General features: G+C 67.1%; 53 protein-coding genes (2 of these 53 only partly in view). 36 read left to right on the plus strand and 17 right to left on the minus strand.

Annotation, left to right across the window (positions count from 1 at the left end; translation table 11 throughout):
* Positions 1-2 carry a 2-nt sliver of a lipase family protein gene (locus OG326_RS08745; protein WP_327144096.1) on the plus strand. The gene continues 1,165 nt to the left of window position 1, outside the view, so just 2 of its 1,167 coding nucleotides fall inside the window; the start codon falls outside the window, past its left edge; the stop codon is cut by the window's left edge — 2 of its three bases fall inside, at positions 1-2.
* Here OG326_RS08745 and OG326_RS08750 read toward each other — a convergent pair whose 3' ends face one another.
* The 3 genes from OG326_RS08750 to OG326_RS08760 form a co-directional block, all read right to left on the minus strand.
* Entirely contained in the window at positions 3-1,139 is a 1,137-nt protein-coding gene (locus OG326_RS08750) for a YeiH family protein (protein WP_442790930.1), read from the minus strand.
* 4 nt (positions 1,140-1,143) lie between these two features.
* A complete protein-coding gene (locus OG326_RS08755; protein ID WP_327144097.1) occupies positions 1,144-1,269 on the minus strand; it encodes a hypothetical protein in 126 nt (41 codons plus the stop codon).
* A gap of 146 nt (positions 1,270-1,415) precedes the next feature.
* Entirely contained in the window at positions 1,416-2,474 is a 1,059-nt protein-coding gene (locus tag OG326_RS08760; RefSeq protein WP_327144098.1) for an AraC family transcriptional regulator, read from the minus strand.
* Between the two features lie 82 nt (positions 2,475-2,556).
* Between OG326_RS08760 and OG326_RS08765 the strand changes: the two genes are divergently transcribed.
* Both OG326_RS08765 and OG326_RS08770 read left to right on the plus strand, forming a co-directional pair.
* Positions 2,557-4,269: a GMC family oxidoreductase gene (locus OG326_RS08765; RefSeq protein WP_327144099.1), complete on the plus strand. Its 1,713-nt coding sequence runs from the start codon at positions 2,557-2,559 to the stop codon at positions 4,267-4,269.
* A gap of 180 nt (positions 4,270-4,449) precedes the next feature.
* On the plus strand, positions 4,450-5,211 hold the full coding sequence (locus OG326_RS08770; protein WP_327146422.1) for a dienelactone hydrolase family protein: 762 nt from the start codon (positions 4,450-4,452) through the stop codon (positions 5,209-5,211).
* A 78-nt stretch (positions 5,212-5,289) separates the two neighbouring features.
* Here OG326_RS08770 and OG326_RS08775 read toward each other — a convergent pair whose 3' ends face one another.
* Together OG326_RS08775 and OG326_RS08780 are read right to left on the minus strand one after the other, a co-directional pair.
* The gene (locus OG326_RS08775) at positions 5,290-6,261 is read right to left on the minus strand and encodes an NAD(P)H-dependent flavin oxidoreductase (protein WP_327144100.1); all 972 of its coding nucleotides are present in this window, start codon (positions 6,259-6,261) and stop codon (positions 5,290-5,292) included.
* A gap of 65 nt (positions 6,262-6,326) precedes the next feature.
* On the minus strand, positions 6,327-7,475 hold the full coding sequence (locus tag OG326_RS08780; protein ID WP_327144101.1) for an oxygenase MpaB family protein: 1,149 nt from the start codon (positions 7,473-7,475) through the stop codon (positions 6,327-6,329).
* Between the two features lie 315 nt (positions 7,476-7,790).
* Between OG326_RS08780 and OG326_RS08785 the strand changes: the two genes are divergently transcribed.
* Both OG326_RS08785 and OG326_RS08790 read left to right on the plus strand, forming a co-directional pair.
* A complete protein-coding gene (locus OG326_RS08785) occupies positions 7,791-8,456 on the plus strand; it encodes a TetR/AcrR family transcriptional regulator (protein ID WP_327144102.1) in 666 nt (221 codons plus the stop codon).
* Positions 8,457-8,522: 66 nt separating this feature from the next.
* A complete protein-coding gene (locus OG326_RS08790) occupies positions 8,523-9,059 on the plus strand; it encodes a TetR/AcrR family transcriptional regulator (protein ID WP_327144103.1) in 537 nt (178 codons plus the stop codon).
* Here OG326_RS08790 and OG326_RS08795 read toward each other — a convergent pair.
* Complete coding sequence (locus OG326_RS08795; RefSeq protein ID WP_327144104.1) at positions 8,991-9,734, minus strand: TetR/AcrR family transcriptional regulator; 744 nt, start codon at positions 9,732-9,734, stop codon at positions 8,991-8,993. The two genes, OG326_RS08790 and OG326_RS08795, sit on opposite strands and share 69 nt — an antisense overlap.
* 125 nt (positions 9,735-9,859) lie before the next feature.
* On the opposite strand from OG326_RS08795, the gene OG326_RS08800 reads away from it, so the two are divergent.
* From OG326_RS08800 to OG326_RS08825, 6 genes are read left to right on the plus strand one after another with little or no spacing between them, the layout of a single operon-like run.
* Positions 9,860-10,720: a metal-dependent hydrolase gene (locus OG326_RS08800; RefSeq protein WP_327144105.1), complete on the plus strand. Its 861-nt coding sequence runs from the start codon at positions 9,860-9,862 to the stop codon at positions 10,718-10,720.
* A 29-nt stretch (positions 10,721-10,749) separates the two neighbouring features.
* A complete protein-coding gene (locus tag OG326_RS08805; RefSeq protein WP_327144106.1) occupies positions 10,750-11,628 on the plus strand; it encodes a metal-dependent hydrolase in 879 nt (292 codons plus the stop codon).
* 28 nt (positions 11,629-11,656) lie between these two features.
* Positions 11,657-13,228 (plus strand): flavin-containing monooxygenase, encoded by a 1,572-nt coding sequence (locus OG326_RS08810; protein ID WP_327144107.1) that lies wholly within the window; start codon positions 11,657-11,659, stop codon positions 13,226-13,228.
* The gene (locus tag OG326_RS08815) at positions 13,225-14,163 is read left to right on the plus strand and encodes an SDR family NAD(P)-dependent oxidoreductase (RefSeq protein WP_327144108.1); all 939 of its coding nucleotides are present in this window, start codon (positions 13,225-13,227) and stop codon (positions 14,161-14,163) included. The genes OG326_RS08810 and OG326_RS08815 overlap by 4 nt, the downstream gene beginning before the upstream one ends.
* On the plus strand, positions 14,160-15,224 hold the full coding sequence (locus tag OG326_RS08820) for a ferredoxin--NADP reductase (RefSeq protein WP_327144109.1): 1,065 nt from the start codon (positions 14,160-14,162) through the stop codon (positions 15,222-15,224). Before OG326_RS08815 ends, OG326_RS08820 begins: the two co-directional genes overlap by 4 nt.
* 33 nt (positions 15,225-15,257) lie before the next feature.
* A complete protein-coding gene (locus OG326_RS08825; RefSeq protein WP_327144110.1) occupies positions 15,258-16,460 on the plus strand; it encodes a serine hydrolase domain-containing protein in 1,203 nt (400 codons plus the stop codon).
* Between the two features lie 149 nt (positions 16,461-16,609).
* Here OG326_RS08825 and OG326_RS08830 read toward each other — a convergent pair whose 3' ends face one another.
* A complete protein-coding gene (locus OG326_RS08830; RefSeq protein ID WP_327144111.1) occupies positions 16,610-17,851 on the minus strand; it encodes an amidohydrolase in 1,242 nt (413 codons plus the stop codon).
* Positions 17,848-19,086 carry an MFS transporter gene (locus OG326_RS08835; protein ID WP_327144112.1) on the minus strand — a complete coding sequence of 413 codons (1,239 nt, stop codon included), beginning with the start codon at positions 19,084-19,086 and terminating at the stop codon, positions 17,848-17,850. The genes OG326_RS08830 and OG326_RS08835 overlap by 4 nt, the downstream gene beginning before the upstream one ends.
* Before the next feature lie 64 nt (positions 19,087-19,150).
* Between OG326_RS08835 and OG326_RS08840 the strand changes: the two genes are divergently transcribed.
* From OG326_RS08840 to OG326_RS08870, 7 genes are all read left to right on the plus strand, one after another.
* Positions 19,151-20,245 (plus strand): Lrp/AsnC family transcriptional regulator, encoded by a 1,095-nt coding sequence (locus OG326_RS08840; protein WP_327144113.1) that lies wholly within the window; start codon positions 19,151-19,153, stop codon positions 20,243-20,245.
* Positions 20,246-20,537: 292 nt separating this feature from the next.
* A complete protein-coding gene (locus OG326_RS08845; protein ID WP_327144114.1) occupies positions 20,538-22,199 on the plus strand; it encodes a thiamine pyrophosphate-binding protein in 1,662 nt (553 codons plus the stop codon).
* Entirely contained in the window at positions 22,196-22,855 is a 660-nt protein-coding gene (locus OG326_RS08850) for an SRPBCC family protein (protein ID WP_327144115.1), read from the plus strand. Before OG326_RS08845 ends, OG326_RS08850 begins: the two co-directional genes overlap by 4 nt.
* Before the next feature lie 2 nt (positions 22,856-22,857).
* Positions 22,858-23,874, plus strand: a complete 1,017-nt coding sequence (locus OG326_RS08855; protein WP_327144116.1) for a 3-oxoacyl-ACP synthase III family protein — start codon at positions 22,858-22,860, stop codon at positions 23,872-23,874.
* Positions 23,875-23,884: 10 nt separating this feature from the next.
* On the plus strand, positions 23,885-24,889 hold the full coding sequence (locus tag OG326_RS08860) for a pyridoxal phosphate-dependent aminotransferase (RefSeq protein ID WP_327144117.1): 1,005 nt from the start codon (positions 23,885-23,887) through the stop codon (positions 24,887-24,889).
* Positions 24,889-25,401 (plus strand): MarR family winged helix-turn-helix transcriptional regulator, encoded by a 513-nt coding sequence (locus tag OG326_RS08865; protein ID WP_327144118.1) that lies wholly within the window; start codon positions 24,889-24,891, stop codon positions 25,399-25,401. The genes OG326_RS08860 and OG326_RS08865 overlap by 1 nt, the downstream gene beginning before the upstream one ends.
* Positions 25,402-25,590: 189 nt before the next feature.
* Complete coding sequence (locus tag OG326_RS08870) at positions 25,591-27,393, plus strand: AMP-dependent synthetase/ligase (RefSeq protein ID WP_327146423.1); 1,803 nt, start codon at positions 25,591-25,593, stop codon at positions 27,391-27,393.
* 144 nt (positions 27,394-27,537) lie between these two features.
* Here OG326_RS08870 and OG326_RS08875 read toward each other — a convergent pair whose 3' ends face one another.
* From OG326_RS08875 to OG326_RS08885, 3 genes are all read right to left on the minus strand, one after another.
* A complete protein-coding gene (locus OG326_RS08875) occupies positions 27,538-28,935 on the minus strand; it encodes a serine hydrolase domain-containing protein (protein WP_327144119.1) in 1,398 nt (465 codons plus the stop codon).
* A gap of 38 nt (positions 28,936-28,973) precedes the next feature.
* Positions 28,974-29,984, minus strand: coding sequence for a poly(ethylene terephthalate) hydrolase family protein (locus OG326_RS08880; RefSeq protein ID WP_327144120.1), 1,011 nt, complete (start codon positions 29,982-29,984; stop codon positions 28,974-28,976).
* 164 nt (positions 29,985-30,148) lie between these two features.
* The gene (locus OG326_RS08885) at positions 30,149-30,430 is read right to left on the minus strand and encodes a hypothetical protein (RefSeq protein WP_327144121.1); all 282 of its coding nucleotides are present in this window, start codon (positions 30,428-30,430) and stop codon (positions 30,149-30,151) included.
* A gap of 426 nt (positions 30,431-30,856) precedes the next feature.
* Here OG326_RS08885 and OG326_RS08890 point away from each other — a divergent pair, with 426 nt between their 5' ends.
* From OG326_RS08890 to OG326_RS08925, 8 genes are all read left to right on the plus strand, one after another.
* On the plus strand, positions 30,857-31,261 hold the full coding sequence (locus OG326_RS08890; protein WP_297620653.1) for a hypothetical protein: 405 nt from the start codon (positions 30,857-30,859) through the stop codon (positions 31,259-31,261).
* Between the two features lie 97 nt (positions 31,262-31,358).
* A complete protein-coding gene (locus OG326_RS08895) occupies positions 31,359-32,843 on the plus strand; it encodes a condensation domain-containing protein (protein WP_327144122.1) in 1,485 nt (494 codons plus the stop codon).
* 3 nt (positions 32,844-32,846) lie between these two features.
* Entirely contained in the window at positions 32,847-34,121 is a 1,275-nt protein-coding gene (locus OG326_RS08900; protein WP_327144123.1) for a glycosyltransferase, read from the plus strand.
* Positions 34,118-35,077: an ATP-binding cassette domain-containing protein gene (locus tag OG326_RS08905; RefSeq protein WP_327144124.1), complete on the plus strand. Its 960-nt coding sequence runs from the start codon at positions 34,118-34,120 to the stop codon at positions 35,075-35,077. The genes OG326_RS08900 and OG326_RS08905 overlap by 4 nt, the downstream gene beginning before the upstream one ends.
* Positions 35,074-35,907, plus strand: a complete 834-nt coding sequence (locus OG326_RS08910; RefSeq protein ID WP_327144125.1) for an ABC transporter permease — start codon at positions 35,074-35,076, stop codon at positions 35,905-35,907. Before OG326_RS08905 ends, OG326_RS08910 begins: the two co-directional genes overlap by 4 nt.
* Positions 35,908-35,922: 15 nt before the next feature.
* On the plus strand, positions 35,923-37,326 hold the full coding sequence (locus tag OG326_RS08915) for a hypothetical protein (RefSeq protein ID WP_327144126.1): 1,404 nt from the start codon (positions 35,923-35,925) through the stop codon (positions 37,324-37,326).
* 121 nt (positions 37,327-37,447) lie between these two features.
* Complete coding sequence (locus OG326_RS08920; protein ID WP_327144127.1) at positions 37,448-38,263, plus strand: alpha/beta fold hydrolase; 816 nt, start codon at positions 37,448-37,450, stop codon at positions 38,261-38,263.
* A 3-nt stretch (positions 38,264-38,266) separates the two neighbouring features.
* Positions 38,267-39,778, plus strand: coding sequence for a hypothetical protein (locus OG326_RS08925; RefSeq protein ID WP_327144128.1), 1,512 nt, complete (start codon positions 38,267-38,269; stop codon positions 39,776-39,778).
* 19 nt (positions 39,779-39,797) lie between these two features.
* Here OG326_RS08925 and OG326_RS08930 read toward each other — a convergent pair whose 3' ends face one another.
* Positions 39,798-40,361: a PadR family transcriptional regulator gene (locus OG326_RS08930; protein WP_327144129.1), complete on the minus strand. Its 564-nt coding sequence runs from the start codon at positions 40,359-40,361 to the stop codon at positions 39,798-39,800.
* A 149-nt stretch (positions 40,362-40,510) separates the two neighbouring features.
* On the opposite strand from OG326_RS08930, the gene OG326_RS08935 reads away from it, so the two are divergent.
* Together OG326_RS08935 and OG326_RS08940 are read left to right on the plus strand one after the other, a co-directional pair.
* Entirely contained in the window at positions 40,511-41,509 is a 999-nt protein-coding gene (locus tag OG326_RS08935) for an AurF N-oxygenase family protein (protein WP_327144130.1), read from the plus strand.
* Between the two features lie 80 nt (positions 41,510-41,589).
* Positions 41,590-43,092 (plus strand): flavin-containing monooxygenase, encoded by a 1,503-nt coding sequence (locus tag OG326_RS08940; protein ID WP_327144132.1) that lies wholly within the window; start codon positions 41,590-41,592, stop codon positions 43,090-43,092.
* A gap of 39 nt (positions 43,093-43,131) precedes the next feature.
* On the opposite strand, the gene OG326_RS08945 is transcribed toward OG326_RS08940, so the two are convergent.
* Positions 43,132-43,554, minus strand: a complete 423-nt coding sequence (locus tag OG326_RS08945) for a hypothetical protein (RefSeq protein ID WP_327144133.1) — start codon at positions 43,552-43,554, stop codon at positions 43,132-43,134.
* A gap of 439 nt (positions 43,555-43,993) precedes the next feature.
* Here OG326_RS08945 and OG326_RS08950 point away from each other — a divergent pair, with 439 nt between their 5' ends.
* From OG326_RS08950 to OG326_RS08965, 4 genes are all read left to right on the plus strand, one after another.
* Entirely contained in the window at positions 43,994-45,016 is a 1,023-nt protein-coding gene (locus OG326_RS08950) for a helix-turn-helix transcriptional regulator (RefSeq protein WP_327144134.1), read from the plus strand.
* Positions 45,013-46,440, plus strand: a complete 1,428-nt coding sequence (locus OG326_RS08955) for a pyridoxal phosphate-dependent aminotransferase (RefSeq protein WP_327144135.1) — start codon at positions 45,013-45,015, stop codon at positions 46,438-46,440. The genes OG326_RS08950 and OG326_RS08955 overlap by 4 nt, the downstream gene beginning before the upstream one ends.
* A gap of 8 nt (positions 46,441-46,448) precedes the next feature.
* A complete protein-coding gene (locus tag OG326_RS08960; protein ID WP_327144136.1) occupies positions 46,449-47,396 on the plus strand; it encodes a hypothetical protein in 948 nt (315 codons plus the stop codon).
* Between the two features lie 69 nt (positions 47,397-47,465).
* Entirely contained in the window at positions 47,466-48,524 is a 1,059-nt protein-coding gene (locus OG326_RS08965; protein ID WP_327144137.1) for an aminotransferase class V-fold PLP-dependent enzyme, read from the plus strand.
* Between the two features lie 22 nt (positions 48,525-48,546).
* Here the strand turns inward: OG326_RS08965 and OG326_RS08970 are convergent, their stop codons facing one another.
* On the minus strand, positions 48,547-49,254 hold the full coding sequence (locus OG326_RS08970) for a hypothetical protein (RefSeq protein ID WP_327144138.1): 708 nt from the start codon (positions 49,252-49,254) through the stop codon (positions 48,547-48,549).
* A gap of 102 nt (positions 49,255-49,356) precedes the next feature.
* Positions 49,357-50,901 carry a carboxylesterase/lipase family protein gene (locus OG326_RS08975; protein ID WP_327144139.1) on the minus strand — a complete coding sequence of 515 codons (1,545 nt, stop codon included), beginning with the start codon at positions 50,899-50,901 and terminating at the stop codon, positions 49,357-49,359.
* Between the two features lie 67 nt (positions 50,902-50,968).
* Between OG326_RS08975 and OG326_RS08980 the strand changes: the two genes are divergently transcribed.
* The 3 genes from OG326_RS08980 to OG326_RS08990 all read left to right on the plus strand — a co-directional run bounded on the left by OG326_RS08980 (position 50,969) and on the right by OG326_RS08990 (position 55,329).
* Positions 50,969-52,363 carry an ROK family transcriptional regulator gene (locus OG326_RS08980; protein WP_327144140.1) on the plus strand — a complete coding sequence of 465 codons (1,395 nt, stop codon included), beginning with the start codon at positions 50,969-50,971 and terminating at the stop codon, positions 52,361-52,363.
* 87 nt (positions 52,364-52,450) lie between these two features.
* Positions 52,451-53,800, plus strand: a complete 1,350-nt coding sequence (locus OG326_RS08985) for a M20/M25/M40 family metallo-hydrolase (protein WP_327144141.1) — start codon at positions 52,451-52,453, stop codon at positions 53,798-53,800.
* Positions 53,797-55,329, plus strand: coding sequence for a YfcC family protein (locus OG326_RS08990; RefSeq protein ID WP_327144142.1), 1,533 nt, complete (start codon positions 53,797-53,799; stop codon positions 55,327-55,329). Before OG326_RS08985 ends, OG326_RS08990 begins: the two co-directional genes overlap by 4 nt.
* Before the next feature lie 15 nt (positions 55,330-55,344).
* Here OG326_RS08990 and OG326_RS08995 read toward each other — a convergent pair whose 3' ends face one another.
* Positions 55,345-55,911 (minus strand): TetR/AcrR family transcriptional regulator, encoded by a 567-nt coding sequence (locus OG326_RS08995; RefSeq protein ID WP_327144143.1) that lies wholly within the window; start codon positions 55,909-55,911, stop codon positions 55,345-55,347.
* Positions 55,912-56,018: 107 nt separating this feature from the next.
* Here OG326_RS08995 and OG326_RS09000 point away from each other — a divergent pair, with 107 nt between their 5' ends.
* Positions 56,019-57,338, plus strand: a complete 1,320-nt coding sequence (locus tag OG326_RS09000; RefSeq protein WP_327144144.1) for a family 1 glycosylhydrolase — start codon at positions 56,019-56,021, stop codon at positions 57,336-57,338.
* A 10-nt stretch (positions 57,339-57,348) separates the two neighbouring features.
* Here OG326_RS09000 and OG326_RS09005 read toward each other — a convergent pair whose 3' ends face one another.
* A protein-coding gene (locus tag OG326_RS09005; RefSeq protein ID WP_327144145.1) for an LLM class F420-dependent oxidoreductase crosses the window boundary here: on the minus strand, positions 57,349-57,671 show its 3' end. Its footprint extends 670 nt past the window's final position; 323 of the gene's 993 nt are visible here — the last part of the coding sequence; its start codon lies beyond the right edge, outside the window — the gene reads right to left on this strand; the stop codon is at positions 57,349-57,351.

A 57,671-nucleotide genomic window follows, 5' to 3' on the forward strand; every position in this document is an offset into this window, starting at 1 on the left:
GATCAGACGCCGACGTTCCAATGCAGGACACGCGAGGTGAACAGCACCAAACCCAGTGAGACCACCGCGACCGTCACCAGCCCGATCACGGCGACCACCAGCGGCCGCCAGCCCGTGCGGGCCAGCTCGCGGATATTGGTGTTCAGACCCACGCCCGCGAAGGTGAGCAGGAACGCCCAGCGCGACAGATTGCCCAGATTGGTGATCTGCGCCTTGTTCAGCCAGTGCGCGGTCGCCAGCGCCGAGACCGCCAGGAAGCCGAGCACGAACTTCGGGAACTTGGCCCAGACGAAGGCGGCCTTGGCGCGCAGCCCCGGAGCGATGGCATCGGCCTCGCCGCGCGCCGCCCAGTAGGCCGCGAAGCCCAGCACCACGAATCCGATGAGCGCGTTGCGGGTCGACTTGACCAGCACCGCGGTCTTACCGGCCGTATCGGAGAACAGGTAGCCGGTGGCGGTGGTCTCCGCGGTGTTATCGACCGCCAGACCCGCCCACAGCCCGAACTCGTGATCGGTCAGGCCGATGGCATGCCCGAGCGGCGGCAGTGCGAACAGCGCCACCGCGCCGAGCGCCAGAATCGCGGCAATGGCATAGCCGACATCCGAATTGCGCGCCCGGATGGCGCCCTTGGCCGCGATGATCGCCGAGACGCCACAGATCGCGGTGCCGATCGCCAGCAGCGATCCGAGCTTGCCCGACAGTCCGAGCAGCCGCGCCACGGTCAGAATGATGGCCCCGGACACCGTCATATCCACCAGGATCTGAATGATGCTGGTACCGCCCAGCTTTGCCACATCACCGAGCACGAAGCGGGAGCCGAGCGCGATGATGCCGACCTTCAGCCAGAACTCGTAGGTGCCCACGCCGGGGCGGAAAATGCGGTGCAGGCCAACGGTATTGGTAATGAGCAGGCCGATCAGAATGGCCCACAGCACGTACTCGATATCGGGTACGGTCCAGTGCTCGTGCTTGGCGATCTTCAGCCACCAGATCTCGGTGTACTTGCCGAGCACGCCGACGGCCACCAGCAGTGCGATGCCGGGCAGATAGGCGAGCAGGCTCTTGACGGTGAGCGGCTCGCTCGGGGTCTCGTCGAATTCGTCGTCGGTCTTGTTCGGGTCGATCGCGGTATCACTCACGGTGTCACCACGGAATCTTGGGCAGGGCGTCGAATACGGCGAGCACTGTCGCCGTACCCGCCACGATTACGGACCACCAGTCGGCGCCGAGCCGGCCGAGCGCATCGGGCCACGATTTGGTATTTGTCACCACTGCCTCCAAACAGAAAAACACCGCGACACCGCCTCATCAGTGCCGCAGACCTGCACTATGAGGGTGGCCATTGCTGTGAGCCAGGTTTGAAATCGCTGTGATTCCGGAGGCGAAGGTTGCTGCGCTGACCAGGTATTCGCGCGTCAGTCCCGGCGGTGCGCGCGGCGGTACGCGGCGGGCGTGGTGGCCGTCCAGCGTTTGAACGCGTGGATGAACGGGGTGGCTTCGGCGTAGCCGAGCCGAATGGCTATGTCGTCCACCGAGAGTGGGGTGGCGGTGAGCATCTCCTCGGCCAGCGCCTGGCGCACTTCATCCAGGAGTGCGCGGTAGCTGGTACCCGCGGCAACCAGATGGCGGCGCAGCGTGCGGGGGCTGAGATTGAGGTCGCGGCACACCGCGTCGAGGGTCGGGGGTGTACTGAATCCTGTTGCGCCGGTACCGGGTAGCAGTCGATCGCGGACCTCCGCCGCAATGCCGGTGCGCGCGCTGCGGCGGTGCAGCAGCTCGCGGCACTGCGCCACGCACAGGGCCCAGGTGGGTTGATTGGCCTGGGGGAGCGCCTGGGTGAGCAGATCCGGATCGATGCCGAAGGTGGTGTGCGCATGGCCGAAATGCGGGCGCACCCCGAACAGCCGCGTCAGGATCTCCGCCTGATCCGTTGCCGGATAGGAGAATTCGGCGCTGCTGAAATCGACCCGCGCGCCGAGCAGATCGCTCATCACCCGGTGCATGGCGACAATATCCCGCTCGACCAGGAACCGCTGTACGTCGGCGGGGATGGTGTCGTGATGAATCCAGGTGATCACCTCACGCGGCCGGGATTCCACGATCGGTGTGCAGAAGGCGAAGCCGAGGCGGTAGTAGCGCAGTGCGAGGGAGATGGCCTCGCGCAGGGTCGGACTGGTGACACAGGCGTAGCCGAAGATGCCGAAGGTGCTGATGCGATAGCGGCGGCCCACCTCCACGCCGAGCGCCGGCACGTCCGCGAGTTCCCGGACCAGATTGCGCACCACCGCCAGTTCGGTGTCGGCGGAGATCTGCGCATCCGCATCGGTGAGCGCTCGCTCGTGCAGTCCGGTGCCCGCGAGTATGCGATCGGCCGTCACCCCGTGCTCGGCCGCGAACCCGGCCATGACCGCGACACTGGCGGTGCCGCGCGGGAAGTTCCAGGTCCGGACCTCCGGCTCCTCGACGGTGCTCATCCTCCGAGTATGGCCGAAACTATTGATTTATTGGCCGTAGTGCATTGTGGGAGGTATTCGCGCAGGTCGTAGCGTTTGACGCATGGGTTTCGACTACGACGTCATTGTCATCGGCTCGGGCTTCGGCGGGAGCGTGAGCGCCCTGCGGCTGACCGAAAAGGGATACCGGGTCGGTGTTCTGGAGGCGGGCCGCCGCTTCGCCGATGACGAATTCGCCAAGACTTCCTGGCGGGCCCGGCAGTTCCTGTGGGCTCCGGCCCTGGGCTGCTTCGGAATTCAGCGCCTGACGCTGTTGAAGGACACCTTCGTCATGAGCGGCGCCGGGGTGGGCGGCGGGTCGCTGGTGTACGCCAACACGCTGTACGAACCGCCGGAGAAGTTCTACGGCGACCGCCAGTGGGGTCATATCACCGACTGGAAGACCGAACTCGCCCCGCACTACGACCAGGCCAAACGCATGCTGGGCGTAACGGTCAACCCGGCCACCACGCCCACCGACCGCGTCCTGCTCGAGGTCGCCGAGGAGATGGGCATTGCCGGCACCTATCAGCGCACACCCGTCGGCGTTTTCTTCGGCGGACCCGGCCGCCGGCCCGGTGAGGACGTCCCCGATCCCTTCTTCGGTGGCGTCGGGCCCGCGCGTCGCACCTGCACCCACTGCGGTGAATGCATGACCGGCTGCCGCCACAATGCCAAGAACACCCTGGTCAAGAACTATCTGTATCTCGCCGAAAAGGCCGGCGCCGCAGTGCATCCGCTGACCACCGTCACCGATGTGCGCCCGCTGTCCGGTGGCGGATACGCCATCGAAACGGTCCGCACCGGTCGCTGGATGCGCAAGCAGCGCCGTGAATTCACCGCCGAGCAGGTGATTTTCGCGGCGGCCTCGCTGGGCACCCAGCGGCTGCTGCACCGGCTCCGCGACGGCGGTTCGCTGCCGAATATCTCCGCGCGCCTCGGCTATCTCTCGCGCACCAATTCCGAAGAGCTGCTGTCGATTCGCAGCCGAGACAGGGGCAGCGACTTCACCAGGGGCGTGGCGATCACGTCCTCGATCCATCCCGATGCCGACACCCACATCGAGCCGGTCCGCTACGGCAAGGGCAGCAATGTCCTCGCACTCATGACCACGGCCATGGTCAGCGGTGAACCGCCGCGCGGCCGGGCCTGGTTGCGCGAGCTGGCGCGCAATCGCCGCGATCTGCTGAAGATGCACACTCCGCGGCGCTGGTCCGAGGAGATGATCGGCCTGCTGGTCATGCAATCGGTCGACAACTCGATCACGACCGTCACCAAGAAGGGCCTTTTCGGTCGCCGCATGACCACCAAACAGGGTGAGGGCGAACCGAATCCGACCTGGATTCCCTCCGGCCACGAGGTGGGCCGCCGCGTCGCCGCCAAGATCAACGGCTTCCCCACCGGGTCCGCCAGCAGCAGCATTTTCAATATCCCGATGACCGGTCACTTCCTGGGCGGTTGTGCCATAGGCGATTCGGCCGAGACCGGTGTGGTCGACGCGTACCACCGGCTCTACGGGTATCCGGGGCTGCACGTCATCGACGGGTCCACCATCTCCGCGAATCTGGGTGTGAACCCCTCGCTCACCATCACGGCCCAGGCCGAACGGGCAGTCTCGCTCTGGCCGAACAAGGGCGACGCCGATCAGCGCCCCGACCCGGGCGCGGCGTATCGGCGCCTCGCCCCGATCGCGCCCCGCAGCCCGGTCGTACCCGCCAGTGCCCCTGCGGCCCTGCGGCTTTCGCTGACCGTGATCGAATCTCAGAAAAACTGTTGACGCGACACCCACCCGTACTGTTACTCTCTTGGAGTCCGTGACACACGCAAGGAGGTGAGACCCATGAACGCAGTAACAGTTGGGTGCTCCCTTCTCCGTTCACGGACGGTCGGTTGACATTGGTGTCGCCGGGAGCGCCGATAGGCCCTCCCGAAAGGCAATGCCATGAACCACAACACCATTCAGTTCACCGCTCAGACGTCCTCCAATGGCGTGCTGGAGCGTTCCTTCACACTCGGTGACATCACCGGTGTGCTCTTCTCGCCCGAATCCGGCTCCGTCGAGGGTGCCCCGCTGCTCCTGAGCGGTCACAGCGGCGGTATGCACAAGCGTGCGCCGGGACTGGTGGCCAGTGCGCAGCACGTGGTGACCAGCAAGGGCTACACCGTCGCGGCCATCGATGCGCCCGGTCACGGTGACCGTCCGCGAAACGCCCGGGACCAGCAGTGGGTCGATGCGCTCCATGCCGCCCGGGCGGCAGGTGAGTCGATGGATCCGATCATCACCGACTACAACATCTCGCTGGCCGAGCGGGCCGTGCCGGAATGGCAGGCGACCATCGACGCCCTGCAGGCCCTGCCCGAGATCGGCGCCGGGGCGCCGATCGGCTACGGCGGCACCACCCTCGGTGTCGCGATCGGTCTGATGCTGACCATCGCCGAGCCGCGGATCACCGCCGCGGTCTTCGGTCCGGTCCTGGCATATCAGGCCCTGATCGATGCCGCGCCGCAGCTCACGCTCCCGGTCGAGTTCACGATCGCCTGGGACGACGAGGAAATCGGCCGGGAACGCGGCCTGGAACTGTTCGATGCCGTCGGTTCCACGGACAAGGCGCTGCACATCTATCCGGGCAGGCATCAGCGGATGGCCACCTTCATGGCCGACAATCACGCGCGCTTCTTCGAGAAGCACCTCGGGCGTATCGCCGAGCCGGCGATCTGACCTCGCAGGTGGCGGCGTCCGGCCCCGCGCCGGACGCCGATACCTCCGAAACCTCCTGCCGGGCAGGCGATTCGGTGGTCAGAGCTGTTGCAGCCGGATCTTCGCGTCGGCGTACTCGGTGATCAGGCGGTCGACCAGCTCGGCGGTGGTGGTCACCGCGGCGGTGGTGGCGATGCCCTGACCGGAGCCCCAAATGTCGCGCCACGGTTTGGCTTCGGTGGTCTGCGAGTCGTCGGTGCCGAAATTCATGGCCGACGGGTCGCGGTCGCCGAGGTTGTCCGGGTCCAGGCCGACCGCTGTGATGCTGGGGCGCAGGTAGTTTCCGTGCACGCCGGTGAAGCGGCTGGAGTAGATGATGTCGGCGGCGGTGGAGTCGACGATCATCTGCTTGTAATCGGTTGTGGCATTGGCCTCTTCGGTGGCGATGAAGGATGAGCCGATGTAGGCCAGGTCCGCGCCGGCGGCCTGTGCGGCGAGCACCGACCGGCCGTGCCCGATGGCGCCCGAGAGCAGCAGCGGACCGTCGAACCAGGCGCGGATCTCCTGAATCAGGGCGAAGGGGGATTGGGCTCCGGCATGCCCGCCCGCACCGGCGGCCACCGCGATGAGTCCGTCCGCGCCGCGCTCGACCGCCTTGTGCGCGAACACATTATTGATGACGTCGTGCAGCACGATGCCGCCGTAGGAGTGCACCGCCTCATTGACATCGGCGCGGGCGCCGAGCGAGGTGATGACGATCGGCACCTGGAATTCGACGATCGTCGCCAGATCTTCCTCGAGCCGGTCGTTGCTCTTGTGCACGATCAGGTTCACCGCGTACGGCGCGGAGGGCCGGTCCGGATTCTCGGCATCGTGCTTGGCGAGCTCCTCGTTGATGCGCACCAGCCATTCGCGGAACTGCGACTGCGGCCGCGCGTTGAGCGACGGGAACGAACCGACCACTCCGGCCCGCGACTGCGCGATGACCAGGTCCGGGCCGGAGACGAGAAACATCGGTGAGGCGACCGCCGGCAGGCGTAGTCGTTCGGACAGGATGGGCGGCAGGCTCATGGTGCGCGGTTCCTTCGGTGAGTCGTGAACGTAGCGAAGCTTAAGCCGCGCGAGGATTCGCGGAGTCAGGCCGCATGGCCGATGTAGTTCACGGAACCGCCGATCGCCCCGTCGTCCTCGGGTCCGATCAGGGTCGTGATGAAGGCATGCTGGGAGCGGAGACCCGTACGGGCCTGCCGGGTGCGCCAGCCCGGGACGAGCATGCCCACGCCGGAACGGACCACATTGACCGGGAACTTGGCCACCGGATACCAGGGCGGCATATAGCTGGGCAGGCCGAGTTGGCGCATCCGGCCGCGGCCCAGGAAGGCCGTGCTGATCGAGAGGTGCCGGGCCCAGGCAATCCGGCGGCGCAGCGATGTGAGATTCGAGTAGTACCAGGTCAAGGGGTCTTCAGCCATGGGCCGTGCCAGCTGCATGCTGGTCTCGTCGGGAGCGGTGAGGACGGTCAGATAGTGGAAGAGCTGCTTGGTGGCGTCCACGAATCCTGTTGGCAGGTAGCGTTCCTCGATACCCATGACCCAGCCGACATAGCGGGTGAGGTGCACGATCGCGTCCAGTTCCCTGGGCGTGAAGACATTGCCCATCATCATGCCGGTGAGCGCGGGTGCGTAGAGCGCGCCCAGCATGGTGACCGCCATATCGGTCTGATTGACCGGCACTCCCCAGTCCTCGGCGCTCCACTCCGGCAGGTTCGCGACATGCCGGCGCACGAAGGTATGGATCAGCCTCACATGCAGGGTGGAGCGGAAACCCTTGCCGCCGGGCCGCATTCCGCCGTCCGAGATGACGTCGAGCGCCCACTTCATGGTTTCGGCGAAGCGCCGGCCGCCGCCGGTCGCGCCGCTCTTACCGGTATTGGTCAGCAGCAGGGTGCGATTGATGCCGGAGGCCACGAAGCCGCCGAGGAACGGAACATCGCGCGCCATGTAGATGCCATCGATCCCGGCGGCCTGAAAGATGCGTTCCCCGAGCTCGATTCGCTTCCAGTCCACCCACGCGGGCGGCTTCTCCACCGCGGTGAAGAAGGCCCGCAACGGTTCCGGCGCATCCGGAATGCTGTCGATGCCGTGTTCCAGCGCCTGATCGAACAGTGGCCGCACCTTTCCCATCCCCGCGGCATACATCCACTCCACCAGTTCGTCCATGGGCCGATCCCCGATGGTCAGGGCCTCCCCGATGGCCGCCCACTCCGCATCGTTGGGCGGCTTCATTCGCATCACTCTGGCTATCGGTCCCAGCACCGGTACCTCGGCCGGGGCGTCAGGATGCCGAGTCGGAATGGTCGACGGTCGAGTGCGCGTCATCGGGCAGCTCCTTCGTGGTTCTGGTGAACGTCCTCACCAGATATCTGGCAACAGTCTTCACCAGATTTTCGCTCGTGACAAGATTTAGGAGAAAATCTCTCATGCACTCACTCCGTGCCGGCTGTGTATGGGTGCCCGGTGGCAAACGCACTAGTGAAGGCTGTGGGCAGAACTGTGGTGATAGTCTTCACCAAACTGGGTCGGCAATGACGAGGTAGCGACGTGGAGACATCCCGAGGCCGGTACGCCGGACTCAGCGCCGAGGAGCGGCAGCGGCAGCGCCGCCGCAAGCTGGTCGAGGCCGCCGAGGAGATCATCGGCGAGCAGGGGCTGGCCGGGCTCAAGGTGCGCGCGCTGAGCGCCCACGCGGGGCTGAACGACCGCTACTTCTACGAGAGCTATGCCGATACCGACCAATTGCTCTTCGAAATCCTCGACGAACAACTCGCGCAGGTGATGGCCGAATTCGTGGCGCTGCTGGCCACCACGCCGTCCGATACCCGGGTGCGGCTGCGCGCGGTGGTCGAGGCCGGAGTGACCTCGGTCGCCGACAATCCGCTGCGTCGCCGGCTGTTCATCGAGCTCCAGTCGCTCGATGAATTGCGCCGCCGCAGAGGCGAATTCGTGGGTCTGGTCGCCGGCATCATGCTCGATCAGGCGCGCGAACTGCTCGGCGAATCGGCCGCCGAGGGTATTCACGCCGAACTCGCCGCCCGCACTGTCTCACACGGTGGCGTGGAACTGCTCACCGAATGGCTGCGCGGCGACCTCGATATCGAGCGCGGTGTGCTCATCGACTTCCTGGTCGCCATGATCCTGACCTCCTCCGAGATCACCACCACCGTGCGCCGCGAGATGGCCGGTTCCGGTGACGGCTCCCTGAACTGACCCTGGACGAATTGGTCCCGGCGTCTCAGGATGAGACCGGAGTGTCGCCGAGTCCGAGGAGTTGATGTGGCCGACCGGCAGGTGGATTGGCTGGCGGGCGGGGTGCGCCGGTCGATCGCGAGCGAGCGGATCGTGGCTGCCGCGGCGGAGTTGTTCCTGGCGCGCGGGTTCGATCAGGTCGGGATGGATGATGTGGCTGCCGCGGCCGGCTGTTCGCGGGCCACGCTCTACCGGCATTTCCGGGGTAAGCCCGCGCTCATCGATGCCGTTCTGGCGCGCTCCGCGGTCGCGGTCGCGCAGCGGGTCGCGGCGGCCGTATCGCGCTACGACGGATCGCGGCGGATTGTGGAGGCCACGCTCGCCTCGGTCACCGCCGTGCGGTCGGACCCCGCCCTCGCGCGCTGGTTCGCAGACAGAACCGGCGGCAGCAATGAAGTCTTCGCCTCCTCAACGGAATTGGGCCGGATCGCGACCATGCTGACCGGCATCACGCCCGATGATGAAGCGGCGCAATGGATTGTGCGGGTGGTGCTGTCACTGCTGTGCTGGCCGCTGCCCGATGCCGCGAGCGAGCGGCGCATGGTGGAGCGGTTCGTGAGCTAGCTGTGTGGTCAGCGGTTCGTCGGGATCGAGGACCAGCCCGCGTGATTCGGCGGTGGAAGACAGTGCGCCCCAGGCGAACGAGGTCAATTGTTCGGCCAGTTCCTTACCGCTGATCACCGGTTCGTTGAGCCAGCGCAGCACGCCGAGTCCGATCGCGCCCAGCAGGGCGTCCACCACGAACTGGGTGTGCTCGCCGTCCGCGCCGCGCAACCGCAGGATGCCGGAGAAGAAGTCGGCGACCGCGTCCGACAGCGGCCGGCCGTCCTCGAGCAGCTGTGTCGCGCCGTAGGCGGCGACCACATGTGAGCTCACAATGAAGCGAAAGAGGTTGGGGCGCTCGGAGACCAGGTCGATATAGGCCGCCAGCGCGGTGCCGATGGCCTCGCGCGCCGAGGCGGCCGGATCGAAGAGCGGTGTCACGCGTTCGACGATTAGCTGCTGTACCCGGCCGCTGACCGCGGCCAGCAGTTCGACCTTGTCGCCGAAGAAGCGATACAGCTTGGGGCGCGGTATCCCCGCGGTTTTCACGACATCATCGATGGACAGATCGGGCCCGTGCGCGTCGATGGCGCGAATGGTGGCCTCGATGAGTTCGGCGCGCACCAGGGCGCGATGTGAGTGCCAGCGGTCGTGCCTGGCATCACCCTTCTGCGCGGCGGGTGGGTGGGAGGCCATGCCGGAGATTGTAATTCGATCCGTTACGGCGCACCCCTTGCGTTGCTGTCTGGGACAATCCTACACTGACTGCACATCGAACACGCAGTACTAGGTACTCAGTGTTGCACCAAGGACGGTCAAAGATGACAAGTGCGCCTCCCGCAACCACCTACCCGAAGGCTCGGCGGATCAGTTTCCGTTTCGAGCAACACAATTCGAACGATAAGTACTTCGTCGACGGCGATATGGTGTTCAGCCACTTCGTCGCCGGACTCTCCGGCGGCTTCCCGCCGGGCGAGGAATCCTTCATCCGCTCGGTCCGCCGCGTGGCCGAACTCGTCACCGATCCGGTGCTGAAGAAGCGTGTCGCCGGCTTCATCGGGCAAGAGGCCATGCACGGCCAGGAGCACCGCCAACTCAACGACAAACTCGTCGATATGGGCTATCCCATCGAGTGGATCGATACCGATCAGGCCAAGGAGCGCATGCTCCGGCTCGAGGAGCGATTCGCACCGCTGGTCCATCTGGCCGCGACCGCGGCCGCCGAGCACTACACCGCCGTCCTGGCGCAGCGGGTGCTCTCCAGTGACGAGATCCAGAACATTCCGGCCTCACCCGAGTTCTGGCATCTGCTGAATTGGCATGCGCTGGAAGAACTCGAGCACAAATCGGTGGCCTTCGACGTCTTCCGGGCGGTCGGCGGCTCCGAGCGCACACGCATCGGAGTCATGGCCGGGCTGTTCGCCTTCACCATGCCCTTCACCTTCGGGACTCTGGCGATTTCGCTGGCCCGGGACCCGGTCGCGCGGCGGCAGCCCGTGCGCGTCGCGCAGGAGGCGTACGCCCTGTTCCGCGGACCCATCTTCCGCGGGCTGATGGCGGAGCTGGCCCAGTATCTGCGCCCGGGCTTCCATCCCGACGACATCGACACCACCGCACTGCTTCAGCAGTGGCAGCAAAGGCTTTTCGGCGAAGAAGGCGTGCTCGTCGATCACCTGAAGTAACCACAACTCCATCGAGAAAGGACCGACCAATGACGATCGGTCAGGACACCAAGTCCCTCACCCCCTATCCCAAGGTCCGGCGCATGCGATTCCGGTTCGGCCAGCCCGAGCCGATGGCGCACCAATTCGTCCAGGACGACATTCCGCTGACCCACCTCATTGCCGTGCTCTCGGGTGCGTTCCCGCCGGGCGAGGAATCCTTCATTCGCTCGGTGCGCAAATTCTCCGGTGAGATCACCGATCCCGTGCTCAAGAAGCGGGTGGCGGGCTTCATCGGTCAGGAGGCGGTGCACGGTCAGCAGCATCGAGTATTGAACGATCAGTTGATCGATATGGGTTTCCCCATCGTGCGGATCTTCACCTTCGAACCCGGTGCGCTGCGGGAACGGGCACTGGTCAGGTTCGAGAATCTGGTGCCGCGGCAGGCGCACCTGGCCTTCACCGCACTGGCCGAGCACTACACCGCGACGCTCGCGGCCCGGGTGCTCGGCGAGGACGCGATCCAGACCATTCCCGGTGATCCCGAAGTCTGGAATCTGTTGAACTGGCACGCGTTCGAGGAACTCGAGCACAAATCCGTGGCCTTCGATGTGTATCGCGCCACCGGCGGTTCCGAGGCCCTGCGCATCGGACTGATGGCGGGCAGCTACGCGCTCACCATTCCGGTGGTCGGGTTGGGTGTCGCCGTGTCGATCCTCAGTGATCCACGCAGCTGGCGGCCGATAAAGGTGGCGCGGCAATCGGTTCGGCTGGTCCGGGGTCCGATCGTCAAGGGGCTCTTGAAGGAAATGCGGCCGTACATGCGGCCGGGCTTCCATCCCGACGATATCGACACCACGGAATTGCTGGAGCGCTGGCGCGTCGAACTCTTCGGCGCGCAGGGCGAACTTGTCGATCGCATCGGCTGAGCCGGGCAGACGGACGCGAGGAAAAAGTATGAGCGGCAACGACTTCGGCACGGGTGCGCCGGACGCTGCCCGTCCCGACCACGAGGTCATCGTGGTCGGGGCGGGGTTCGGCGGCATCGGCACCGGCATCGCCCTGCAGCGCAAGGGTATTCACGACTTCATCATTGTGGACAAGTGGGACCGGGTGGGTGGCACCTGGCATGCCAACACCTATCCCGGTGTGGCGGTGGACATCCCCTCGTTCATCTACAGCTTCTCCTATGAGCAGCGCGGAGACTGGTCGCGGATCTTCGCGCCAGGCACCGAACTTCGCGACTATGCCGAGGACATGGTCGACAAGTACGGACTGCGCGGCAAACTGCGGTTGAACACCACCATCGTGGCGGCCGATTTCGACGATGACAGCAGCCTGTGGCGCTTGACCACCGACGGCGGGCAGCAGCTCACCGCCCGGTACGCGGTGCTCGCCATCGGCGGTCTGGAACGGCCGAAGATGCCGGATATCGAGGGGGTGAACGATTTCGGCGGCACGCTTGTGCACACCGCCATGTGGGACCACGATGTGGACCTGCGCGGTAAGCGGGTCGCCGTGATCGGCACCGGGGCGACGGCATTGCAGTTGATCCCGGCGATTGTGGACGAGACCGAACATCTGACCGTCTTCCAGCGCACGCCGATCTGGGTCTTCCCCAAGAGCGATTCGGAGGTCGGCTGGCTCGGGCGGCAGGTATTGGGCCGCAGGCGAATTCGCTCGGCGCTGCGGGCGGTCGGCAATGTGGGCACCGAACTGGCCATGAGCGGCATGGTGGCCGGTCCGACCTGGCTCACCGACAGCAGCCGGCGGCTGGCGGAAGTGCCTATCCGCCAGTGGATGCGGGCGCAGGTCACCGACCCGGTGCTCCGGGAGAAGCTCATGCCGAAGTACGGGCTCGGCTGTAAGCGGCCCTCCATGTCCAACGACTATCTGAAGACGTTCAATCGACAGGACGTCAGCCTGGTCACCGAGTCCATCGAGCGCATTACCGAAAACGGTGTGGTGACCGTGGACGGGACCGAGCACGAGATCGATGTGCTCATCTGCGCCACCGGATTCAAACTCTGGGAAAAGGGTTCGGTACCACCGTTTCCCATGCGCGGGCGGCGGGGCGTCGACCTGGAGACCTTCTGGGACGAGCACCGCTACCAGTCCTATCAGGGCGTATCGGTTCCGGGATTCCCCAATGCCTTCACCATTACCGGTCCGTACGGATTTGTGCTCGGCTCGTACATCTGGATGATCGAGGCCACCGCCGCACATCTGAGCCGGGCCATTGCCGAGTCGAAACGGCGTGGCGCCACCGAGATCGAGATCCGGCAGGAGGTGCACGACGAGTACTTCGCGAAATGCCTGCGCCGGCAGGAGAAGAACTTCCTGTTCACCCCGACCTGTGCCGGTTCCAACACCTACTACATCGATGATCACGGCGATTCCCCGTTCCGCCCGTCCACACATGGCGAGATGTACTGGCAGAACCGGCATTTCGATCTCGATGTCTATCGCTACACCGTGGGCGCACCCGTCCGCGCGGCGAGCGTCGTGCTGTCCGAGGAGGCGCTGTGAAGATCAACGATATCGATCCCCGGCTGGTGGTGGTCACCGGTGCGGGCAGCGGCATCGGCCGCGCGGTCGCCCAGCGGTTCGCACGTGGGGGAGCGCAGGTCGTCGTCTCCGATATCGACGGGGATGCGGCGCTGGCCACGGTCGCGCTCATTCAGGCGCGCGGGCAGCGGGCCGTGGCCATGCGGCTGGATGTCACCGATCCGGCGGCATGGGCGGCCTTCGCCCGGGATGTGCACGCCGACCACGGTGTGCCGGACGTGCTGGTCAACAATGCCGGAATCCTGGTCAGCGGAGCGTTTTTGGATCTGGAGCCGAAGGATTGGGATAAGCAGCTCGGCGTCAATCTGCTGGGCGTCGTCTACGGCTGCCGGGCCTTCGGGCGGCTGATGATCGACGAGGGCAAGCGCGGGCACATTGTCAATATCGCGTCGGCGGCCGCCTTCACACCGACGCCGGTGATGTCGGCCTACTCGGTGTCCAAGGCCGGGGTGAAGATGCTCACCGAATGCCTGCGGCTCGAACTCGCGCCGAAAGGCGTTGGGGTGAGCGCCATCTGCCCCGGGGTGATCAATACCGGTATCGGAGACCACGCCACCACCGTCGGCGTCGATCCGGCGCTGGTCGAACGCGGTAAGGAGATCGCCCGGCAGGTGCAGGACATCGCGGCCCGGCTGCCGTTCTCGCCGCTGAGCCCGGATCTGGTGGCCCGGGCCGTGGTGCGCGCGGTGAACTACGACCTGGCCGTGGTGCCGGTGCGGGCCGAAGCCTGGCTCGGCTACTTCATGCTGCGCATCGCACCGGGTGTCAATCGCCGTATCACCCAGCCGATTTCGATGGAGCGCATCGAATCGGCCGGGGCCTGGCTGCTGAATCAGTTCGGAATCGACGCTCCCCGGGAGGTCGCCGCCGCCAGCAGAAAGGGCGCGACGGTATGAACGCACGCGCACACCGGATCAAGGTGCGCGAAGTCATCAGCGAGACCGCCGACGCGGTCTCGCTGGTCTTCGATATCCCCGAAGATCTCGGACGCCGATTCGCCTACTCGCCAGGGCAATTCCTGACGCTGCAGGTGCCGAGCGAGCACACCGGTTCGGTGGCCCGCTGCTATTCGCTCTCCAGCAGTCCGCACTGCGACGACCGCCCGGCCGTGACCGTCAAACGCACGGCCGGGGGATACGCCTCGAACTGGCTCTGCGACAACGTCGCCGCCGGATCCATACTCACCGTGCTCGAGCCGGCGGGAAACTTCGTGCCGCGCGGGTGGAATCGGGATCTGCTGCTGTGTGCGGCGGGCAGCGGAATCACCCCGATCATGTCGATTCTCAAATCGGCGCTCACCCTCGGCCGGTCGAAAGTGGTGGTGCTGTACGCCAATCGCGATCGGCAGTCGATCATCTTCGCCCGGCAGCTGCACCAGCTCGTGCAGCGGTACCCGCGGCGGCTCATCGTGCAGCACTGGCTGGAATCCGAGCGCGGGCTACCCGACGCCCGCGCGATCGCCGGGTGGGCCCGGCCCTACCGCAATCACGAGGTGTACCTCTGCGGCCCAGCCGGATTCGCCGTGGCGATCAAGCAGGGCCTGGCACAATTGAGGATCCCCGAGCGCGCGATCCGCCAAGAGGAGTACCGCTCGCTGACGGAGAACCCGTTCGAGCAGCCGATACCCGTGGTCGCGGCCGCGCCCACGGTGACCGCCGTACCCGCCCGCGCTCCGGGCGATACCCCGACAGTTCAGGTCGACATCGATGGCGATACGCATTTGCTGCCCTGGCCGCGCGGTAAGAAGCTGCTCGATGTGCTCCTCGACCACGGCATCGACGCGCCGTACGTCTGCCGCGAATCCGCCTGCGGCACCTGCGTCTGCCGGGTGGCGCGGGGCCGCACGCGCATGCTGATGAACGAGGCCCTCATCGACGAGGAACTCGCCATGGGCCTGACGCTGGCCTGCCAGACCCTCCCCGAATCCGACGATCTGCACATCACCTTCGATCAGTGACCACCGCTCCGGCTCGACAATGAGGTTGCCCGCATGCTTACTCTGCCCGAAGGGATCCGCGGCTCCGCCGACTCCCGCTTCGCCGCCCCCGTGCGCACGTTCTCCCGCCTGTTCGCCCACTATCTGCGCACCGGCGGGGCACTGTCGGTCTACCTGCACGGTGAGCCCGTGGTCAATATCTGGACCGGGACCGCCGATGCGGCGGGCGAAATCTCGTGGGAGGCCGACACCGCCGCGCTGAGCTTCTCCACCACCAAGGGCATCACCTCCCTGGTGGTGCACCGTCTGGTCGATCGCGGACTGCTCGACTACGACACCCCCGTCGCCGAGTACTGGCCCGAATTCGCCGACGGCGGCAAGAATTCCGTCACCGTGCGCGATGTCCTCGCGCACCGCGCGGGACTCTCGGACCTGCGCCGCGTCCTCGACCAGCCCGGTGATGTGCTGGACCACGTGCTCATGGAGCACCGCATGGCCGCCGCGACCCCCGACTGGACGCGCGGGTTACCCGTCTATCACGCGGTCACTTTCGGCTGGCTGCTCGGCGGACTGTGCCGCGCGGTCACCGGCCGGGGCATGGCAGATCTGTTCCGCACCGAACTGGCTGATCCACTGGGCCTGACCGGTCTGCACCTCGGCCATCCCGCAGACGGCACCACGGTCGCCGAGCTGGTCGGCCCGAGCCTGGCGGCCACCGGCACCCGCCTGGGCAGACCGCTCACCGCGGCCGCCGCCCGCATCCCCGTTCTCGGCAAAGCCATCAGCTCCATGCACTTCCCGGGTGGCGAAGAGGCGCTCCGCGGTCCGGTCCCACCCCTGCTGAGCACCGAAAACGGTGCAGCCACAGGCGTGTTCACCGCCGACGCCATCGCCCGCGTCTACGCGGTCATCGCGGGCGACGGCGCCTTCGAGGGCGTCCAGCTCCTCACCCCCGAAACCGCCCGAGCCCTCGACCGCTCCACCCGCACCAGCCCCGACCCCCGCCGCGCCTTCTGGCACCTCGGCTACCACCCGCTCCCAACCCTCGGCGCACCCCGCGGCTTCGGTCACCTCGGCCTCGGCGGCTCCGGCGGCTGGGTGGATCCCGCCTCCGGCCTCGCCGTCGGCTTCACGCACAACCGCCTGGACCTGTCCCTGCTCCCCCTGGACATGTCCCTCCTGTCAGTCCTGCTCCCCACCATCACCCGCTCCGCCGCAACCCCCGCCCGCCCCGTCCGCACAGCCCGAGCCGCCTGACCCCCCGTCATCCCGGCATGCTTTCGGCCGGGATCCACCGAGATCGGCTGAGTACGAACAGGTGTGGATCCCGGCCGAAACGCGCCGGGATGACGGGTGCACGTTTCGCGTCAGTCGGGTGTGCGTTTCGCGTCAGTCGGACTGAATGTTCACTCGGTCCGGGAGAGTTCCACGCGGGCCGCTGTCACCATGGCGGTGATGGCCGCCGGCAGTGTCTGTTCCGGGTCCGGGGCGAAGCGGGGGGAGTGGTTGGAGGGGAAGCGGGGTGGGATGGTGTGCTCGGTGAGCATGATGTGCTGGTCCTCCTCGGTGAAGCGGACCCAGTCGATGCCGCCGATATGCCAGAAGACCGAGGGGACCCCCGCCGCAGTGCCGAAGACGCCGAAATCCTCACTGCCGGTGAGGGGATTGTCGAGCGGCATATAGGGGACGCCGGCGGCGGCGAGGGTGGCCATGACGCGTTCGGTATCACCGGGTGTGTTGACGGTGACCGGGAAGTGGTCGTAGGGCACGAACTCCGGCGGCTTCGGCGCGCCCGCGCCCGCCGCCTCGGACTCGGCCAGGCGCTGCAGATCGTCGAGCATGCGCTGCCGTGCGGTATCGCTGAAAGTGCGCAGCGTCAACAGCAATTCGGCGGTCTCGGGGATGATGTTCGGCCGGGTGCCCGCGTGCAGTGCGCCCGCGGTGAGCACCGAGGAGGCGGGCACGGCGGACTGCCGCGCGGTCAGCGTCTGCATGCGCACCACCAGTGTGGCGGCCATGAGCAGCGGGTCCACCGCGAGATGCGGCTGCGAGCCGTGACCGCCGCGTCCGGTGAACGTCACCCGAATCGAATCGGAGGCCGCCATCAGCGGTCCGCTGCGGCTGATGACCAATCCGGCGGGCAGCGGCGCGACATGCTGGCCCAGCACGATGGACGGCTTCGGAAAGCGCTGCACCACACCGTCATCGACCATGCGCTGGGCGCCGGCGCCGGTCTCCTCGGCGGGCTGGAAGATCGCCACCACCGTACCGGTCGGCCGCGGCCCCGTCGCAAGCTCCGCACACGCACCGAGCAGCGCGGCGACATGCACATCGTGCCCGCACGCGTGCATGACACCGGACACGGTGGACGCGTAGGCCAGCCCGGTGTCCTCCTGCACCGGCAGCGCGTCCATATCGGCGCGTAACCAGACCACCGGTCCGGGACCGCCCTGCAGCACGCCGACCACCCCGGTGCCGCCGACCCCCTCGGTCACCTCCCAGCCGGGCAGCGCGCGCAATTCCTCGGCCACCAGCCGTGCGGTGCCGTGCTCTTCGCCGGACAGTTCCGGATGCGCGTGCAACTGGCGGTAGACCTGCAGCCAGTGCTCGCCGGTCGCGGGCTCGTGCAGTTCAGGAGTGGTCGTCACGAGTGAATCTCCTTCGGGGGGACGGTCGCCGGCGTGCGGGCCGCGATCTTGGCCCAGAACGCGTCGGCGGTTTGCGGGACCAGGGCCGCGGCGATGATCGCCAGCAGCGGCCCGATGGCCATGGTTTCGAAAGCCGTTGTGTAGGAGTAACGATCGGTCATGAATCCGAACAGCGCCGGGCTGATGATGCCCGCGACCTGGCCGCCGAAGATGATCACCCCGGACGCCACGCCCATGTACGCACTCGGCAGCGCCCGCAGCGGCACCGAGAAGGCGGGCATATAGGCCAGCCCGGCCACCAGGCTCATCACCGTCGCCGCAATCACGAAGAGCGGGAACGGCTCCAGCCGGGGCAGGACGAACAGCATGATCGCGGTGGCCGCCATCGCGGGGATGACAATCCGCCGCGGGCGGCCGCCCATCCGATCCGATAGTCGCGCGCCCAGCACCACCCCGGCCGCCGCGGCCAGCGTCGAGGGCACCGCCGCCACCGCGACCATCGTGATCGACAATCCGCGCTCCTCCTGCAGGAAGGTCGGTGTCCAGGCGGTGACACCCCACACCAGCACGTCGTAGCCGAAGAAGATGGCCGCGAAACCCAGCAGCGACGGCGAGAACAGCACCGCACGCCGGCCGGCGGCAGCCGTCGCCTCGTCGGCGGGAATATCGTCCTGCGGCAACGGTTCCGGCATCCAGCGCCGCCAGGCCAGGATGACCATGACACCCAGCACCGAGATCAGCCCGAACATCGCCCGCCAGCCGACGGTCGGCAGCATGACGCCCGCGAGCACCGAGGCCAGCAGAATGCCGACGGCATTGGAGGCATTGGTCCACCCGGTCGCGGTGGTGCGCTGTTCCGGCGTGGTGCGTTCGGCCAGCGCCTTGAGCGCGGCGGCCGGGAACACACCCTGCACCAGGCCGAACAGGAACCGCATGCACAGCAGCGCCGCGAAAGACCATGCGATGGCGGTCAACCCGGTGAACACGGACCATGCGACCAGTCCGATGGTGCCGACCTTCAGCGCACCGTAGCGGTCCGCGAGCAGTCCGCCCGGCACCTGCACCGCCGCGTACGCGACGAAGAACACCGACACCAGCAGACCCAGCTGAGTGTGGTCGAGACCGAGGTCGCGGCCGATCGACGGCAACGCGAAATTGATCACGGTCCGGTCGATGTAGTCGACGACCCATGCCGCGAACAGCAGCATGACGGTCAGCCGGGTGGTACGTGGCATCGTTGCCCCTTCATGAGACGGAGCCCTGACGCGGCCTCTACGCGCGAATGCCACAATGACCTCCATGGCCGAGAATATGGCTGAAACGCCGGATATCGCCATACCGGATGGACTCACGCCGGAATCCGCCGCCCAGGCGCCCTTCGGTGAGACCGACCTGGATCTGGTGAACGCGCTGCAGATCAATCCGCGTGCGTCCTGGACCCGTATCGGCGCCTCCCTCGAATTGGACGCCACCACCGCCGCGCGCCGCTGGCAGCGGCTCACCGACGCCGGTCTGGCCTGGCTGACGGCCTACGGCATGGAGTTCGCCATCGTCGGTTATGTCCGGCTGCGCTGCCGGCCCGAGGCGCTGGCCGCACTCTCCGAGCAGGTGTGCGCCAGTCCGTACATCTTCTCGGTGGAGCGCACCAGCGGCCGCTATCAGCTGCAACTCTCGGTGGCCGCCGAAGACCTTGCCGCCCTGGACGATTTCGCGGTCGACTTCCTGGGTGGGCTGCGCGGCGTGGCCGAGGTGTGCGTCTCGGTGGGCCTGCACATCTATGTGGAGGGCGGGCAGTGGCGGCCGCAGGCGCTCGATCCCGTCCAGCGCACCCTGCTCACGGACGGACCGCAGCCGCGGCGCGGTTCGCCGTTCCCGCCCCCGCGCACCCGCGCGGGGGACCGGGACCTGGTGCTGGCGCTGTCGGCCGACGGTCGCCGCAGCGCCGCCGACCTCGCCCAGGACACCGGTCTGAGTGAGACGACGGTGCGCCGCCGTCTCGTGGAGATGACCCGTTCGGGCCGCCTGCTGATCCGCTGCGACTTCGCCCAGCAGTCCGCCGGGTGGACGGTGAACACCAACTTCTGGGCCCGATTGCCCGCCGGCGAACTGCACGCGCTCGGCGCCGAGCTCGCGCAATGGCCCGAGATTCGGCTGTGTGCGGCCACCACCGATGCCGGCAATGTGCTGATCATTGCCTGGCTGCGCACGCAGCACGAATGCATCCTCCTGGAAAACCGTCTGGCGCAAAGCTTTCCGAATCTGCACATTACCGAGCGGCAGCTCACGCTGCGCGCCCTCAAACGTATGGGCAGGCTGCTGAGCCCGGCGGGCCGCGCCGTCGGACATGTGCCCTTCGCAGTCTGGCCGTCCCTGGTTGCGGGCCGGGCAACATAGGGGCACACCCGAACGAACTTCTGTGGGTCGGATTGAACCCGACCGCCGCCCACATCGTTGAACCTCATGAGTGATCGCGAACCGGTTGCGGCAGCGAGGCCGATGCGGAGGGCAGCACCTCCGGATCGAGGCCCTACCGGACTTCGCTCAATGGGGCTTTCGCGCGCCTGAAGTTGCTGTGTACCAGCGCTTTTCAGGCAATATGTGACCTGCAACACATTGCGGGAGGCAACTGATCGTGGATACATTGTGGACGATGTATCGGGGGCAATGTAATTCGAAACGGGGAATTGTGTCCGAACGTGGAGCAGTCGAGACCGTTGCCGACGTCATCGTGGCGAGGCTGGGCGAATACACCGAGCACCTCTTCGGAGTGGGCGGAGCCAATATCGAGGACATCTACGATGCGGTGCAGCGCCGCCCGGAGCTCATGACGGGCATTGTCGCCAAACATGAGTTCGGGGCCGCCACCATGGCCGACGGATATGCCCGCGCCACCAACCGGCTCGGCGTCGTGGCCGCCACCTCCGGCGGGGGTGCCATGAATTTGCTTGCGGCACTGGCCGAATCCTATGACTCGCGGGTGCCGGTGCTGGCTCTGGTCGGCCAGGCGCCGACCGTCCTGGAAGGCAGGGGCGCCTTCCAGGACACCAGCGGCGGCGCGGGGCGGCTCGACGCCGAGCGGATCTTCGGAGCGGTCAGCCGCAGCTGCGTGAAAGTGACTCGGCCGCAGGATATTCACGCCGAGCTGGACCGGGCTATCGAGGCTGCGCTGGCCGGTGGACCGGCGGTTCTGCTGCTGCCCAAGGATATTCAGGCGGCGCCGGCGCCGAGCCGGATGCATCGTGCGGGGGTATCGGAGCCCGCGCCGGTGGATGCACCGCTCGACGCCGACGCGGTACTGCTGCTGGCGGCCGGGCAGGGGCCCGCCGTCATCATCGCCGGGCCGGAGATCGCCCGCGCGAATGCCCGGGCCGAACTCGCCGCGCTGGCGGAGGCCCTGGACGCCTCGGTGCTGGTCACCCCCGATGCCAAGGATGCCTTCCCGAACCGGCATCCGCGCTTTGCCGGTGTCACCGGTGTCATGGGACATCCGCACGCGCCCGCGCTGGTCGCGGGTGCGGGATTGTGCGTACTGGCCGGCGCGGCGCTGCCGATCACCGCGCGCGCCGGATTGGACGCGGCGCTGGCCGCCTGCCCGCGGGTGCTGCATCTGGGCGCCGACGAACCCTTCGTACCGGCCCACGTCCGGGTGCGAGGATCGCTGCGGCATCGGCTGCTGGAGTGCGCGGTGCATACCTCGCACCGGGGATCCGGTGCGGCGCAGGGTAATACGAGTGAACTGCCGGAGCTGAAGCCGCCGCCGGCGAGTGGGCCGGGCGTGCGCTACCGCGAGGCCGTGACCGCGCTGGCCGCCCGTCTGGATTCCGGCACCGATGTGGTCGCCGATGCGGGCAATACCGGTGCGGCGGTGGTACATCATCTGCCCGCGCCCGAGGGTGGCCGGTTCCTCATCGCGCTCGGTATGGGCGGTATGGGTTACGCCTTCGGCGCGGGTATCGGCAGCGCTCTCGGCCGCGGCCGCCGGACCTTCGTCATCGCCGGTGACGGTGCGTACTTCATGCACGGCAACGAGGTGCACACCGCTGTCGAATACCAGGCCCCGGTCACCTTCGTCATCTTCAACAACAATGCGCACGCCATGTGCGTGACGCGCGAACAGGTCTATTACTCCGGCGATTACAGCTTCAACCGCTTCCGGCCCGCGGATATCGGCGCGGGTGTGGCCGCCATGTACCCCCGGCTGCCCGCCTGGACCGCCACCACGCTCGCCGAATTCGAGACCGCACTGGACAAGGCCCACGACGAAGTGGGACCCGTCTTCATCGAAATCCTCTGCGACCCAGACGAACTACCACCGTTTGCCCCCTTCCTGAAGGAGTTCACCGCATGACCGACACCGTCAAGGCCGAACCCGTCGAAGTGCCGCACCTCGAGATCCCGGGCGTCTATCGCATCGAGACCATGACCCTCAAGGAGGGCATGCCGATGGTGCTCGATATGACCCGCGCGGTGTATCCGCACGATGAGGTCTTCGGCGACTACTGCACGGTCAACGAATACATCGACGCCCCGCCGGACGAGGTCTTCGAATACCTCTCCGATACCCGCAGTCTGTGCGAATGGACCTACAGCATGCGGGGTTTCGAGCGGACCGATCAGCCGGACCTGTGGGTTTCCGATGACCGCATCGGCTCGAACACCCGCATCTACACCCGCACCGAATCCAGCCGGGAGACCCGCACCGTCGATTACCACTGTGCCTGGGACCAGGGCGAACACCTGTGGATGATCTATCTGATGCGGGTGGTGGACGCGCAGCTGCTGTTCAACAAGCCCGGTTCGGTGGTGCTGTGGACCAATTGCCACCACCCCTTCTACGACGAGAACGCGTATCCCGAGACCGCGCCGGCGGATCGCCCGGTGTGGGTCGGCGATTTCTGGCATCTGTTCGCCGCCGGTCATCTGCTGGAACTGCGCAACCTCAAGGCCATCTGCGAGCACCGCCACGCCAACGGCCAGCCGATCAAGCCCGAATGGATGAACTGAGTATGAGCACCGAAACCGTCAGCCTCATCGATGTCGCCGGGTATCTACCCGAAACAATCGTTCCCGCAGACTATTTCGCGCAGTACGCGGATGCGGAGGATGTCACCGCGAACATCATGTTCAAGTCGCCGAAGTTCCGTCACCATATCGCGCCGGGAGAGTCGCCCGCCGATATGGCCGAGCGCGCGGTGGCCCCGCTGCTCGCCCGCCAGGGCCGGGATATCTTGCGCGACATCGACATTCTGATCGTGCACACCCAGCTGCCGGAGACGGCCATTGTCGGCAACGGCGGTGAAGTGGCCGCGCGCCTGGGCATCGATCCCGAATGGCTGATCGATCTGCACAATGGCGGCTGTGCGGCCTTCGTGCACGCCATGAAGCTGGCCCGGCAGATCATGGTGAGCACCGATGCCAAGGCGGCGCTCATCGTCAATATCCAGAACGCGGCCGGTCAGATCTTCACCCAGGAGCAGGTGCGCGGTAAGCCGCAGGCCGCCATTCCCGGTGACGGGGCGGGCGCGGGACTGCTTGTGAAGAACGGTGATTCGCCGATTCTCGATATCGAGACCCGGCACCTGCCGCAGTTCGCGGGACAGATGACCGTGCTCGCCGATCCGCCCCGCAAGTACTGGGAGGCCGGGCCGGGACAGATGCATGTGGGCTTCACCGAATCCAAGATCGCCAAGGTGCTCGGCCGCGGTAACAAGATCGTGCCCGAGGTGGCGCTGGCGGTATGCAAGCGGCTCGGCGTCCCCTCCAGCGAGCTGGATCTGCTGATCACCAATCAGCCCAACCGGGCCTTCCTGCGCAACTGGCGCGATGCGCTGCAACTGCCGCAGGAACGGCATCCCGATACCTTCGACGAGTGCGGAAACCTTTTCGGCGCGGGCATTCCCGTCACCTTCGACCGTGCGGTCGACGAGGGCCGCGTCGCCGCCGGATCGCTGGTGATGCTGGCCGGATTCGCGCATGCGGGCGATTTCGCGGCGGCTGCCGCGGTGCGCTGGGGCGGACGCTGAGATAACGACGATGGCTCCCCTCGCCTGGATCGGGCATCAGTTACAGCTCAATGAAAACCCCTATGGCCCACCGCCTTCCGTCCGCGAGGCACTATCGGCCGCACTCTCCTCCGCGAACCGGTATCCGGAATTCCTGCCGCAGCGCCTGCCCCGGCTCATTGCCGAACGGCTCGGCGTCGCACCCGACTGCATAGTGGTGGGCGCGGGGGCGACCGGCGTGATCATGCATATCGTGCAGGAGTTCGGTTCCGGCGGTTCGAGTGTCGTCATGGCGGTGCCGACCTTCGACGGATATCCGATCCTGACGGCCATGGCCGGCGGTCGACCGGTGACGGTGCCGCTCATGCTGGACGGGCGGCAGGATCTGGACGCCATCGCCGAGGCGGTGGACGAGCAGACCCGGCTGGTGGTGCTGTGCAGTCCGCACAATCCGACCGGAACACTCATCACGCCACCGGAATTCGAGAAGTTCCTGCTTCGGATACCGCCCGCGGTCACCGTCGTGCTGGATGAGGCGTATGTGGATTTTGTCGCGCCGGGTGAGCGCATCGACGTGCTGACACTGCTCGACGAGCATCCGAATCTGCTTGTCCTGCGCACCTTTTCGAAGGCATACGGGCTCGCGGCACTGCGGGTCGGCTATGCCGTCGGCGCTCCGGCGCTGATCGAGCGGGTGGCCCGCTGGCAGCTGCCCTTCGGCATGAACGCACTCGCCGAGGTCGCGGTGCGGGCCTGCTACGCGGCGGAACCGGAGATCGCCGAACGGGTGACGGTCATCGGCGAGCATCGGCGCCGGCTCACCGCCGGACTGCGCGAGCTCGGCCTGTGCGTACCCGACAGCTACGCCAATTTCTCCTATCTGACCCTGCCCGGCCCGGATATCGATCGGGTCGGAACCGCCTTGGCGGGGGCGAACATCCACGTCAAGCACTATCCGACCGGTTTGCGCATCACCGTGGGCGACCGGGTGGCCACCGACGCGGTTCTCCATACCGTGCGCAGTACAGTGCAGTAATGTCAGAAAATCCGTCTTCCGAACCCGCAGGGCACCGGGTCGGAGCGGACGAGGAGATCGACTACGCACTGTTGTCGCTGAGTGCACAGCTGTGCTTTGCGCTGTACTCCACGTCGCGGTCCATGACCGCTGCCTACCGTCCCTTCCTGGACGATATGAAACTCACCTATCCGCAGTACCTGGTGCTGCTGACGCTGTGGGAACGTCCGGGCATCACCATGAAGGAGCTGGGCGAGCAGATCCACCTCGACTACGGCACCCTCTCGCCGCTGGTACAGCGGTTGCAGGCCGGTGGCCTGGTCGAGAGTGTGCGCAGCGTCGCGGACGGGCGTGCGGTCGTGCTGCACGCCACCCCCGCCAGTCAGCAATTGCAGGGGCCCGCGCAGCGCATGATCCACGCGGTGCTGGATTCCGTCGGCATCCCGCTGGAAGATATCGAGGCGCTCCGGGACCAGGTCAACGCCCTGGGACTGCGGCTCGACGCCATGGTCACCGCGGCCCGCGCTCGCTGAGCCTGCCCGGCCGGTTCTTTGGTCCGGGGCACACTCCGGTGCGGTCCGTGGTGTTCGCGGGCACATTGTGATCCACGGCGCACCGCACCAGCATTGTGAATTGGTCCTGGTTCGGGGGCCGTGCGAGAGTGTGCCCGCGTGCCGGACGATGCGGTCCGGGCAGGTCGGAGGAGAGAGGTCGTGGGACAGATGGGATCAACCTCGGTTGCACAGCGCGAATTCGAGGCGCCGGCGTCGTACGCCATCGCCGAGGGTGCGGCGCTGACCGATGTCGTCGACGGCCTCGCCGCGCATTCGCCGGATTTCGTGGCCTTCCAGCGGCCCGCCACCGACGGGTGGAGCGATGTGACGGCCGCGCAGTTCGCCGCCGAGGTGCGGGCGGTGGCCAAGGGGCTCATCGCCTCCGGTGTGCAGGCCGGGGATCGGGTCGCCATCATGGCCGCGACCCGGTACGAGTGGACGCTCATCGACTACGCCATCTGGACCGCCGGGGCGTGCACGGTCGCCATCTACGATTCCTCGTCGACCGATCAGGCGCGCTGGATCGTCGAGGATTCGGGCACGAAGCTGCTGATCGTGGAGAACGAGCGGCATGCGGACACCGTCGCCGATATCGCGACGGCCGACCTGCTCGAGACGCTGCGCATCGATGCGGGTGCGGTGGACGAGCTCGTCGAACGCGGTGCCGCCGTTGACGACAGCGTGCTCGCCGAGCGCCGGGCCCAGGTCGGGTCCGCCTCCGCGGCGACGCTCATCTACACCTCGGGCACCACCGGCCGTCCCAAGGGTGTGGTGCTCACGCACGCGAACCTGCTGGCCGAGTCGCTGTCCGGCAAGATCGCGCTGCGGCATCTGCTCGCCGAGGGCAAGACGACCCTCATGTTCCTGCCGCTCGCGCACGTCTTCGCGCGTGCCATCGCGGTGGGCTCGCTGGCGGCCAAGGTGACCGTCGCGCACACGTCCGACTGGTCCACCCTGACCACCCAATTCGCTTCGTACAAGCCGGATTTCATCCTGGCCGTGCCCCGGGTGTTCGAGAAGGTCTACAACGGCGCGAAGCAGCAGGCGCACGACAGCGGTAAGGGGCGCATCTTCGATCTGGCCGCGGATACCGCCATCGCCTGGAGCGAGGCGCAGGAGTCCGGCGGCGCGAGTCTGCCGCTGCGCCTGAAGCACGCGCTCTTCGACAAGCTCGTCTACTCGAAACTCCGTGCCGCCCTGGGTGGTCGCTGCACCGGCGCGGTCTCCGGCGGCGGTCCGCTCGGCGCGCGCCTCGGCCACTTCTTCCGTGGCATCGGCGTCCCCGTGTACGAGGGCTACGGCCTCACCGAGACCAGTGCGGCCATTACCGTGAATACGGTGTCGCACATGCGAGTCGGCACCGTCGGCCGCCCGATCGAAGGCAATGCGGTCAGCATTGCCGACGACGGCGAAGTCCTGCTGCGGGGTTCCGTGGTCTTCGACGGCTACTGGCACAATGACGCCGCCAGCGCCGAAGCGATTACCGAAGGCTGGTTCCACACAGGCGATCTCGGCGCCCTGGATGCCGACGGCTACCTCTCCATCACCGGCCGCAAAAAGGAAATCATCGTCACCGCCGCCGGCAAGAACGTCTCTCCGGCCCCCATGGAAGACACCCTCCGCGCCCACCCCCTCATCGGCCAGTGCATGATCGTCGGCGACAACAAGCCCTTCATCGGCGTCCTCATCACCCTCGACCGCGACGCCCTCCCCGGCTGGCGCGACCGCAACAGCATCCCCGCCGACGTCACCATCGAAGCCCTCACCACCAACCCCGCCCTGGTAGCGGAAATCGAAGCCGCAGTGGCCGATTCCAACACCAAGGTCTCAAAAGCCGAGTCCATCAAAAAGATCCGCATCCTCTCCGCCGACTGGACCCAGGAAACCGGCGAACTAACCCCCAAACTCTCCCTCAGACGCGCAGTCGTCCTGGAGAAGTACGCCCCCGAGGTAGCCGCCATCTACTCCTGATCCGCCCGCACCACACAGCCCGCGTACCCACCCGACAGCCCTCACCGGCGCTGTCCGGTGTGGACGCGGGCTGTCTGGTCTTGCGGTAGGTGATGCGCCAGCCGTCGGGGTGACGGGGTCGCGTTCGGTGCGAGTTGTGGCGGGCTAGCGCTGGCCGTGGTTCAGGGCCAGAAGGGCGGCGGCCAGTTGGGCGCCGGTGTCGAGGGTGGCGGCGAAGATGTCCTGGGGGACGAGTTTGCCGTTGCACCAGAGGATATTGCAGTTGCCGGAGGCGTAGGGGCCGGTGCCCAGCAGGATTTGGGCCACCTGCGCGGGGTCGGTCCAGAAGGCGAGATCGTCGAGGCTGCCGACCACCGGGCCGAAATTATCGTTGTAGTGGTACGGCTCGTCGTAGGGCTCGGCGGGGACGTCGGAGACCGATGCGGTGACGCGGCGGAGGAATTCCTTGTTGTCGGGATTGGATTCGGCCGCGAGGGAGGTCTGCACATTGTTCGGGTCGATGCCCGCGGGGACGCCGAGGCGGACGATGACCATATCGCGGCTGGGGATGATGGCGACGAACTGGCCCAGTGCGCCGACGAAGGAGTACAGATCGCGCGGGGCGCCGGGGAACATGGCGTGCTCGAAGACCTTGGCGGTGGGCACGGTGGCGGTCTTGTAGGAGTCACCGGCATTGAGCCAGAAGAGGAATCCGTAGCCGCCATTGGCCGCGGTGGGCTGCTGCGCCTGGCGAATGTAGTCGGGATCGATCAATTGCCGATCACCCCAGTGGCCGTTGTCGAGCATGAGCTGGCCGAGGCGGGCGATATCGTCCGCGCGCATGGCCATCCCGCCGTTGACCGCGGTATTCCCGCTGCGATCGCGCAACCAGATCCAATTGCCGCGGTCGATACCCAAGGGGGACATCAGTTCCCGCTGCACGAAGTCCTGGAAGTCCATGCCGGTGGTGATTTCCACGATCTTGGGCAGCAGCACCAGCACCGCCTGGCTGTATTGGAAAGTGGTGCCGGGCTCGAAAGCGAAAGGCGCTTCCAGGTTTTGGAGCACCTCGTCGGTGGCGATCCCCGCGATATCGGCAGCCCAGCTGAAACGCAATCCCGTGGTCTGATTGAGGACCTGGCGCACAGTCAGCGCCGCGTGCGCCGGATCGGCCTGCGGGAAGAACTTTCCGAGCGGATCGTCGAGGCTGAAATACCCCATGGTGATGGCCCGCCCGATGGCTACCGAGGCGACACCCTTGGAGGCGCTGGCCAGCGGCAGTGGCAGATTTCCGGTGCCGGTGCGATCGCCCACCAGGCAACCGTGCCGATACACCTGAATGGCGTAGGCGCCCTTGCTGGAACCGAAGTCGATGGCATCGGACAGCGCCGTGGGATCGATACCCGCCGCCGCCGGATCACTGCGCCCGAAGGCGTCGGCGCCCGCGGGATCGGCGCAGCTGCTCGCGGCCGGATCGGCCGCGGCGACGGGGGAGACGAGGGTGCATGCGGCAATGGTGAGGGCGGCGCCGACACCACCCATCCAGCGTCGGCGAGAGTTCATGACGGTCCTTGTCGAAAGAGTTTATCGGGGAACGTGATTCAGTGGAGTGCGTTCGCGAGCGCATTGCGCTCGACACTGAAATACGTTGTGTCGCTGGGCAGTGCCCAATCCGGTCGGACGAAGAAGTGCTTCGCGGTCTCGTCGCCGAAGGCGATATACCGCAGCCACGCCACCGCGGTACCGGCGGATCGATAGTTCTCGATTCCGTCGACCGGCGAGAAATGGCTGACGCCACGCGCATCGGCAATCCACGCCGGCGCATTGAACGTCACGTTGTACTGCCACCACCGCACCCAGGCGAAGTCCGGCACCACAAAATCGTTGTAGCCGGTGAGGTACAGCGTCGGCGCGTCGAACAGCGCACCGACCGCCACCGGTCCGGGCTCGATGGCCAGCACGCCCGCCACCCGCAGCGCGGGATCGATGGCCGATGCCACCGGCGGCAGCAGGGTGGCAATCTGCTGCGCCGCACCGCCACCGGCGGAATGCCCGGCAAAGATGGTGCGCGACAGGTCGATTCGCTGGAACAGCGGAGAATTCGGATCACGATCGGCCCCGATCGCCACGGCCAATCCGGCGGCGGGCACATAGGCCAGCGAGTTGAACCACTCGTAGGGCACCGTCACGACGAACCCATTGCTCACCCACTGCCGCACCAGCCGGTCGTACATCCCCGGATTGGCATCGATCCCGCCCGTGAACACGATGAGTGGCGCACTGCCCAGATCGGCGATATCGGCCGGATAGTAGGTGTTCACGCCGGCCGGCGATTCGAGTCCGTTCGGAAACGCCTGCGTACAGGTCATATCGTCGGTATTGCCGAACAGGTGCACGGCAATGTGCTGGAACATGCCGACGACGGAGTCCTGGCACGGATTCGTCCGCACCGCGGTCGCCACCGGATGGGTCCCCATACCCCCGTAGAGGCTCTGCGCCGTCGCCGCGGGCGCGGGCTCATCGGCCGCGGCCGTCGCCCCCCACGAGCAGGCGAATACGGTCGCCGCGGCCAGTACTGTCGCCACGGCGCGCCGCGGTGCCAAAACCCTCATCGTCGAGGTCCTTCCGTCCCTGCCCCAAGCCGCAGTTTGTGAAACCGGCTGGTCTCAGAGCAGGATAACGGAGAGTGTCGCACAACACAATGGCCGCCGATTGCGAACCGGAGCACTGCCCATGGCCCCCGCTCCGGGCATATCCGGTGGTCCTGTGTGATCGATCAGACGTACCAGTGGGCGGTGCGGGCGGAGTCGTAGAGGCGGTCGAAGACGCGGTGGTGCAGGGCGCGGGCGGATTCGAGACGCTCCTCGCCGACACCGCGGCGGGCGAGCAGCGGCCACGCGACGGTGTCGCGAAAACCGTAGTGCAGGCGCTGTATTCCGGTGATGACCTGTTCGATGCCCTCGTGCAACCGGATGCGGGCGCTCCAGGCGATGCGGACCGGGGCGGGGGAGGTGCGCACGCGGTCGCTGATGCGCTGCGTCAGAAGGGGTTGCGGCACTGGGTATCTCCTCGTCGAGATGGGTTGCCGACCACGGTGCCAGAATCCTCGCCCCAAGTGTCCCAGACGATTCGGAATTGGCGGCAATGGTCAACCTCGGGACAGCTCCTGCCGGGTCGCGGCGGGATTGTGCTTCCGTTCATCGAATTCCGCGCGCTGGAAACGGTCAAAGTGAATGACGGACCAATTTCGCAGTTCAGTGGCGTGGAGCACAGTGAAAGGCTCGAGAACAATTCGTTAACCAACTGTTAGCGCGTCTGTCTGTTGCGGTGATCGAATTTCGGTGATGTTCTTGGTTCGCGCCCGTTTCGGAGGCGCCATTCTCGGCAGTGTCGCCGCAGCACTTCCCACTCTGTTTGTCAGCCCAGTCGCCATTCTTCGGCGCACAGCTCCAACTGGTGAAGGTTCGAAAGGATTTCAGGCCAAATGAAAGCACCCTTCGTCATTCGTGCCGCTGCCGTATTCACCGGCGCCGCACTGACATTCATCGCGCCTGCCCTGGCTACCGCCGCACCGGCGGGAGGCGATGTCTCGCCTCCCGCCGACGCGGGCAGCTCGAGCACTGCACAATCGGTCCTGCCGCAGCTCGGCACGGGCAGTGCCGCCGCAGGTACCGGCAGTTCCACGGCCTCCGGCGTGCTCGGGGCCCTGGGCACCGGCAGCGGCGCGGCCGGATCATTCGCGGGACTTTTCCCCGGGCCCGGCTCGGTCCTCGGTCTGCTCGGTACCGGCAGTGGTGCCGCGAGCGGATCCGCACAGGCGGGCGGAACGCTCGCACAGGCACTCGGTTCCGGGAGCGCCGCAGCCGGTGCGGGCTCCTCCGGTCGCTAATTGCTTCCAATTCGCCGCAGCGTGAATTAAAGGCCGAGATTTTACGAAATCTCTACGGCTCGACCGCTTGGCATGAAATTCGATGAGGGACGTCGATATGGAATACACACACCTGTCCGAATTTGCTTTGCGCCCCGGCGCATTGACCCTCTGGCACCCCGAGCTCGCCCCCGGCCATGCGTGGACGCCGGATGAAAGGCCGCTCACCAGCGTGCATGTCCGGCACTGCCAGGAAACCGACGCCGGTGACACCCGGCCCGGCCGAGGCCGCTGGATCGGCACGATCTTCGAAATGGACGCGCCGTTCCACGCCGAACAGTGGCGGGAGACCGTGCGACTGTGGCACGCCCGCCACGAGGGCCTGCGCACCACGCTCGAGACCCACGCCGATCCCGAACCGCAGCGGCTGGTCTGCGCCGCGGCGGCTGTCACCATTGCCGATCTGCCGGTGCCCGGCATCACCGCTCCCGAGGTGATCAGCGAATACCTCTGCGACGCATTGGAATTGCGCCTCTCCCCGCTGGTGTGGCCGCACTGCCTGCTCGCCACCGTCGAGCACACCGACACCGCCGACTTCACCGTGCTGGTCGCCGCCGACCACTCGGTCATGGACGCGTATTCGCAGGCCATCGTCATTCTGGAATTGCGCACGCTCTACCGATCGGTGACTCGCGGCGAACCGGCGCGGGAATCGGCCACCTTCGGCAGTGCCGCGGATTTCGCGGCCCTGGAGCGCACCGCCGCCGCCGCGCTCACCACCGGCTGCGAATCCGTCCGGCTGTGGCGGAGGTTCCTGGACGGATCGGGCGGCATGCTGCCCCGATTCGAACCCGCCATCGCACCGGGATGCACCACCTCCTCTGCACTGCCGCAGACCAGTATCTCGCGAAAACTGTTGTCGCTCAGCGAACTCGAACATATCGAGATGGCGGTCGCGGCGCGCGGACACCGGCTGTCCGTCGCAGTCTTCACCGCACTGGCCATCGCCTACCGCCGCACCTTCGGCTACATCTCCATGCGGGCGATCATGCCGATCGCCACCCGGCCGGATCTCCAGTGGCTCGAATCCATGGGCTGGTTCGTGAATGTCGTCCCCCTCGACCTCACGCTCGCACCGGATCTGGATCTCGACAGTGCCCTGGAAACAACCCGTACCGAACTGCGCCGGACCAAGGTCGCCAACGACGCCACCTGGACGCGCGCGCTGGAACTGCTGAACTGCACCGATCATCCGCGATTCGGCATCTCGTTCCTGGATATCCGTGTCCTGCCCGATTACGAACTCGTCGAATCCCTGCGCGGCCACACCCTACGGGCCGAGTCCTACTCAGGTGACGAGGTCTTCTTCTGGGTGGTTCGCGCCGCCGACGGACTGCGCCTGTCCACCCGCTTCCCCGCGGCCTTCCCCACCGCGGAGATGGATCGGTTCCTCGGTGAATTCACCCGCGCCATCAGAGAATTCGCGATCCCTGCTGTACCGGATGTCAGCAGGGCGCCCTCCTCTCCTGTCGTGAACGGCAGACCGCCGGTGGTGGGTAATACCCCCGTGCCGCAGCTGGTTTCGGCTCCGGCGCAGGGCTGACCCATGAAGGTGCTCCTCGCATTCGCCGGCAGCCGGGGTGACGCACAACCGGGTGTGCTGCTCGGCCGGGAGTTGGCGAACCGAGGGCACCGGGTGACGGTCGCGGTATCGCCGAATCTGGTCGAGTTCGCCGCCGCGCACGGGGTTTCGGCCGTGTCGTTCGGTCTCGACAGCGCGGAGCTACTGCGCGCGCAGCAGGCAGATCGCCGCTTCGCCGCGTGGAACCCGATCGAGCGGGTACGTGCCCTACGGGATCTGCAACGGCGCGGATTCTCCGAGGCCGCGCGGGATCTGCTGGACATCTCCAGTGACACAGACCTGCTCGTCACCGGTATGGCATGCGAGGAAGTCGCCGCCGAGGTCGCGAGGCGACGAGGCCTGCCCTCGGCGGCGATGCACTTCTTCCCGATCCTGCCCAATCGGGCCGTCCCGGTGGTTCCCGCCGCCTGGGGCCGCCGGGTCCCCGGCGTGCTCAATCTGCTGGGCTGGCATGCGCTGACCAGAACCCGCGCCTGGGCCCTCGCTCCGGAGATCGCGGCCCTGCGCCGTGGCGAGGCCGATCCGAAGCCGGTGGTGTCCACCGCAATTCAGGCGTACGACGCCGAGCTGTTTCCCGGGCTCGAGGTCCAGCTCGGCGATGCGCCGGTCACCGGCTTTCCGGTGGTTCCGGATGCGGACGGAGCAGCGGTGCTCCCGGACGGTGAGCTGTCGAAGTGGCTGCGGGCCGGAGACGCTCCCGTGTACGCCGGATTCGGTTCGATGCCCATGACCGATCCGCTCGAGGTGGAGCGGATGGTGCGGGAGGTCTGCCGCCGCCAGGGCAGGCGACTGCTGTTGGCGGGCGGCATGTTCCGCGCGGGTATCAGTCCCGATGTGGCGGTGGTCGCCCAGCTCGACCACCGGGCGGTGCTGCCGCTGTGTGCGGTGGCGATCCATCACGGTGGCGCCGGAACCACGGCGGCGGCACTGCGGGCCGGTGTGCCCTCGGTGATCTGCTCGGTCCAGGCCGATCAGCCGTTCTGGGGCCGGCAACTCGAGACGCTCGGTCTCGGCGCCACCCTGCCCTTCGCGCACGTGACCGCGGATCGGGTGGAGCAGCTGCTGATTCGAGCCACCGACCCGACCGTCGTGCTGCGGGCTTCGGCCTACGGCATGCGCTTTCGTGACGACGGCGTGGCCCGTGCCGCGACCGTCGTGGAATCCCTTGCGCCACTGGATCATCCGGCATCGCTGCCGAACGATCCGGTGACCACCCTCAAGATCGGAGGTGATCGATGAGCGTCGAGAATGCCATCGAAACCCAGGCGCTGGGCAAGACTTTCGGCTCGCTCACCGCCGTGGACGCGGTGGACCTGCGGGTCGCCGCCGGCTCGGTATTCGCACTGCTCGGCCCCAATGGCGCGGGCAAGACGACCGTGGTGCGCATGCTCGCCACGCTGCTGCGGCCGGACGGCGGCAGTGCGCAGGTGTTCGGGCACGATGTGGTGCGGCAGGCGACGGCCGTGCGCTCCATGATCGGGCTCACCGGCCAGTACGCCGCGGTGGACGAGAACCTCACGGCGCTGGAAAACTTGCGGCTGTTCGGGCAATTGCTCGGATTGACCCGCCGGGCCGCCGCCCGCCGCGCGGACGAACTGCTCGAGGAATTCGAACTGACCGCTGCCGCCCGGCGGCGCGTGGCCACCTTCTCCGGCGGTATGCGCCGCCGGCTGGATCTGGCGGCCACGCTGATCACGCTGCCGCCCCTGATCTTCCTGGACGAGCCGACCACCGGACTCGATCCGCACACCCGCGAACGCATGTGGACGGTGGTGCGCGGACTGGTGGATCGCGGCGCGACCATCCTGCTGACCACCCAGTACCTGGAGGAGGCCGACGCGCTCGCCGACCGCATCGCCGTCATCGATCACGGCACCGTGGTCGCGGAAGGCACTGCGAGCGAACTCAAGTCGTCGCTCGGGGAGGAGATGCTGCGCATCGACCTCGTCGAGGCGGCGCAGCGCCCGCTGGCCGATGCGGCCGTCGAACGCATTACCGGAGTCACTCCGCTGCACGGGGATACACCCGCCACGCTCACGGTTCCGCTGCGCGATATCGACAGTGCCGCCGATGTGCTCACCGCCTGCCGCACCAGCGGTATCCGCCTGCGCGGCTTCGCCGTGGACCGCCCGGATCTGAATTCGGTCTTCCTCGCCCTCACCCAGCATTCGACAGACAGGAGGGCACTCTCATGACCGTCCTCACCGAGGCTCCGGCGCCCGCCGTTCCCGCGCCGCGCATCGAGCGGGTCCCCACCGTGGTGCACATCGGAATCGGTGCGGCCCTGCGGCAATCGCTGACCATGGCCAAGCGCGGCATGCTGACCTTCCGGCACAGCCCGCAATTGCTCTATGACGCAGTGCTGTTGCCGATCATCGGCCCGCTGCTGTTCGGCAGTGTCTTCGGCACCGCCATCGCCGGCAGTATGCACGCGTACCTGCCCACGCTGATTCCGGGCGTGCTGGTGCAGATCGTATTGACGTCCTCGGTGGCCACCGGCGTGCAGCTGTCGGAGGACATTCGCTCCGGCGTCTTCGACCGCTTCGTCTCCATGCCGATCGCGCGATCAGCCCCGGTCACCGGCGCTCTGGTCGCGGGTGCGACAAGATACGTGATCGCCGCGCTCATGGTGCTGATCGTCGGATTCGGCATGGGCTACCGGCCGGACCACCCCGGCGGCCTGATCGCGGGCGCGCTGCTGGTGGTGCTCGCGACCACGGCCATGAGCTGGATTTTCGCCTTCATCGGCGTGACCGTGGCCCGCCCGGCCGCGGTCCAGGGCATGTCCATGCTGGTGCTGACCTTCCTCAGCTTCGCCTCCAATGCCCTGGTGCCGGTGCAGGCCATGCCCGCCTGGCTGCGGCACGTCTCCGATTACAACCCCGTCTCGCATCTGGTGGCGGCCGTGCGCACTCTCGCCGATACCGGCCATGCCGGATCCGACCTCGTCTGGTCGGCGCTGGCCGCACTGCTCGTCGCGATCGTCTTCGCCCCCTTGACCGTTCGTACCCTGCGTAATCGCTGAAACGGAGGAACCATCATGGTCGCTCCCACCGCCCCCGCCCGCCCGCGCACCGCCGCGCCCGATGCGGCCGCTCCGGTTCGCATGAACCGCCTCACCGCCGACGACGACCTGTTCCTGAAACTGCACGACCTGTATGGGAACGCACTGGTCAACCAGCTGGCCTGGCGATTCGACCAACCCGTGCATCCCGCTGTGCTGCAACGGTTCCACGCGCATCTGGCACACGGCTTCCTGGCCCGCCGGGTCCGGACGACGGCGGTGCCGTTCGCCCGCCCCTGGTGGGTGCCCGCCGCCGACTCCATCCCACTGGCGCGACAGACCGAGCCGGTCGCCGAAAACGGTGTGCTGGATTGGTTTTTCGCGCAGAGCCAGGTGGATTTCGATCCGCGCACCGGCCGGGTCTGGCGGCTCTCGGCCGCGCCGACCAGTACCGGCGGCATGCTGCTGTCCCTGGTCACCTCCCATGTCGGCGCGGACGGCGGTGCGGTGCTGTACGCGGTCGGCGATGCCATGCACCGCCTCGATATCGGCGCTCCGCTCGATACCGAGACGAGCTCGGGCGGGCTGGTGGGCGGTACACCTCCGGGTCTGTATCGCAGGCATATCGGCGACGCGCTCGGCCAATTGCAAGCTGCGGCACAGGGAGTGCGCGCGGCGGTGGCCACCCGCGCGGTAAAGGAACCCGCGCGCAATACGCGCCCCGCCGAGCCGGCGCTCCCGCTGCCGGATCGGCACTCCGCCGCCGATCTGGTTGTCGAAGTCGGCCTGCCCGAATGGCATTCGGTCGCGGTCATGCACGACGGCACCGCGAACGGTCTGATGATCGGCGTCGCCGTCGGCATGCTCGGCCGCTCCGGCCGCATTACCGACGGCTCGACCATCCGCGTCGACATCCCGCACTCCATGCGCGTGCCCGGCGACCCCCGCGGTAATGCCACCACCGGTCTGCCCATCGCCGTGCTCTACCGCGCCGGTGAGCTCACCGATCTCGCGGAGGTGCGTGTGGCCGTGAAACGGGCCGCCCGCGCCTACGCCGATCCGGCCACCACGCCCGCGCTGCAACACCTGCAGCCGGTGCAGATGATGCTGCCGCGTTTTGTGCTCGACCGCTTCTCCCGCACCGCCAAGGCCCCCGAATGCCTGTGCACCAACCTCGGCGAAACCGGTCGCGCGGTGGCCACCCTCGGTGATGTGCGCGCCCGCTCGGTGCTCATGCGACCGGTGGTCTGCACCAATGACACCGAGCTGTTCCGCCGCGTGGAGGTCGGTCTCAACCTGTCCTGGTCCAGCGACGGCGACACCGTCACGCTGGCCATCACCGGTGCGGACCCGGACCGCTTCCCGACCAGGGAGTCCCTGCGTGAGTGCGTGGCGGCGGAATTCAGGGCTTGGGGGCTGCACCCGACGTTCTGGTCGTAGCGGCAAATCCTCGGTATATGTGTGTAGGTACATATCGATTGTTAAGTTTCTTCGGGTAGCATCGCCGGGAACCTCAGTCGAATATGTGCCTACACACATCCCTGCCCAGGAGGAACATCTCGTGCGCACCATCGCGGGCATCACCGCCGTACTGGCGATCGCCGGCTTCACCCAGGCGGGTACGGCCGCCGCGGCGCCGCAGGCCGCCACACCGCTGGACACTCTCACCGCCTGCGCGACCCACGCTGATGCGCCGGTGCTGCTGATCCACGGCACCAATGCCTCGGTGGAGAAGAGTCTCGGCCCCGTGCGGCAGGCGCTGCTCGATGACGGCCGCTGCGTCTACGGCCTCGAATACGACTCCCAGCAACCGATTTCGGTGTCGGCCGACTACTTCGCCGCGGCGGTGGATCGCATCACCGAGCTGAACGGCGCGAGTTCCGTCGATGTCGTCGGTAAATCGCAGGGCGCCTTGATCGCCCGGGCGACCAGCCTGGAATTCACTGCCCGCCCGGTGAATCCGGTGCGCGCGGTGGTCGCCGTCAGCGGCCCGCAATACGGTGTCGGCAAGACCGTGGCCGGGGTCGATATCGCGCCGCTGGTCGCCCCCGTCATACCGCCGAACACCTCGGCGCTGACCGATATGCTCGCCGGTTCCGCCTATCTGACCAGGCTCAACAGCGGTCCGATGGTTGCGCCCGGCGTGCGCTACACCATGATCGCCAGCCGGGACGACGAGCTGGTGACGCCCTACACCTCGGCCTTCATCGATGCGCCCGGTGTCACCAATATCGTGCTTCAGGACGGCTGCCCTGATGATCACGCGGGACATATCGCCGAGTCCACCGACCCCCGATCCGTCGATCTGGTGCTCAATGCCCTCGATCCGGTGCGGCATCCCGCTCTGCGCTGCACCCCGAACGAGGATCGGAAGTAGCCCATGCGCGAGAACATCAGCCGTCGGGCCTTCACCCTGGGCGTGCTGGGCGGGGCCGCGCTGTACACCGTGGCTCGTACCGCGCCCGCCGGATCGGCAGCGACGCCGTATCGGTTGACCTCCGATACCGCTGCGCGCACGGTCGATCGAGACTTCTTCGGCGTCAACGGCGCTCGCATCATTTCAGCCGAGAATGCCCGGCAGTGGCACGATCCCGCCTTCCTGGACGCGCTCGCCGCGGTCGGGCCGGGCCTGGTGCGTGTGCAGGGTGGCACCACCTCGCAGTGGATCGATTGGCGCACAGGTCTTTTCCAGCAGCAGTCGGGCCACGATTTCGCCAGCAATGACGGCCGCCCGCCGCTGCTGCTCACCGATTGGGCGGAGATCCTCCGGCGCACCGGCGCCACACCGATTTTCGACCTGAACGTGCTGAACTCCACCGTCGACGACCAGTTGGCCATGCTGCGGGAGGCCCAGCGGCTCGGTCTGCCGGTGCGCTATGTCGAACTGGGCAATGAACTCTGGGTTCCGCTGCCGGAGTACGTCGCGGCCTTCCCGACCGGTGCGGACTACGCCCGGATCATGAACGACTGGATCGTGGCCATTCGCGGGGAGTTCCCGCAGGCCCGGATCGCGGTGGCGGCGGTCGACGACTCCTCACCGATCGCACTGGCGAGCCCGCGCTTGAAATCGTGGAATCGTCTGCTGTACCAGACGATTCGCGGCGCGGACGCCGTGGTGTTCCACCCGTACTGGATCGTCGATCCGGTCGCGGCCGATATCGGCTCGACCGCCGGCGGTGGCGTGGTGGCGTGGACGCAACTCATGCAGCGGGCACTGTCGCAGGTGCCGTCCGGACTGGAGGTCTGGTACACCGAGTACAACCAGATGGGCCGCGAAGCCTCACCGCCGCTGGACCGCCTGCCGAAGGTGCGGCAGACCTGGGCGGTGGGTCTGAGCGTGGCCTCGTTCACGCTGCGCGCGCTCGCGGATCCTCGAACCCGCATGGCCGTCCTGCACTGCGCGCTCAATGGTGCGCCGGCCGCCGACACCGGCGGCGGGGGAACCACCAATCAGGCTCTGCACGCGCTGATTTCGGATGGATCGAACGGTTCCGAGCGGTACGGCCGCACCGCGCTGAACTTCGCGCTGACGCCGATCTACCACTGCATGGCGGACGGCACCCAGGTCCGCGCACTGCACCTCGATCCCGGCATCGAGGCGCCGGCAGCGCTGCTCATGCCGGTGTACGCCGGTGCGGCGGAGGCATTCACGGGGGTCGAGCTGTCCACGGCCGGACGAACCACCGGCATTCTGATCAATGCCTCGGATCGGTCGCTGCGAATCACGCTGCTGCCCAGCTTGATCGGTGCACAGGACGTGTCCGTCTACTCGGCGGCTCCGACCGCGGCCCCCGCCTTCGTCCCGGGCGACACCGTATCCGAGTCCAGGGCAGCGGCTTCCGCCGATATCGAGCTGCCGCCGTACTCGCTGGCGGTGCTCCGTACGGCGTGAATCGGCCCTCGGGTGTCGATCAGTCTTCGGGGCGATTCTCGAAATCGGCGAGGGTGACCTGCAGCCAGCCGATATAGGAGGCGGTGGAGGCGCGCCCCTGCTCGTGCGCCGCCCGCAGGACCTGGCCGGTCCAGCCGGCGTCGATCTCGCCGATGGGTGCGAGCGCACCCTCGAGCTCACCGACCCGGGTCGGGGTGCGCACCTGGGCCAGCCGATAGTCGAGCTCGGTGCGCAGCACAGCGATCGCCGTGTCGCGCCCGAGCATTCCGGCGAATATGAACCGCAGCATGAAGTCGGGGTCCATCGGCCGCGGCGCCGGTTCGTACGGGCTCCGCGCCCAGTCGAGATGGGCCTGCCGACCGGCTTCGGTCAGCCGATACACCTTGGCATCGGGTTTACCGGCCCGGGCGTCCACGTCGAATTCGACCAGTCCGCGATCGACGAGTTTGCCGAGCGTGCGATAGACCTGCGGCAGCGAGACCCGGTAGCCGATGAAGCGCCCCGGACCGTCCATCCACTTGCCGAGGTCATAACCCGAGAGCGGGCGCAGGCTCAGCATGCCCAGGATGAGGATGTCCAGCATGAACTCACCCTATGTGCTCGCGCAGCTATCACCGTGATGTCCGTTGCGGTGCGGGGAGTTACCGCAGCGGCTCCCGCTGTTGACGGCCCGCCAATGTAGATGTAACCATGGGGAACAGTTAGTTGAGTCACTCCTGAGAGGCCCTGACAATGGCGTCAGCACCCGTAAAAGCCGATCCCACGGTCGAACTCGCACAGCAGTATGCCGAGAAGGTGCTGCTGCTGTCGCAGGGCTCGGTCGACAAGCACTTCGATCCTTTCACCGATATCGATTGGGACAGCCCCGATTTCGCGGTGGACGCGCGTGACCGCCGCTGGATTCTGCCCGAGGCCGGGGATATGTTCGCCCGGCATCCCTGGTATCAGGCCCTGTCCGAGGCTCGCAAGATCGAGATCGGGCTGTGGCGCCAGGCCAATATTGCCAAGGTGGGCCTGCAGTTCGAGACGCTGCTCATCGGCGGCATGGTGCAGCACACCTTCAAGCTGGCCAATGGTGATCCCGAATTCCGCTACTGCACCCACGAGGTCATCGAGGAGTGCAACCACACCCTGATGTTCCAGGAGATGGTGAACCGCATCGGGATCGATGTGCCGGGGATGGGGCCGATCCTCAAACGGCTCACCTATGTGGTGCCGCCGCTGGCGTCGATCTTCCCGAATCTGTTCTTCATGGCGGTGCTGTCGGGTGAGGAGCCGATCGACCACATCCAGAAGTCCATCCTCCGCGCCGGCGAGCAGGTGCATCCGATCATGCGCGGTGTCATGGCGATTCATATCGCCGAGGAGGCGCGGCATATCTCCTTCGCGCACGAGTTCCTCGAACACCATGTGCCGCAGACGAATCCGCTGGAGAAGCTGGTGCTCTCGCTGGCCTTCCCGATCGTCATGTGGATCGGCGGCCGGGCGATCATCATTCCGCCGCGCGCGTTCTTCCGGGAGTTCGGCATTCCGGCGCAGGTGCGCAAGGAGGTGTTCTTCGGATCATCCGACTCCAAGGAGACCTTCGCGGGGTACTTCGGGGATGTGCGGGCGCTGGCCAAGCGCATCGGCCTGATGAATCCGGTGTCCAAGACGGTGTGGAGGGTGCTCGGCATCGGCGGTTCGACCACGCGTTATCGCTCGGAACCGGACCGTACCCGGGCAGAGTAGACGTTACTCGCAATAACACGTAAACTCGTGGCACCCGGACGACGGAGCCCGGGGCGAGAACAGACGAAACGGGTACCTCAATGACGCGGCATGTCGACGTACTGATCATCGGCGCTGGCCTGTCCGGAATCGGCATGGCCTGCCATCTGACCAGGGAGAACACGGGTCGCAGCTACCTGATTCTCGAGCGTCGCACCGCGATCGGCGGTACCTGGGATCTGTTCAAGTACCCGGGCATTCGCTCCGACTCCGATATGTACACCTTCGGCTACGGCTTCCGGCCCTGGATCGGCACCAAGGTGCTCGCCGACGGCCCGCACATCCGCCAGTACGTCGAGGACACCGCCGCCGAATACGGGGTCACCGACCACATTCGTTTCGGCCGCAAGATGACCACCGCGAGCTGGAACAGCGAAGCCGGCGTCTGGACCGTCGAAGCGCTCGATGAGAGCACCGGTCAGGCCGAGACCTACACCGCCAATTTCCTGGTCGGCTGCACCGGTTACTACGACTACGACAAGGGCTACCGGCCCGAGTTCCCCGGCGAGGACAAGTTCACCGGTCAGATCGTGCACCCGCAGCACTGGCCCGAGGATCTCGACTACACCGGCAAGCGCGTGGTGGTCATCGGCAGCGGCGCGACCGCCATCACGCTGATTCCCGCCATGAGCGATAAGGCCGCGCATGTCACCATGCTGCAGCGCTCGCCCACCTACATTGCCGCGCTGCCCGCCAACGACCCGGTCGCCGTCGGCCTGAAGTTCGCGAAAGTGCCTGCCGCCATTGCCTACAAGGCGGGCCGTGCCCGCAATATCGCGTTGCAGCGGGCCAGCTACCAGCTCTCGCGCACCAATCCGGCGGCCTCGCGCAAGCTGATGCTCGCCATGGTGCGCGCGCAGATCGGCTCCGGAATCGATATGCGGCACTTCACCCCGTCCTACAACCCGTGGGATCAGCGGCTGTGCGTGGTGCCCAACGGTGATCTGTTCAAGGTGCTGCGCAGCGGTAAGGCCTCCATCGCCACCGATCACATCGACACCTTCACCGAGACCGGCATTCGCCTGAAGTCCGGCGAGGAGCTGCCCGCCGATATCATCGTGAGCGCGACCGGCCTGCAGGTGCAGATGCTGGGCGGGGCCACCCTCGAGGTGGACGGCGAGAGCCTGCAGACCCGAGATCTGGTGGCGTACAAGGGCGCACTGCTCAGCAATGTCCCCAACCTCATGGTCATCCTGGGCTACACCAATGCCTCCTGGACCCTGAAGGCCGACCTGGCCGCCGAGTACTTCTGCCGCCTGCTCAACCATATGAAGGCCGAGGGTTACACCGAGGTCGTGGCGATTCCCGAGGAGGGCGACCGCTCCGAGGCCTCGCTCATGGGCGGCGCGCTGACCTCCGGCTACATCCAGCGCGGTGACGGCGTCATGCCTCGCCAGGGCACCCGCGGCCCGTGGCTGGTCATCAACAATTACTTCCGCGACCGCACCATGCTGCGCAAGGGCGCCATCGAGGACGGCATCCTGCGCTTCCGTCGCGGCGCCCGCAAGGCCGTGGGTGTCCCGGCCGAATCCCGTTCCGCCTGAGCGGACTTCGAGTACCGCACCAGCCGCCGGTAGGGCCGATCAGGCCCTACCGGCGGCTGTCTGTGGTCGGCAGCGGCACTGACGCGAATGGCAGTGCTCGGGCCCGGCCGGGGGTGTGTCGGTGGCGACAGTGTGGTGCGGCGCCGGGATGCAGACGTTCTGCCGACTGCGCAGCAGGTCGCGCTGTGCCATCCGAATCGCCAGCTGCAGCACGACTTCCCGGAGCGTGACGCCCAGTTCGGCCGCCCGGAAGGCGGCCAGTTCGAGTGCCAGCTCCCCGTCGGCGAGCTCCGGATCGCTCAGGATCTCGTCGAGCACCATGCCGCTGACGGCCTGCTCCAGGGTGAGGCTGCGGTCCGGCAGCCAGCTCAGAACCCACTCGTCTTCGGAAGTTGTTGACCGGAGCGCGATTTCGGGAGTCACATCACTGGTGATCAACCACGTGGTGAGTGCGAGGGCCATGGGTGCGAACACCTCCTCGGGGGGAGCTGCAGCCACTCGGTTGCGACTGCGGGCGGTGCGGTCGGAGCTCTGTTCGAAAGTGACTGTGCCCCAATGCTAGGCGATGACACGTTTGAGTAGAAGCGAGTTTTCGTGCTGGATAGCGATATTTCAAATCGTGATTTGCCTGAAAAATATCATGGAGATCAGCAAGTATCGAGGATGTGCTCATAAATACGCGTTATCGCCTGAATTCGGAGTGGTTCTGAGCCGAATCACGGCACAGATGACTGCCGTTCAGCGTTGAAGTAGGCGCTGCCGGAGTCGGTTTCGATCTTTGCAAGACTGCAAATCGAAAACTCTCTCGACTTGCGTGGCACACATGACACATCGTGCTTAGGATGGGTGCCGCATGGCACGTGTGGGCTCAGCAGCACGGCAACACGATGGGAGACACCGCATGTCTCGCTCCGCCGCGGACGGCGAGCAGATCGGCAAGCAGGTCCGGCGACTCCGCAAGGAACGCGATCTCACGCAATTGCAGCTCGCCGACCAGGTGGGCTGCTCGCGCAGCCTGGTACAGCAGATCGAAAACGGCACTCGCATACCGCCTCTCGCGCTACGCGAGCGGTTGAGCTCGGTGCTGGGCGAGCGGCTGCCCACCACGGGCAACGAGACCGAGGCCGATGTCGCCAACAGCGATCTGCGCATGCGGTTCAATATCCTGCTCGGCAAGGACCCCGCGGCGGTCGAACGGGTGCTGGCGATCGCCCAGAGCCTCGTCGACGCCTCGGCCGCGCGCGAGGAGGTCGCACCGCTGCGTGATATCGCCGAACGGCAACTCGAACGCGCCGAAGAGGTTTTGACACAGATACCTTCGGGCAGCGCCACGGTGTGGGAGTGGAACACCATCAATGACTGGCTCACCGTGCTGAGCCGCGCGTCGCGGGCGATCTGTGCCATTCACACCGCGGACCTGGGCACCATCGGCGGCGATCTGGGCGACGAGTACCACAGCGCCATCCTGCGATTGGCCGCCGGCGGGATCGTGGTGCGCCGGCTCTATGTCCTCGACGAGATCGCCGATGTGGTGGCCTACGAGGACAAGATCTGGCAGCAGGTCAAGGCCGGGGTGGAGACCGTCCTGGTGAACCGGCTGCACGCCAGCAATGCGCAGAGCATGCTCATCGTGGACGAGAGTTATGTGACCACAGGCGAATACGACTACGCCCGGCGCGAGCGCGTCGCGACGCGATTCTCCGCGCTCAAGCACGATGTGCGGTTCGCGCAGAGCCGGTTCGACAAGCTCTACGCGCTCACCGGCGGCGGCCTGGCGCTCGTGGTGAACGAGGTCATGGCGCAGCCGGCGCTGGCGCGGTTCCAGCGGCTCGGGGAGGCGGACTGCCGCCCGCTGTTCCGTGCGGCGCTGGCGCAGGCGTGGAACGACGGCATGGTCGATTCGGCCGAAGGCGCGCCCCGGTGACCGACGCCGCAGCCGTACTGTGCCCGGATCCGGTGCACATGACGAACCGCTCGGACGAGCGCAAGAAGTTCGCTCGCGCCTATCTCGGTGCGGAGCCCTGGTTTCCGGGCACCGCGGGCCGGACCTATCGCGGTGTCATCGACGCCTATCACGGCGAGACCGGACTGCGGATGGACGCGGACACGGTCGCGGCCTTGAACACCGCATGGCTCGAGGTCATGACCCGCACCCAGCCGGACGAGTATCGGGACGGGCTGCTCTACGACAAGCGGCAGCCGCTGATTCTCCGGAAACTGGCGGCGGAGCAGCTTTTTCAGCGCCTGTCCGCACCGGCTCCGGGCGTACCCGGCCTCCGGGTCGATCCGGGCGAGGTCATCGTGTGCCCGTACTCGAGCACCGTTCTGCTCGAGGAGGCGATCGCGACCATCGCGCGACCGGGCGGTGTGCTGGTGTGCCCGGAGGGCTACTACAAGAGCGCCAGCGTGCACGTCGCCAAGTACGGGCTGCGCATGGTGTCGAGCCCGGCGACCGCGGACGATTCGTTCAAGGTGGATCCGGCCGCGCTCGAACGCTGCCTGCAAGAGCATGCGCGCCAGGGGAATCTGTGCGGTGTCATGCTCACGCTGCCCGGCAATCCGGTGGTCGCGGAGTACACCGTCGCGGAACTGACCGAGATCGGCCGGGTCCTGGTCGCCGCCGAGGTGCCGATCATCTGCGATATGTCCTTCGATCTGCTGGTGGAGGACCATCTGCCGATCGCCGCGCTGTCGGTGCCCACGCCGGACGGCCCGGTGCGGCTCTATGATCGTGTGCTCAGCATTACCGGTAACTCCAAGGCCTACAACGCCTTCGGGCCGTGCAAACTCGGTGCGGCCTGCACCGGGAACACCGGGTGGCTGGACGAGATCCGGGACCGGTTGCGGGTGTCGTTCCAGCGGGAGACCACCCATCTGGCCCGTGCCACCATCGAGCACACCACCGGTGAGCTGCTGGCGCGCAACCGCACCCTGCTGCGCGGCCAGGTGGATGCGGCCTGTGCGCTGGTGCGCGCGGTCAATGCCCGGTTCGGCGCCGAACTGATCCGCCCGCTCGGCAGTCGGCAGGGCATGTTCCTCACCGTCGAATTCGAGCCGGGACTGATGGCCGCCGCGGGCGTGCGCACCAGTTCGGAGCTGGAGGACCTGCTGCTCACCGTGGCCGGAATCGACTGTGTCGCTTTGGATCGCACTGGTTCCCGGCGGCTGGGTGTGCGGCTCAATGTGGCGGCGCCGCGCTACGGTGCCGGTCAGGAGGAGGACGCGCCCCAGCTGCTGGCCGAGCTCTTCGACCGGATGGAATACCTGCTCGGACGGCTGCGCACCGGTATGTCCTACGGAGATGCCCTGCTGGAGCGCCGAATTCCCGCCATCCCCGTCGCGTCATGATCGTCGGAGTGCCACGGGAGACGGCCGCGCACGAACTGCGCGTCGCGCTGACACCCGACGATGTGGCGGAGTTGTCGCGCCGCGAAGTGCGCGTACTGGTGGAACAGGGCGCGGGCTGGGCGGCCGACTTCACCGATGCGGCCTACCGGGACGCCGGAGCCTGCATCGTGCCGGGGCCGGAACAGGTTTTCGCGGCCGATGTCATCGCGTGGGTGAAACCCCCTGTGTACAACCTGGATTCGATGCCGCTGCGCCGGGGCCAGTCGCTGGTGGGTTTCCAGGATCCGATTCACCGGCAGGCCCGGATCGCCGCACTGGATGACCGCGGTGTGAGATCGATTGCCTTCGAGCGCATTCCGTCCGGAAGCGGCTCGGCGCAGCCCGATCCGCTGTCGGCCATGAGCCGAATCGCCGGTGACGTCGCCTATCGCACGGGTCGCGCGCTATTGCCGGAGCGGGTGCGGCAGCGCCGGGTCAGGGCATTGATCGTCGGTTGTGGCCACGCCGGTCTCGCGGCGATCACCGCGGCGGTGGGCCAGGGTGACCGGCCGCCGACGGCGATCGGTAGCCGGGCCGAGCAGGAAGAGGCGGCGATCGACTCCGGTGCGGGCGCCTTCCTGCTGCGGCCCGATCCGGCCGCGATTGCCGCCTTCATCTCCGAGGCCGACCCGGAGCTGATCATCTGCGCCGCCGGACATCGTGGCGATTCCGCGCCGCTCCTGATCGATCAGGAGGCCCTCGACGCGCTGACGGCGGGGGCGGTCGTTGTCGATCTCACCGCCAAGGCCGGTGGCAATTGCATTGCGACCGAGGCGAATACCACGGTGCGGCTGGCCGGAGACGTGCAGGTGGTGCACCGTTCCAACTTTCCGGCCGAGCGCCCGCACACCGCCAGTCGCGCCTACGGCGCCGCGACCGCCGCCGCCATCCTGGGATTGACGACCCACTCCGGATAGGCCGGAAACGAGCCAGTTTCGGAGTCGGTGGATCTTTTCCGCCGGGTGCAAGGCTCGCAGAATGGCGTCATGACGATCGTTCGCACTCCGGCGCCGTTCGCGGCCACCGTCCCGGAGGCGTTCGCGCCCTCGGTGATCTTTCTCAATGCGGCGGGCCACGGCCTGACGCCGAAGTCGGTCGCCGCCGCGGTCGAGGCGGCCGAGCGGCAGCGGGTGACCGGCGAATTCGACAGTGTGGCCGTCGATTCGGCCGTCCACGACTGCCGGGTCGCGTTCGGCGGGCTGACCGGGTTCGACGCCCGGCAGATCGCGATCGGGGCGCAGGTCTCGGCACTGGTCGGCCTGGTGGCGGAGAGCCTGCCGCCGGGCGCGAAAGTCATTGTGCCCGAGGGTGAATTCACCTCGGTGCTATGGCCGTTCCTGGCGCGGCGGGACCTCGAGGTCCGTACGGCGCCGCTGTCCGAGCTGGCCGCCGCGATCCGTCCCGGGGATGCGGTGGTGGCCGCGGCCGTGGTCCAGTCGGCCGACGGGGGCGTGCTGGATGTGCCCGCGGTGGTCGATGCCGCGCACGCGTCCGGCGCCCGGGTGCTGCTCGATGTCAGTCAGGCCGCGGGCTGGTTTCCGGTGCGGGACACCGCAGCCGACTGGATCGTGAGCGTGGGCTTCAAATGGCTGCTGGGTCCGAAGGGCACCGCCTTCCTGGCCGGGACCGATGCGGCACTGGACACCCTGCGGCCGCTCGCCGCGGGCTGGTACGCCGGGGACGATCCGTGGACGTCGGTCTACGAACCGGTCCTCGGTCTGGCTGCGGACGCCCGCCGATTCGATGTGTCACCGGTGTGGTCCGCATGGCTTGGGCAGGTGCCCGCGCTGGATCTTGTGCAGTCCCTCGGGATCGAGAATATTCAGCGGCACAATGTGGCGCTCACCAATCGCCTGCGCACGGGACTCGGCCTGCCCGAGTCGAATTCGGCCATCGTCTCGGTCGAGGCCACACCCGAGGCATTACAGCGATTGAGCGCGGCGGGGATTGTCGGAGCAATCCGCGCGGGTCGACTGCGGCTGGCGTGCCACCTGTACAACACGGAGGCCGAGATCGACCGCACACTGGATGTGCTCATCGGATAGGCGGATTGCGCCGCCGCAGGACTCAGGCGGGTTGGAAGCCCGCTCCCACACCGTTGTTCGCGTCGACGGCGGCGCGGATGGCGTCCCATGACACCGCGACAACGGGGGAGTGCACGGGATTCGCCGATGAGGTACAGCTGAAGCGGAGCGCCCGGGTGTCGCTGATCAGGACGCTGGAGACCAGGCCCACCAGGCGATCGTCGACGGTCAGCGGGCCGCCGGAGTCTCCGTAGCTGGAGCAGGCCTGATCGATGAATCCCCCTGGGCCGGAAGACCATACGACTCCGCAGGCCCGGCCGCTGGTACGGCCGTTCTGGCACACCACATCCCAGGCGGAAGGAACGCCGCCCACGCCGGCGATGGTGGTGCCGCCGACGGAGCTCATCGGGACAACGGCGCTGGGGTCGAATTCGATTACGGCGTAATCGAGTTGCGGATCGGAGCTGGCGACCCGGCCGACCACGCCCGCATCGGGAAACTGTTCCCCGGATACCGCGGTACCGGCGTCACCGCAGTGCCCGGCGGTGAACCCGACCAATCGCCCGGCCCCGTCGTACCCGATCGTCGTCAAACTGCACTTGGTGGACCGGCCCAGTACGATCCCGGACCCGCCGCCCAGTGCTGCCTGCGTATCGCCGGGATCGGCCTGCGCCTCGGCCGCCGGGACCGCGGACAGACCCAGGGTGGCGACCACTGCGGCAGGGACTACCCACCTGCGAAACTCGAGCATCTGGAACCATCCGTCCGTCTCGACATACTCTGCATTCGGGGTATTAGCCCCCAGTTTGCCATTTCAAACGGCGAACGGTGTATTCCGCTCGTCACGCTGCGGTCAGCGGAGCCAGAGCGCGCGCTGCGCCGCGAACGGGTCGGTCTGCACGCGGGGTGAATCGGACCAGATCATGGTTTCGCGCTTATCGAGGGTGTAGCGCGGCCAGCCGGCGCCGGGATCGGAGGTCGTGACGAAGGAAACCCAGCTCTTGTGGACGGCATCGGCGAGAGCCTGGGGCGGATTGTCGCCGGCCACGGCCGTGACGCCCTGGGCGCGCAGGCAATCGAAGGCGAAGGGCACATCCAGGCAGTGGAACGAAGTGCCCTTGTACTCGGGAGCCGTTGATTCCCAGGTGAATTCGTAGAGCCAGGTCGGCTGGTTGCGGGTGGCACGGTCCTCGGCGACGCGGTAGGCGGGTGCGCGCAGCAGCAGATCACTCTGGGCCTGACCGAGGAGCTGGGGGGCGGCGTCACCGGGGTAGGCGGTGCGGAAACCATCGATATCGGTGGCGGGCAGGCCCATGGCGGCGAAGGCGGCGGGCAGGGCGGCATCGGTGATCGGCTGATCGCGGGTCATACCGTTGAACTCGTCGCGGGTGAAGCCGAGCAGCAGTGGAACATTGGTCGCGCCACCGGATTTCAGCAGATCCGTCGAGGACAGCGGAATGAGGGTGCCGTCCACGAAAGGGGCCAGACCGAGGGCGGGCACGGTCTCACTGCCCGGTCCGACGGCGCGCAGCTTGTCCTCGAGATCCTGGATCTGAGCGCCGGTGAGATCGTGCAGTGCGGCGGCGGTCGCGGGGAGGCCGGTGCGCTTGGTGAACAGGTCCGCGACGGCCGCTCCGTCCGCCCGGGCATTCGGCTGCGAGAGTGCGCCCGACTCCGAAATGCCCGCGTGGAAAAGGCCTTTCGCGGAGGGTGCGGCCATGAGCGCCCACACCGCGCCGCCGCCGGCGGACTGACCCGCGACGGTCACCCGGCCCGGATCGCCGCCGAAGGCCGCGATATTGTCCCGAACCCAGGTCAGCGCCGCGATCCAGTCGAGGACCGCGCGATTATCGGGTGCGCCCTCCAGATGCAGGAAGCCCTCGATGCCGAGCCGGTAGCCGACGGACACCACCACCACACCGTCGCGATTGAACGAAGCGCCGTCGTACCACGGGCTGGCCGCACTGCCCGCGACGAAGCCACCGCCGTGAATCCACACCAGCACAGGCAGTTTGGCGTCCTTGCCGGGGCTTGGGGTGAAGACATTGAGGTTCAGGACGCCGTCACCCGGAATGGACGGCTCGGGGATCGCGGTCACCTCGGTGAGGGATTTGCGCTGCGCGGTGGGTCCGTATGCGGTGCAATCGCGGACCTCGTGCCACGGGGTGGGCGGTACCGGTGCGGCGAATCGCAGATCACCCACGGGCGGCTGGGCGTACGGGATGCCCAGGTAGGCGGTGCCGGTATCGCGGCGTACGCCATTGACCGGGCCGTAGGTGGTGGTGACGGTGCCGGAGTCGCCCTTGCTGTCGGATTTTGTGGTCGAACACGCGGTGGCCAGGGCCAGTACGCCCGCCCCCAGCAGTAGTGAGCGACGTCCGAGCTGCGGTGTGAGCATGGCTAACCTCTGGTCCCGAATATAAGTCAACGGTTGAAATAAATCATGGCCAGCATAATGTCGACTCGTGGACCACGCACACACGGGCGGCCCGAACGATTCCGCCGCCGTCTCACCGAGCGACTCCGCCGCAGTTCGCCGCCGCAATCTGGGGCTGGTGCTGCGGCATATCGCCGCGCACGGTCCCTGCGCGCGCACCGAGGTCGCGACGGCCACCGGACTCGCGCACGGCTCGGTCACGACACTGGTCGGCGACCTGGTGGAACGCGGCCTGGTGGGTGAGGACACCGCCCTCCGCAGCGGCGGCCGCGGCCGGCCCGGACGCCCGCTGCGACTCGCGCCCCGCCGCGCGCTGTCGGTGGCGGTGCAGATCAGCTCGGAGCAACTGCGCGTGGTGGTCGCGGACCTCGCGGGTGCGGTCATCTGGCGTGCGGCTGCGCCGCACAACTGCGCACCGGGCACGCCCGAGGCCATGGCGGACGTGGTGGCTGCGGTGGTACGTCGTGCCGAACTGGCGACCGCCACATCGAATGCCGCAGTGGCAGCTGCGAAGCGCGGAGGGGAGCACGAGGCCATCGCGTCGGCGGATGCGCTCTCGGATGCGGCCGCCGTCGCTGACGCTGCGCACGGAACGGCTGAGGCCATCGCTGCGGCGGCCGACTCTGTGCTTGTGCGTGTGGTGATCGCCATGGCCGGGCCGGTGCGGGACGATGCCGCGCAGACCGTGGTGATGGCTCCGGATTTCGGCTGGCTGCAACCGGTTCGGCTGGGGGAGCTGGTGGCCGCGCGGCTGCCGGGTATGGACTGTCCGGTGGAGGTGATCAATGACGGCAATGCGGCGGCGTTCGCGGAGTTTCACGCCCGGCCGCGGCAGCGCGGGCTGGTGCTCATCGAGGCGGGGACGGGGATCGGCGGCGGTGTGGTGCTGGATGGCCGCATTCAGATCGGCAGCCACGGTATCGCCGGTGAACCCGGGCATATGCCGGTCGCGCTGGACGGTCCGCGGTGCGTCTGCGGTGCGCACGGGTGTCTGGTGCTCTATGCCGGGCCCGAGGCCGTCCTTACCGCCGCGGGCCTGGGTGAACTGCTGATTCGAGAGGGCTTGCACGCCACCTCGACTCGATTGGTCGAGGCGCTGGGAGCCGCCGACGCACCGGCGGTAGCGGCCGTCCGCACCGCCGGGCAGGCGCTGGGCGCGGTGATTCTGTCGGTCACCGCCCTGCTCGATGTCGACGAGATCGTGCTGGGCGGCCTGCTCGCGCACTGGTTCCCCTGGCTGGCCCCGACCATCGAGCAGCAGCTCGCCGGTCGCCGTGCCCTCGCCCCGGCTCTGCGGCTGACCATCGCCCCGGCTGTGCTGGGGGAGGACGCCATGCTGCTCGGCGCGATCGAATTCGCCAGGCGCACTGTGCTTTCCGATCCCGCGTCGGTACCGCTGCTCCCATTGGCGACCCGGGCCTGACGCCGGGGCCGGGAACCCCGAATTTCCGTCACGGGAAACTCGCCGCAGATTCGCTGAAACGACTGTCCGGGATGGTTTTATAGCGGCATGGACTTGCGCCAGGACCTGCGAAGCACAGTCGGCGACCTGATGCCCGAGCTGAAGGACCTGCTGAAGCAGCTGGTCGCCATTCCCTCCATCGCCTTCCCGGACTATCCCAAGGAGAACGTGCAGCGGGCGCACGATCTCATTGCCGAGGAATTGCGGAAGTCCGGCGTCGGCGATATTCAGGTGCTGAATCTGCCGGATACCTCCCCGGTCATCTACGCCCGCATTCCGCCTCCGCCGGGCGCACCGACCGTCCTGCTCTACGGGCACTACGACGTGCAGCCCTCCGGCGACGAAAGTCTCTGGAACACACCGCCGTTCACCCCGACCGAGAAGGACGGCGCCATCTACGGCCGCGGCGCGGCCGACTGCAAATCCAATGTGGTCGCGCATATCGGCGCGCTGCGGGCCTACGGCGGTAAACCGCCGGTCGGCGTCACCCTCGTCATCGAGGGCCAGGAGGAGTTCGGGTCGGGCTTCGACGATTATCCGGCCGAGAAGCCGGAGCTGTTCCAGGCCGATGCCCTGCTCATCTGCGATGCCGGCAATATTCGCGCGGGCGCCCCCACCCTGGTGACCGCACTGCGCGGGGTCGCCGATGTCTTCGTCGAGGTCCGCACGCTGGCGGCTCCGGTGCACTCCGGCCAATTCGGCGGTGCGGCACCGGATGCGCTGCTCGCGCTCATGGCCGGACTGGCCACACTGCACGATGCCGAGGGCAATGTTGCGGTCGAGGGTCTGCGCCGGGACACGTGGACCGGAGCGAACTACACGGATGAGGAATTCGCCGAAATCACCGGCATGGCACCGGGAATGCCGCTGCTGGGCACCGGGCCGATCGGTGAGCGCATCTGGTACGGGCCCGCCATCACCGTCATCGGACTGGACGCACCACCGGTGAAAACCGCTGCCTCCGCGGTGATTCCGTACGCCAAGGCCTATCTGAACGTGCGCGTGCATCCCGAACAGGATCCGGCCGAGGGGCAGCGCGCCGTCATCGAGCACCTGAGGAAGGTCAAGCCCTACGGCATCGAACTGACGGTCACCGGCGGTGATGTCGGTTCCGGATTCGCCGCGGGCACAACCGGTCCCGCCTATGCCGCCATGCGCGAGGCCATGGGAAAGTCCTGGAATACCGAGGTGGTCGATTCCGCCATGGGCGGCTCCATCCCGCTCACCAATTCCATGGCAGCGGCCAATCCGGCCGCCGAGGTGATCATGATCGGCGCCGAGGATTCCAACTGCAATATGCACGGCTTCAATGAGCGCGTACTGCTGAGCGAACTGGCCAATGTGGCGCTCGCGGAGGCGGAATTCTTCCAACTGTTCGCGAACAGGATGCGCAAATGAGCGAAACCACGGCGACCGCCGATCCGGAGTCCGAGCCGAAACCCGCTCAGCACCGCAAGAAGCGGGGCTTCCCCTCCACCTATACGATCCTCGCCGGTGTCACCGTCGCGGTGTGGCTGGCGGCCTTCGTGATTCCGCCGGGCGCGTACCGGGTGGATGACAAGGGACACACCATTGCCGGGTCGTATCACCGGATCGAGGGTGCGAAGGGTTTCACGGCGCGGCTGCGCGATCTGTTCCTCGCGCCGATCAACGGCCTCTACGGCATTCAGGACCCCAAGACCGGCCAGGTCGCGCCCGACATGTCCGGCTCGCTCTACGGCGCGGCCGCGGTGTTCCTGTTCGTGCTGGCCGTCGGCGCCTTCATCACCGTCGCCTTCGCGACCGGCGCGCTGGACAGCGGTATCGGGCGGCTGGCCTACAAGCTGCGCAGCCGGTCCTTTCTGCTCATCGTCGGCATCATGGTGGTCTTCGCCGTCGCGGGCACGGTGGAGGGCTTTGCCGAGGAGACCCTGGGCTTCTATGCGCTGCTGGTGCCGCTGATGCTGGCCCTGGGCTACGACCGCATGACCGCGGTCGGCGCCATCATCTGCGGTGCGGGCGTCGGCGTCATGTGCTCGACCGTCAATCCTTTCGCGACCGGCACCGCCTCCTCGGCCGCCGGGGTCCCGATCGGCGACGGCATTGTGCTGCGCCTGGCCATGCTGGTGGTGCTCACCCTCGTCACGGTCGCGTATGTGCTCTGGTACGCGCGCCGGGTGAAGACGGACCCGGACAAGTCCTGGTCGGGCTGGCTGCCGGGCGACCGTGAGGTGAAAGCCGAAGAGCACGAACCGGATCCGATGACCCGCCGTCAGGTCGCGGTGCTCTGGATGGTCGGCCTCACCTTCGCGTTCATGATCTTCGCCATCATTCCGTGGGCGACCGTGATCAACGGCCCGGACGCGAAATCCTTTCCGTGGGAATTGGATTGGTACTTCCCGGAGCTCACCGCGCTGTTCCTGGTCGGTGCGGTGGTGGTGGGCCTGATCGGCGGGTTGGGCGAGGGCAGGATGTCCGAGGCGATCGGGAAGGGCTTCGGCGACTTCGTGGGTGCGGGCATCGTGATCGTGCTCGCCCGCGGCGTCACCGTGATCATGAACAACACCCAGATCACCAGCACCGTGCTGCATGCCCTGGAGGGCGTGGTGACCGGCACCTCCTCGGCGGTGTTCGCGGTCGCGGTGTTCCTGGTGAATATCCCGCTGGCCTTCCTGATCCCCTCCACGTCCGGGCATGCCACGCTGGCCATGCCGATCATGGCTCCGCTCGCCGATTTCGCGAATGTGCCACGCTCCCTGGTGGTTACGGCCTGGCAGTCGGCCTCGGGCTGGGCCAATCTGGTCACGCCCACCACCGCGGTGGTCACCGGTGGCATCGCACTGGCGAAGGTGCGCTACGACCGCTACGTGAAGTTCGTGGTGCCGCTCATGGTGATTCTCTTCGTGCTCACCTGTGCGTTCCTCGCCGTGGCGGCCTGGATCGGCTGAGTGGGCGGTCCGGTATCAGGCGCCGATGAGGTTGCGCCACACCAATTCCAGATGGGCGGCCATATCCAGGCTCGGGTCGATCAGCCAGCGCGATTGCAAGCCGTCGGAGAGGGCGAAGAAGGTGGTGGCGGCGGCATCGGCGTCGATATGGGCGGGCAGGGCGCCGGCCTCCCGCATATCGCGCAGCGACTGCGAAAACGCCGCGGTGCCTCGGCGGTACCGTTCCTTCATGTAGGCGTGGGCCGGATGACGCGGATCGGCCGCGGCCGCCTGCATATGGGTGAAGAGCTCGATCAGGCCGGGCACCTGGGCATTTCGTCGAATCACGGCGATGTAGGCCGCCGGATCGGGAGCGCGCAGCGCGACCATATCGGCCTCGTCGCGCTTGCGCAGGACGGCGACGAAGAGCTCTTCCTTCGTGCCGAAGTAGTGCAGCAGTCCGCCCTGGCTCAGTCCGACCGCCTCGGCCAACTCGGCGACGGAGGTGGCCAGGAACCCGCGCTCCGCAATGGTGCGCAGTGCTGCCTCGAGAATCTGCTCCCGCCGTTCGATGCCCTTGCCGTAGGGCCCCCGTTTCGCCACGGATCGAGTCTAGAGCTCGATCATTGCTTTCTTGCACCCCAAAACCGAGCGATGTACGGTTTTCACAGCGGCCCTCGCCGCGAACAGCGAAGGAGAAACCGGTCCCGATGCGATTCCGTCCCCGAGCTCTTGTTCCCGCAGCTCTCGTCGCCGCCAGCCTGGTCCTGGCCGCACCCGGGGCCTACGCCCGCCCCGACGCGCCCGCCCAGGTCGCGCCGCTCGGGCCCGATTTCCTCTGGGGTGTGGCGGCCTCCGGCTTCCAGTCCGAGGGCCACGCGCCCGACAGCAACTGGTCCCGGTACGTGGCGCAGGGCAAGACCGATGACCCGTACCGCGACTCGGTCGACTTCTTCGATCGCTACGCCTCCGATATCGATCTGGCCGCCGGCCTCGGCGTGAAGGTCTACCGGATCAGCATCGAGTGGGCGCGCGTGCAGCCGCAGCCCGGTGTGTGGTCGGAGGACGGACTGCGCTTCTACGACAGTGTGATCGGGAAGATCACGGCCGCCGGTATGCGGCCCATGATCACCCTGGACCACTGGGTGTTCCCGGGCTGGGAGGTCGATCGCGGCGGCTGGCACAACCCCGGCATGGTCGATGACTGGCTGGCCAATGCCCGCACCGTCGTGGATCGCTATGCGCACGACAATCCGCTGTGGGTGACCTTCAACGAGCCCACCTTCTACGGGCTCAACGAACTGCGCCACGGTGGGCTTCCGGCCACCGACGTGCCGGGTATGCAGGATCGAATCGCGCAGGCGCACAATGCCATCTACGACCACATCCACCAGGTGCAGCCCGGCGCCATGGTGACCAGCAATGTCGCGTACTTCCCCGGCGCCGACGATGCGGTCAACGGTCCGTTCATCGCCAAGATCGCCGCGAAGATCGATTACGTCGGCATCGACTACTACTACGGCATGTCGCCGGACACCGTCACCTCGATGGTGCAGAACTTCAGCCAGCTGTGGAACAATCCGCTGCAGCCGGAGGGCATCTACTATGCGCTGCAGCACTATTCGCGCCAGTTCCCCGGTAAGCCGCTGTACATCGTGGAGAACGGCATGCCCACCGAGAACGGCAAGCCCCGTGCCGACGGTTACGCTCGCGCCGACGACCTGCGCGACACTGTCTACTGGATCCAGCGCGCCAAGGCCGACGGAATGAACGTCATCGGCTACAACTACTGGAGCCTCACCGATAATTACGAATGGGGCTCCTACACACCGCGATTCGGCCTCTACACCGTCGATGTGCTGACTGATCCCACCCTCACCCGTCAGCCCACCGACGCCGTCCCGGCCTACACCGCCATCACCCACGACGGCGGCGTCCCGGCTGATTATCGCCCGACCCGCAACCCGCAGCCCTGCTCGCTGGTCGATGCCCTCTCCAGCTGCACCGATCCGGTGACCGTGCCGCGCTGATCGGTGCCCGTCAGCGCAGCGCCGGAATCACTTCCCGCTCGAACAGTTCGATACCCGAGGTGTCATAGGCCAGTTCGGGGAAGTAGTGGATGGCGTAGGAGAGGCCGAGAGCCTTGGTGCGGCTGAGCTTTTCGACGACCTGCTCCGGGGTGCCGACGGCCGGGCTGCTGCGGAAGAGGTTGTCCACGTGGCCCTTCGCCGTCTCGGCGCCGAGGATCGGGGTGAAGCGATCCTGCAGGGCGGCGAGGCGGTCCCGCACCTCGGCCTCGGTGGCGCCGATGACCGTATTGAAGTTCGAACTGCGGGTGATGGCATCGAAATCGGTGCCGACCG

Source organism: Nocardia sp. NBC_01327, from assembly GCF_035958815.1.
In the GTDB taxonomy this organism is placed as follows: Bacteria; Actinomycetota; Actinomycetes; order Mycobacteriales; family Mycobacteriaceae; genus Nocardia.

What these genes read in the sequence shown, in the direction of transcription:
- OG326_RS08760 (WP_327144098.1), bottom strand. Translation starts at nt 2,474, where the DNA reads ATGAGCACCGTCGAGGAGCCGGAGGTCCGGACCTGGAACTTCCCGCGC.
- OG326_RS08765 (WP_327144099.1), top strand. Translation starts at nt 2,557, where the DNA reads ATGGGTTTCGACTACGACGTCATTGTCATCGGCTCGGGCTTCGGCGGG.
- OG326_RS08775 (WP_327144100.1), bottom strand. Translation starts at nt 6,261, where the DNA reads ATGAGCCTGCCGCCCATCCTGTCCGAACGACTACGCCTGCCGGCGGTC.
- OG326_RS08780 (WP_327144101.1), bottom strand. Translation starts at nt 7,475, where the DNA reads ATGAAGCCGCCCAACGATGCGGAGTGGGCGGCCATCGGGGAGGCCCTG.
- OG326_RS08795 (WP_327144104.1), bottom strand. Translation starts at nt 9,734, where the DNA reads ATGGCCTCCCACCCACCCGCCGCGCAGAAGGGTGATGCCAGGCACGAC.
- OG326_RS08800 (WP_327144105.1), top strand. Translation starts at nt 9,860, where the DNA reads ATGACAAGTGCGCCTCCCGCAACCACCTACCCGAAGGCTCGGCGGATC.
- OG326_RS08805 (WP_327144106.1), top strand. Translation starts at nt 10,750, where the DNA reads ATGACGATCGGTCAGGACACCAAGTCCCTCACCCCCTATCCCAAGGTC.
- OG326_RS08810 (WP_327144107.1), top strand. Translation starts at nt 11,657, where the DNA reads ATGAGCGGCAACGACTTCGGCACGGGTGCGCCGGACGCTGCCCGTCCC.
- OG326_RS08820 (WP_327144109.1), top strand. Translation starts at nt 14,160, where the DNA reads ATGAACGCACGCGCACACCGGATCAAGGTGCGCGAAGTCATCAGCGAG.
- OG326_RS08825 (WP_327144110.1), top strand. Translation starts at nt 15,258, where the DNA reads ATGCTTACTCTGCCCGAAGGGATCCGCGGCTCCGCCGACTCCCGCTTC.
- OG326_RS08835 (WP_327144112.1), bottom strand. Translation starts at nt 19,086, where the DNA reads ATGCCACGTACCACCCGGCTGACCGTCATGCTGCTGTTCGCGGCATGG.
- OG326_RS08840 (WP_327144113.1), top strand. Translation starts at nt 19,151, where the DNA reads ATGGCCGAGAATATGGCTGAAACGCCGGATATCGCCATACCGGATGGA.
- OG326_RS08850 (WP_327144115.1), top strand. Translation starts at nt 22,196, where the DNA reads ATGACCGACACCGTCAAGGCCGAACCCGTCGAAGTGCCGCACCTCGAG.
- OG326_RS08855 (WP_327144116.1), top strand. Translation starts at nt 22,858, where the DNA reads ATGAGCACCGAAACCGTCAGCCTCATCGATGTCGCCGGGTATCTACCC.
- OG326_RS08860 (WP_327144117.1), top strand. Translation starts at nt 23,885, where the DNA reads ATGGCTCCCCTCGCCTGGATCGGGCATCAGTTACAGCTCAATGAAAAC.
- OG326_RS08865 (WP_327144118.1), top strand. Translation starts at nt 24,889, where the DNA reads ATGTCAGAAAATCCGTCTTCCGAACCCGCAGGGCACCGGGTCGGAGCG.
- OG326_RS08870 (WP_327146423.1), top strand. Translation starts at nt 25,591, where the DNA reads ATGGGATCAACCTCGGTTGCACAGCGCGAATTCGAGGCGCCGGCGTCG.
- OG326_RS08875 (WP_327144119.1), bottom strand. Translation starts at nt 28,935, where the DNA reads ATGAACTCTCGCCGACGCTGGATGGGTGGTGTCGGCGCCGCCCTCACC.
- OG326_RS08880 (WP_327144120.1), bottom strand. Translation starts at nt 29,984, where the DNA reads ATGAGGGTTTTGGCACCGCGGCGCGCCGTGGCGACAGTACTGGCCGCG.
- OG326_RS08890 (WP_297620653.1), top strand. Translation starts at nt 30,857, where the DNA reads ATGAAAGCACCCTTCGTCATTCGTGCCGCTGCCGTATTCACCGGCGCC.
- OG326_RS08895 (WP_327144122.1), top strand. Translation starts at nt 31,359, where the DNA reads ATGGAATACACACACCTGTCCGAATTTGCTTTGCGCCCCGGCGCATTG.
- OG326_RS08900 (WP_327144123.1), top strand. Translation starts at nt 32,847, where the DNA reads ATGAAGGTGCTCCTCGCATTCGCCGGCAGCCGGGGTGACGCACAACCG.
- OG326_RS08905 (WP_327144124.1), top strand. Translation starts at nt 34,118, where the DNA reads ATGAGCGTCGAGAATGCCATCGAAACCCAGGCGCTGGGCAAGACTTTC.
- OG326_RS08910 (WP_327144125.1), top strand. Translation starts at nt 35,074, where the DNA reads ATGACCGTCCTCACCGAGGCTCCGGCGCCCGCCGTTCCCGCGCCGCGC.
- OG326_RS08915 (WP_327144126.1), top strand. Translation starts at nt 35,923, where the DNA reads ATGGTCGCTCCCACCGCCCCCGCCCGCCCGCGCACCGCCGCGCCCGAT.
- OG326_RS08925 (WP_327144128.1), top strand. Translation starts at nt 38,267, where the DNA reads ATGCGCGAGAACATCAGCCGTCGGGCCTTCACCCTGGGCGTGCTGGGC.
- OG326_RS08930 (WP_327144129.1), bottom strand. Translation starts at nt 40,361, where the DNA reads ATGCTGGACATCCTCATCCTGGGCATGCTGAGCCTGCGCCCGCTCTCG.
- OG326_RS08935 (WP_327144130.1), top strand. Translation starts at nt 40,511, where the DNA reads ATGGCGTCAGCACCCGTAAAAGCCGATCCCACGGTCGAACTCGCACAG.
- OG326_RS08940 (WP_327144132.1), top strand. Translation starts at nt 41,590, where the DNA reads ATGACGCGGCATGTCGACGTACTGATCATCGGCGCTGGCCTGTCCGGA.
- OG326_RS08945 (WP_327144133.1), bottom strand. Translation starts at nt 43,554, where the DNA reads ATGGCCCTCGCACTCACCACGTGGTTGATCACCAGTGATGTGACTCCC.
- OG326_RS08950 (WP_327144134.1), top strand. Translation starts at nt 43,994, where the DNA reads ATGTCTCGCTCCGCCGCGGACGGCGAGCAGATCGGCAAGCAGGTCCGG.
- OG326_RS08965 (WP_327144137.1), top strand. Translation starts at nt 47,466, where the DNA reads ATGACGATCGTTCGCACTCCGGCGCCGTTCGCGGCCACCGTCCCGGAG.
- OG326_RS08970 (WP_327144138.1), bottom strand. Translation starts at nt 49,254, where the DNA reads ATGCTCGAGTTTCGCAGGTGGGTAGTCCCTGCCGCAGTGGTCGCCACC.
- OG326_RS08975 (WP_327144139.1), bottom strand. Translation starts at nt 50,901, where the DNA reads ATGCTCACACCGCAGCTCGGACGTCGCTCACTACTGCTGGGGGCGGGC.
- OG326_RS08985 (WP_327144141.1), top strand. Translation starts at nt 52,451, where the DNA reads ATGGACTTGCGCCAGGACCTGCGAAGCACAGTCGGCGACCTGATGCCC.
- OG326_RS08990 (WP_327144142.1), top strand. Translation starts at nt 53,797, where the DNA reads ATGAGCGAAACCACGGCGACCGCCGATCCGGAGTCCGAGCCGAAACCC.
- OG326_RS09000 (WP_327144144.1), top strand. Translation starts at nt 56,019, where the DNA reads ATGCGATTCCGTCCCCGAGCTCTTGTTCCCGCAGCTCTCGTCGCCGCC.